The organism is Rhodococcus sp. SGAir0479 (genome assembly GCF_005484805.1).
GTDB lineage: Bacteria > Actinomycetota > Actinomycetes > Mycobacteriales > Mycobacteriaceae > Prescottella.
This window is the reverse complement of the sequence record NZ_CP039432.1, coordinates 4,353,003-4,409,705: the sequence shown is the minus strand read 5'-3', so window position 1 is coordinate 4,409,705 and position 56,703 is coordinate 4,353,003. Positions and strand designations below refer to the sequence as shown.

Annotated in this window: 53 protein-coding genes, 1 tRNA gene and 1 other RNA gene (2 of these 55 running past the window's edge); 21 read left to right on the top strand and 34 right to left on the bottom strand. The window is 69.6% G+C overall.

The features are described 5' to 3' along the window. The 3 genes from E7742_RS20380 to E7742_RS20370 all read right to left on the bottom strand — a co-directional run. Positions 1 to 258: the 5' end (the start) of an IclR family transcriptional regulator gene (locus E7742_RS20380; RefSeq protein WP_254699084.1), read on the bottom strand. 513 nt of this gene lie to the left of the window's left edge; the window shows 258 of its 771 coding nt (coding positions 1–258); the start codon lies at positions 256 to 258; its stop codon lies beyond the left edge, outside the window. A gap of 226 nt (positions 259 to 484) precedes the next feature. Continuing rightward, entirely contained in the window at positions 485 to 2,626 is a 2,142-nt protein-coding gene (locus E7742_RS20375; RefSeq protein WP_137800603.1) for a 3-hydroxyacyl-CoA dehydrogenase NAD-binding domain-containing protein, read from the bottom strand. A gap of 32 nt (positions 2,627 to 2,658) precedes the next feature. Further along, positions 2,659 to 3,873 (bottom strand): acetyl-CoA C-acetyltransferase, encoded by a 1,215-nt coding sequence (locus E7742_RS20370; protein WP_137800602.1) that lies wholly within the window; start codon positions 3,871 to 3,873, stop codon positions 2,659 to 2,661. Positions 3,874 to 4,116: 243 nt separating this feature from the next. On the opposite strand from E7742_RS20370, the gene E7742_RS20365 reads away from it, so the two are divergent. Continuing rightward, positions 4,117 to 5,817, top strand: coding sequence for an amidase (locus E7742_RS20365; RefSeq protein WP_137800601.1), 1,701 nt, complete (start codon positions 4,117 to 4,119; stop codon positions 5,815 to 5,817). 9 nt (positions 5,818 to 5,826) lie between these two features. On the opposite strand, the gene E7742_RS20360 is transcribed toward E7742_RS20365, so the two are convergent. Genes E7742_RS20360 through E7742_RS20350 form a run of 3 tightly spaced genes read right to left on the bottom strand, consistent with a single transcriptional unit; the run spans position 5,827 to position 9,148 of the window. Beyond that, positions 5,827 to 6,462 (bottom strand): response regulator, encoded by a 636-nt coding sequence (locus tag E7742_RS20360; RefSeq protein WP_137800600.1) that lies wholly within the window; start codon positions 6,460 to 6,462, stop codon positions 5,827 to 5,829. Then, positions 6,459 to 8,417 carry a sensor histidine kinase gene (locus tag E7742_RS20355; protein WP_137800599.1) on the bottom strand — a complete coding sequence of 653 codons (1,959 nt, stop codon included), beginning with the start codon at positions 8,415 to 8,417 and terminating at the stop codon, positions 6,459 to 6,461. Before E7742_RS20355 ends, E7742_RS20360 begins: the two co-directional genes overlap by 4 nt. Before the next feature lie 41 nt (positions 8,418 to 8,458). Then, complete coding sequence (locus E7742_RS20350) at positions 8,459 to 9,148, bottom strand: hypothetical protein (RefSeq protein ID WP_137800598.1); 690 nt, start codon at positions 9,146 to 9,148, stop codon at positions 8,459 to 8,461. A gap of 268 nt (positions 9,149 to 9,416) precedes the next feature. Between E7742_RS20350 and E7742_RS20345 the strand changes: the two genes are divergently transcribed. After that, positions 9,417 to 9,905, top strand: a complete 489-nt coding sequence (locus E7742_RS20345; RefSeq protein ID WP_254699083.1) for a hypothetical protein — start codon at positions 9,417 to 9,419, stop codon at positions 9,903 to 9,905. A 65-nt stretch (positions 9,906 to 9,970) separates the two neighbouring features. Here E7742_RS20345 and E7742_RS20340 read toward each other — a convergent pair whose 3' ends face one another. The 4 genes from E7742_RS20340 to E7742_RS20325 all read right to left on the bottom strand — a co-directional run bounded on the left by E7742_RS20340 (position 9,971) and on the right by E7742_RS20325 (position 14,783). Then, positions 9,971 to 10,336, bottom strand: coding sequence for a YbjQ family protein (locus E7742_RS20340; RefSeq protein WP_137800597.1), 366 nt, complete (start codon positions 10,334 to 10,336; stop codon positions 9,971 to 9,973). A 48-nt stretch (positions 10,337 to 10,384) separates the two neighbouring features. Further along, the gene (locus E7742_RS20335) at positions 10,385 to 11,434 is read right to left on the bottom strand and encodes a peptidase (RefSeq protein ID WP_137800596.1); all 1,050 of its coding nucleotides are present in this window, start codon (positions 11,432 to 11,434) and stop codon (positions 10,385 to 10,387) included. Positions 11,435 to 11,646: 212 nt separating this feature from the next. After that, positions 11,647 to 12,171 (bottom strand): WxL domain-containing protein, encoded by a 525-nt coding sequence (locus tag E7742_RS20330; RefSeq protein ID WP_137800595.1) that lies wholly within the window; start codon positions 12,169 to 12,171, stop codon positions 11,647 to 11,649. Positions 12,172 to 12,572: 401 nt separating this feature from the next. Next, positions 12,573 to 14,783 carry a DNA polymerase III subunit gamma and tau gene (locus E7742_RS20325; protein WP_137800594.1) on the bottom strand — a complete coding sequence of 737 codons (2,211 nt, stop codon included), beginning with the start codon at positions 14,781 to 14,783 and terminating at the stop codon, positions 12,573 to 12,575. Between the two features lie 196 nt (positions 14,784 to 14,979). On the opposite strand from E7742_RS20325, the gene E7742_RS20320 reads away from it, so the two are divergent. After that, positions 14,980 to 16,296 carry an ammonium transporter gene (locus tag E7742_RS20320; RefSeq protein WP_137800593.1) on the top strand — a complete coding sequence of 439 codons (1,317 nt, stop codon included), beginning with the start codon at positions 14,980 to 14,982 and terminating at the stop codon, positions 16,294 to 16,296. Between the two features lie 9 nt (positions 16,297 to 16,305). On the opposite strand, the gene E7742_RS20315 is transcribed toward E7742_RS20320, so the two are convergent. The 3 genes from E7742_RS20315 to E7742_RS20310 form a co-directional block, all read right to left on the bottom strand. After that, positions 16,306 to 17,007, bottom strand: coding sequence for a pyridoxamine 5'-phosphate oxidase family protein (locus E7742_RS20315; RefSeq protein ID WP_254699082.1), 702 nt, complete (start codon positions 17,005 to 17,007; stop codon positions 16,306 to 16,308). 102 nt (positions 17,008 to 17,109) lie between these two features. Then, positions 17,110 to 17,253: a hypothetical protein gene (locus tag E7742_RS23560; protein ID WP_254699081.1), complete on the bottom strand. Its 144-nt coding sequence runs from the start codon at positions 17,251 to 17,253 to the stop codon at positions 17,110 to 17,112. A gap of 9 nt (positions 17,254 to 17,262) precedes the next feature. Then, a complete protein-coding gene (locus E7742_RS20310) occupies positions 17,263 to 18,252 on the bottom strand; it encodes an iron-siderophore ABC transporter substrate-binding protein (protein ID WP_137800592.1) in 990 nt (329 codons plus the stop codon). Between the two features lie 169 nt (positions 18,253 to 18,421). On the opposite strand from E7742_RS20310, the gene E7742_RS20305 reads away from it, so the two are divergent. Then, entirely contained in the window at positions 18,422 to 18,820 is a 399-nt protein-coding gene (locus E7742_RS20305) for a VOC family protein (RefSeq protein ID WP_137800591.1), read from the top strand. Between the two features lies 1 nt (position 18,821). Here E7742_RS20305 and E7742_RS20300 read toward each other — a convergent pair whose 3' ends face one another. Further along, positions 18,822 to 19,406 carry an HhH-GPD-type base excision DNA repair protein gene (locus tag E7742_RS20300; RefSeq protein WP_137800590.1) on the bottom strand — a complete coding sequence of 195 codons (585 nt, stop codon included), beginning with the start codon at positions 19,404 to 19,406 and terminating at the stop codon, positions 18,822 to 18,824. Beyond that, positions 19,378 to 19,911: a DUF5994 family protein gene (locus E7742_RS20295; protein ID WP_137800589.1), complete on the bottom strand. Its 534-nt coding sequence runs from the start codon at positions 19,909 to 19,911 to the stop codon at positions 19,378 to 19,380. The genes E7742_RS20300 and E7742_RS20295 overlap by 29 nt, the downstream gene beginning before the upstream one ends. A gap of 264 nt (positions 19,912 to 20,175) precedes the next feature. Between E7742_RS20295 and E7742_RS20290 the strand changes: the two genes are divergently transcribed. The 7 genes from E7742_RS20290 to E7742_RS20260 all read left to right on the top strand — a co-directional run bounded on the left by E7742_RS20290 (position 20,176) and on the right by E7742_RS20260 (position 27,706). Next, positions 20,176 to 20,622 (top strand): hypothetical protein, encoded by a 447-nt coding sequence (locus E7742_RS20290; protein ID WP_137800588.1) that lies wholly within the window; start codon positions 20,176 to 20,178, stop codon positions 20,620 to 20,622. Positions 20,623 to 20,721: 99 nt separating this feature from the next. Further along, the gene (locus tag E7742_RS20285; RefSeq protein WP_137800587.1) at positions 20,722 to 22,299 is read left to right on the top strand and encodes a molybdopterin-dependent oxidoreductase; all 1,578 of its coding nucleotides are present in this window, start codon (positions 20,722 to 20,724) and stop codon (positions 22,297 to 22,299) included. A gap of 175 nt (positions 22,300 to 22,474) precedes the next feature. Then, positions 22,475 to 23,395, top strand: coding sequence for an SDR family oxidoreductase (locus tag E7742_RS20280; protein WP_137800586.1), 921 nt, complete (start codon positions 22,475 to 22,477; stop codon positions 23,393 to 23,395). A 40-nt stretch (positions 23,396 to 23,435) separates the two neighbouring features. Further along, positions 23,436 to 24,227 (top strand): SDR family NAD(P)-dependent oxidoreductase, encoded by a 792-nt coding sequence (locus E7742_RS20275; protein WP_137800585.1) that lies wholly within the window; start codon positions 23,436 to 23,438, stop codon positions 24,225 to 24,227. 109 nt (positions 24,228 to 24,336) lie between these two features. Then, positions 24,337 to 25,113, top strand: a complete 777-nt coding sequence (locus E7742_RS20270; protein ID WP_137800584.1) for a hypothetical protein — start codon at positions 24,337 to 24,339, stop codon at positions 25,111 to 25,113. Positions 25,114 to 25,142: 29 nt separating this feature from the next. Beyond that, positions 25,143 to 26,180: an isopenicillin N synthase family dioxygenase gene (locus E7742_RS20265; RefSeq protein ID WP_137800583.1), complete on the top strand. Its 1,038-nt coding sequence runs from the start codon at positions 25,143 to 25,145 to the stop codon at positions 26,178 to 26,180. A 26-nt stretch (positions 26,181 to 26,206) separates the two neighbouring features. Continuing rightward, positions 26,207 to 27,706: a sodium:solute symporter family protein gene (locus E7742_RS20260; RefSeq protein ID WP_137800582.1), complete on the top strand. Its 1,500-nt coding sequence runs from the start codon at positions 26,207 to 26,209 to the stop codon at positions 27,704 to 27,706. 32 nt (positions 27,707 to 27,738) lie between these two features. Here E7742_RS20260 and fes read toward each other — a convergent pair whose 3' ends face one another. Next, positions 27,739 to 28,893 (bottom strand): enterochelin esterase, encoded by a 1,155-nt coding sequence (gene fes, locus E7742_RS20255; protein ID WP_137800581.1) that lies wholly within the window; start codon positions 28,891 to 28,893, stop codon positions 27,739 to 27,741. Between the two features lie 72 nt (positions 28,894 to 28,965). On the opposite strand from fes, the gene fepB reads away from it, so the two are divergent. Further along, positions 28,966 to 29,997, top strand: coding sequence for a Fe2+-enterobactin ABC transporter substrate-binding protein (gene fepB / locus E7742_RS20250; protein WP_137800580.1), 1,032 nt, complete (start codon positions 28,966 to 28,968; stop codon positions 29,995 to 29,997). 75 nt (positions 29,998 to 30,072) lie between these two features. Here the strand turns inward: fepB and E7742_RS20245 are convergent, their stop codons facing one another. After that, positions 30,073 to 31,365 carry an aminotransferase class I/II-fold pyridoxal phosphate-dependent enzyme gene (locus E7742_RS20245; RefSeq protein ID WP_137800579.1) on the bottom strand — a complete coding sequence of 431 codons (1,293 nt, stop codon included), beginning with the start codon at positions 31,363 to 31,365 and terminating at the stop codon, positions 30,073 to 30,075. A gap of 44 nt (positions 31,366 to 31,409) precedes the next feature. Continuing rightward, positions 31,410 to 31,504, bottom strand: an RNA gene (gene ffs, locus E7742_RS20240) — signal recognition particle sRNA small type. 96 nt (positions 31,505 to 31,600) lie between these two features. Here ffs and E7742_RS20235 point away from each other — a divergent pair. Beyond that, positions 31,601 to 31,688 (top strand) — tRNA-Ser (locus tag E7742_RS20235). Between the two features lie 50 nt (positions 31,689 to 31,738). Here the strand turns inward: E7742_RS20235 and E7742_RS20230 are convergent. After that, positions 31,739 to 32,233, bottom strand: coding sequence for a COG4315 family predicted lipoprotein (locus tag E7742_RS20230; protein ID WP_137800578.1), 495 nt, complete (start codon positions 32,231 to 32,233; stop codon positions 31,739 to 31,741). A gap of 84 nt (positions 32,234 to 32,317) precedes the next feature. Here E7742_RS20230 and E7742_RS20225 point away from each other — a divergent pair, with 84 nt between their 5' ends. Then, on the top strand, positions 32,318 to 33,142 hold the full coding sequence (locus E7742_RS20225) for a helix-turn-helix domain-containing protein (RefSeq protein WP_137800577.1): 825 nt from the start codon (positions 32,318 to 32,320) through the stop codon (positions 33,140 to 33,142). Next, positions 33,139 to 33,696: a TIGR03086 family metal-binding protein gene (locus tag E7742_RS20220; protein ID WP_137800576.1), complete on the top strand. Its 558-nt coding sequence runs from the start codon at positions 33,139 to 33,141 to the stop codon at positions 33,694 to 33,696. The genes E7742_RS20225 and E7742_RS20220 overlap by 4 nt, the downstream gene beginning before the upstream one ends. A 23-nt stretch (positions 33,697 to 33,719) precedes the next feature. Here E7742_RS20220 and ctaD read toward each other — a convergent pair whose 3' ends face one another. Continuing rightward, positions 33,720 to 35,522 (bottom strand): aa3-type cytochrome oxidase subunit I, encoded by a 1,803-nt coding sequence (gene ctaD, locus E7742_RS20215; protein WP_137800575.1) that lies wholly within the window; start codon positions 35,520 to 35,522, stop codon positions 33,720 to 33,722. Between the two features lie 207 nt (positions 35,523 to 35,729). Here ctaD and gluQRS point away from each other — a divergent pair, with 207 nt between their 5' ends. The 3 genes from gluQRS (at position 35,730) to E7742_RS20200 (ending at position 38,634) form a co-directional block, all read left to right on the top strand. After that, positions 35,730 to 36,644 carry a tRNA glutamyl-Q(34) synthetase GluQRS gene (gluQRS, locus tag E7742_RS20210; protein WP_137800574.1) on the top strand — a complete coding sequence of 305 codons (915 nt, stop codon included), beginning with the start codon at positions 35,730 to 35,732 and terminating at the stop codon, positions 36,642 to 36,644. A gap of 99 nt (positions 36,645 to 36,743) precedes the next feature. Continuing rightward, positions 36,744 to 37,763 (top strand): hypothetical protein, encoded by a 1,020-nt coding sequence (locus E7742_RS20205; protein ID WP_137800573.1) that lies wholly within the window; start codon positions 36,744 to 36,746, stop codon positions 37,761 to 37,763. Between the two features lie 118 nt (positions 37,764 to 37,881). Further along, a complete protein-coding gene (locus E7742_RS20200; RefSeq protein ID WP_137800572.1) occupies positions 37,882 to 38,634 on the top strand; it encodes a queuosine precursor transporter in 753 nt (250 codons plus the stop codon). Here the strand turns inward: E7742_RS20200 and tgt are convergent. Both tgt and E7742_RS20190 read right to left on the bottom strand, forming a co-directional pair. Then, complete coding sequence (gene tgt / locus E7742_RS20195) at positions 38,601 to 39,866, bottom strand: tRNA guanosine(34) transglycosylase Tgt (protein ID WP_137800571.1); 1,266 nt, start codon at positions 39,864 to 39,866, stop codon at positions 38,601 to 38,603. The two genes, E7742_RS20200 and tgt, sit on opposite strands and share 34 nt — an antisense overlap. Positions 39,867 to 39,910: 44 nt before the next feature. Next, positions 39,911 to 40,750, bottom strand: coding sequence for a class I SAM-dependent methyltransferase (locus E7742_RS20190; protein WP_137800570.1), 840 nt, complete (start codon positions 40,748 to 40,750; stop codon positions 39,911 to 39,913). Between the two features lie 127 nt (positions 40,751 to 40,877). Here E7742_RS20190 and E7742_RS20185 point away from each other — a divergent pair, with 127 nt between their 5' ends. After that, complete coding sequence (locus tag E7742_RS20185; protein ID WP_137800569.1) at positions 40,878 to 41,681, top strand: DUF1206 domain-containing protein; 804 nt, start codon at positions 40,878 to 40,880, stop codon at positions 41,679 to 41,681. A gap of 13 nt (positions 41,682 to 41,694) precedes the next feature. On the opposite strand, the gene E7742_RS20180 is transcribed toward E7742_RS20185, so the two are convergent. The 9 genes from E7742_RS20180 to E7742_RS20140 form a co-directional block, all read right to left on the bottom strand. Continuing rightward, positions 41,695 to 42,114, bottom strand: coding sequence for a hypothetical protein (locus tag E7742_RS20180; protein ID WP_137800568.1), 420 nt, complete (start codon positions 42,112 to 42,114; stop codon positions 41,695 to 41,697). Positions 42,115 to 42,137: 23 nt separating this feature from the next. Next, the gene (locus tag E7742_RS20175; protein WP_137800567.1) at positions 42,138 to 42,764 is read right to left on the bottom strand and encodes a GyrI-like domain-containing protein; all 627 of its coding nucleotides are present in this window, start codon (positions 42,762 to 42,764) and stop codon (positions 42,138 to 42,140) included. A gap of 23 nt (positions 42,765 to 42,787) precedes the next feature. Next, on the bottom strand, positions 42,788 to 43,249 hold the full coding sequence (locus E7742_RS20170) for a PPOX class F420-dependent oxidoreductase (RefSeq protein ID WP_137800566.1): 462 nt from the start codon (positions 43,247 to 43,249) through the stop codon (positions 42,788 to 42,790). A gap of 96 nt (positions 43,250 to 43,345) precedes the next feature. Continuing rightward, positions 43,346 to 44,776, bottom strand: a complete 1,431-nt coding sequence (locus E7742_RS20165) for a DUF1254 domain-containing protein (RefSeq protein ID WP_137800565.1) — start codon at positions 44,774 to 44,776, stop codon at positions 43,346 to 43,348. 123 nt (positions 44,777 to 44,899) lie between these two features. Further along, entirely contained in the window at positions 44,900 to 46,063 is a 1,164-nt protein-coding gene (locus E7742_RS20160; protein ID WP_137800564.1) for an acyl-CoA dehydrogenase family protein, read from the bottom strand. 1 nt (position 46,064) lies between these two features. Continuing rightward, entirely contained in the window at positions 46,065 to 47,993 is a 1,929-nt protein-coding gene (locus E7742_RS20155; RefSeq protein WP_137800563.1) for an ABC transporter ATP-binding protein, read from the bottom strand. Beyond that, the gene (locus tag E7742_RS20150; protein ID WP_137800562.1) at positions 47,990 to 49,723 is read right to left on the bottom strand and encodes an ABC transporter ATP-binding protein; all 1,734 of its coding nucleotides are present in this window, start codon (positions 49,721 to 49,723) and stop codon (positions 47,990 to 47,992) included. Before E7742_RS20150 ends, E7742_RS20155 begins: the two co-directional genes overlap by 4 nt. 111 nt (positions 49,724 to 49,834) lie before the next feature. Further along, positions 49,835 to 52,183 (bottom strand): MMPL family transporter, encoded by a 2,349-nt coding sequence (locus E7742_RS20145; RefSeq protein ID WP_137800561.1) that lies wholly within the window; start codon positions 52,181 to 52,183, stop codon positions 49,835 to 49,837. Positions 52,184 to 52,219: 36 nt separating this feature from the next. Continuing rightward, positions 52,220 to 52,813, bottom strand: a complete 594-nt coding sequence (locus tag E7742_RS20140) for a TetR/AcrR family transcriptional regulator (protein ID WP_137800560.1) — start codon at positions 52,811 to 52,813, stop codon at positions 52,220 to 52,222. A 159-nt stretch (positions 52,814 to 52,972) separates the two neighbouring features. On the opposite strand from E7742_RS20140, the gene E7742_RS20135 reads away from it, so the two are divergent. After that, positions 52,973 to 53,737 (top strand): class I SAM-dependent methyltransferase, encoded by a 765-nt coding sequence (locus E7742_RS20135; RefSeq protein WP_137800559.1) that lies wholly within the window; start codon positions 52,973 to 52,975, stop codon positions 53,735 to 53,737. Here E7742_RS20135 and E7742_RS20130 read toward each other — a convergent pair. Then, a complete protein-coding gene (locus E7742_RS20130; RefSeq protein WP_137800558.1) occupies positions 53,734 to 54,189 on the bottom strand; it encodes an RrF2 family transcriptional regulator in 456 nt (151 codons plus the stop codon). The genes E7742_RS20135 and E7742_RS20130 overlap by 4 nt on opposite strands. A gap of 144 nt (positions 54,190 to 54,333) precedes the next feature. On the opposite strand from E7742_RS20130, the gene E7742_RS20125 reads away from it, so the two are divergent. Then, positions 54,334 to 55,296: a sterol desaturase family protein gene (locus tag E7742_RS20125; protein WP_137800557.1), complete on the top strand. Its 963-nt coding sequence runs from the start codon at positions 54,334 to 54,336 to the stop codon at positions 55,294 to 55,296. On the opposite strand, the gene E7742_RS20120 is transcribed toward E7742_RS20125, so the two are convergent. After that, entirely contained in the window at positions 55,228 to 55,911 is a 684-nt protein-coding gene (locus E7742_RS20120) for a YceI family protein (RefSeq protein WP_137800556.1), read from the bottom strand. The two genes, E7742_RS20125 and E7742_RS20120, sit on opposite strands and share 69 nt — an antisense overlap. Before the next feature lie 188 nt (positions 55,912 to 56,099). Next, positions 56,100 to 56,703: the end of an MFS transporter gene (locus E7742_RS20115; RefSeq protein ID WP_137800555.1), read on the bottom strand. It continues 728 nt past the right edge of the window; 604 of the gene's 1,332 nt are visible here — the last part of the coding sequence; the start codon falls outside the window, past its right edge — the gene reads right to left on this strand; the stop codon is at positions 56,100 to 56,102.

Below are 56,703 nucleotides of genomic sequence, written 5' to 3'. Positions count from 1 at the left end.
GTGGAACCAGTGGTTGCGGACGGCGCGCGAGCCCAGTTCGAACAGCCGCACGCCCAGTTCGTATCGGGACCCGACCCGGTTGAGCCAGCGCATCGCGACCATCTTCTCGAGCAGGCGGTGCGCCGACGAGCTGGGAATACCCGTGAGCCGGGTGGTCTGGCTCAGCGTCAGGTAGCCGTTGTCGTCCAGCGCCTCGAGCACCAGCTCGATGCGGTCGAGCATGGATGTGGCCGGGGCGTCGTCGCTGATTCGGGGCACGGCCACGTCTCCTCAGTTGCGCGAGGTCGGACGCGACAGCGACCGACACCGAAATAGTTTGCCCCGTAATATAGTTGGCCACTCGCGAGGGACGGTGGACGGCTGCGCCGTCAGGTCTGTGCCGACGGCCCGGGACCGTCCCCCGATCCGATCCCGGCGCGATCCGGAGTCGAACGCGAACCGCCCCGGGTGCCGACGTGGCACCCGGGGCGGTTCACAGCCGAGATCAGTCCTTCAGCGACGCGGGCGGGGTGAAACGCTCGCCGTACTTGGCGGCGAGTTCCTCGGCACGCGCGACGAATCCGGCCTTACCGCCCGGGTAGCCGGTGACGAACTGGCTGACGCCACCCGTCCACGCCGGGTAGCCGATGCCCATGATCGAGCCGATGTTGGCGTCGGCGGTGGACGTGATGACGCCCTCGTCGAAGCACTTCTGGGTCTCGATGGCCTCGATGAACAGCATGCGGTCGATCAGGTCCTGGAGCGGCGGGGTGGCCGACCCGGACTTGAAGTGATCGCGCAGGCCCGGCCACAGGGCGACGCGCTTGCCGTCCTCGTAGTCGTAGAAGCCGGCACCGCCGAGGCGACCCTTGCGGTCGTTGCCCTCGACGAGGTAATTGATGACGTCGCCCGCGGGGTCGGCCGCGAGTTCCTTGCCCTCGGCCTCCGCGGCGGCCTTCGTCTCGGCGCGGATCTTCTGCATGAGCGTGAGGTTGAGCTCGTCGGAGAGCTGCAGCGGCGCCGCGGGGTAGCCGGCCTGCATGCCCGCCTGCTCGATCGTGGCCGGCTCGATGCCCTCGGCGACCATGGCGATGGCCTCGTTGACGAACGTGCCGATGACGCGCGAGGTGAAGAAGCCGCGCGAGTCGTTGACGACGATCGGGGTCTTGCGGATGGCCTGGACGAAGTCGAACACGCGAGCCAGGGACTCGTCCGACGTCTTCTCACCGCGGATGATCTCGACCAGCGGCATCTTGTCGACCGGCGAGAAGAAGTGGATACCGATGAAGTCCTCGGACCGCTTCACCCCCGTGGCCAGATCGGTGATCGGGAGCGTCGAGGTGTTCGATCCGAGCAGCGCGTCCGGCTCGACGATGTCCTCGATCTCCTGGAACACCTTCTTCTTCAGGTCGGGCGACTCGAAGACGGCCTCGACCACGAAGTCGACGCCCGCGAAGTCGGCCGGGTCGGCGGTCGGGGTGATCAGCGACAGCAGCGCCTTCGACTTCTCCTCGGTGGTCTTGCCCCGCGAGAGCGCCTTGGCCTCGATCTTCTCGGAGTAGCCCTTGCCCTTCTCGGCCGCCTCGATCGTGACGTCCTTGAGCACCACGGGGATTCCGGCCTTGGCACAGACGTAGGCGATGCCCGCGCCCATCATGCCGGCGCCGAGGACACCGACCTTCTTGATCTCCCGCTTGGGGATGTCCTTGGGCCGCGAGCCGCCGCCGTTGATCGCCTGCAGGTCGAAGAAGAAGGCCTGGATCATGTTCTTCGCGACGTGCCCGGTCACCAGCGACGTGAAGTAGCGGGACTCGATCTTCAGCGCGTTGTCGATGTCGACCTGGCTGCCCTCGACCGCGGCGGCGAGGATCGCGCGCGGGGCCGGCATCGGTGCGCCCTTGAGCTGCTTGCGCAGGTTCGCCGGAATCGCCGGCAGGTTCGCCGCGAAGGCCGGCGTGGACGGGGTGCCGCCGGGGATCTTGTAGCCCTTGACGTCCCACGGCTGCACACCCTTGTCGGGGTTGGCCTTGATCCACGCCTTGGCGGCCGGGACCAGTTCCTCGACCGAGGAGACGATGTCGTCGACCAGGCCGACCTCCTTGGCCTGCTGCGGGCCACGCTGCTGGCCCTGCAGCAGCATCTGGGTCAGTGCGGTCATCAGGCCGAACATGCGGACGGTGCGGACGACGCCGCCGCCACCGGGCAGCAGGCCGAGGGTGACCTCGGGGAGACCGATCTTGACGCCCTTGACGTCCGCGGCGATGCGGTGGTGGGTGGCCAGCGCGATCTCGAGGCCACCGCCGAGCGCGGCACCGTTGATGCACGTGACGACCGGCTTGCCGAGCGTCTCGAGGCGACGCAGGTCGGCCTTGAGCGTCAGGCTGTGGTTGTAGATCTCCTCGGCGTCCTCGGGGCCCGCCTTGATCATGTTCTTCAGGTCGCCGCCGGCGAAGAACGTCTTCTTGCCGGAGGTGAGCACGACACCGGTGATGGAGTCCTTCTCCGCGTGCAACCGGTCGACGGTCTCCCGCATCGAGGAGATGTACCGGTCGTTCATGGTGTTCGCGCCCTGGTTGGGGTCGTCGATGGTCAGCACGACGATGCCGTCGGCGTCCTGCTCCCAGCCGATGATGTTCTGTTCGCTCACTGTTTCGTCTCTCCTGATCAGGTCCGTGAGCGTCAGACGCGCTCGATGATGGTGGCCACGCCCATGCCGCCGCCGATGCACAGCGTCACCAGCGCGCGCTGGGCACCGCGGCGCTCGAGTTCGTCGACCATGGTGCCGGTGATCATGGCGCCGGTGGCGCCCAGCGGGTGGCCCATCGCGATGGCGCCACCGTTGACGTTGAGCTTCTCGTCCGGGATCTTCAGGTCCTTCTGGAACTTCATCGCGACGGACGCGAACGCCTCGTTGATCTCGAACAGGTCGATGTCGTCGACGGTCAGCCCGGCCTGGGCGAGCACCTTCCGGGTGGCGGGGGTGGGGCCGGTGAGCATGATGGTCGAATCGGCGCCGGAGGTGGCGGTGGCGACGACGCGGGCGCGCGGCGTGAGTCCCATGTCCTTGCCGGCCTGCTCGCTGCCGATCAGCAGCAGAGCGGCGCCGTCGACGATGCCGGAGCTGTTGCCGCCGTGGTGGACGTGGTTGATCTTCTCGACCCAGTGGTACTTCTGCAGCGCGACGGCGTCGAAGCCGCCCATGTCGCCGATACCGGCGAACGCGGGCGCCAGTCCGGCCAGCGACTCCACGGTGGAACCGGGACGCATGTGCTCGTCGCGGTCGAGGACGGTCACGCCGTTGATGTCCTTGACCGGCACCACCGACTTGGCGAAGTAGCCGCTCTCCCATGCCTTCGCGGCGAGTTCCTGGGAGCGGACCGCGTACGCGTCGACGTCCTCGCGGGAGAAGCCCTCCATGGTGGCAATGAGGTCGGCGCCGATGCCCTGCGGCACCAGGTAGGTGTCGAAGTTGGTGGCCGGGTCCTGCATCCACGCGCCGCCGTCGGAGCCCATCTTCACGCGGGACATCGACTCGACACCGCCGGCGACGACCAGCTCGTCCCAGCCGGAGCGGACCTTCTGCGCGGCCATGTTCACGGCCTCGAGGCCGGAGGCGCAGAAGCGGTTGATCTGTACACCGCCGACGGTGTCGGGCATGCCCGCGACGGTGACCGCGGTGCGCGCGATGTCGGCGCCCTGGTCGCCGATCGGAGAGACCACGCCAAGGATCATGTCGGAGATGCGGTCCTCGTCGAGGTTCGGGAACCGGGTGCGCAGTTCGTCGATCAGCCCGGTGACCAGATCGATCGGCTTCACCGAGTGCAGCGATCCGGTGGCCTTGCCCCGTCCGCGCGGGGTGCGGATGGCTTCATAAATGAACGCCTCTGTGGTCACGGTGTTCCTTCCTGTTCACATCTACGCGCCGCGCGGCGGACGAATCCGCCCGTCTGCGGCACAGACCTCGGCTGCCCCCACCTTAGAACGTGTTCCAGTTAGCGGGAAGGACCGAAGCGATCCCGGTCTGTGACCGAGGCGATCACGCGGTACGTCCGGAATGCCCGACCGGCGGGCGTCGCCGCGCTACCCTCGCCTGGCCGGTCGGAGGCGCCGATCCCCGCCGGTTCGAGGAGGACTGGCATGGCGACGGACACCGGGGCCGCGAAGACGGGCGTGAGCCGGCGCCGATTCCTCGGCGCCGCCGCGCTGGGTGCGGGAGTGGCCTCGGTGGGCGCGCGTCCCGCCGCGGCGCAGATCCGCCGCGCGGGCCCGGCCGGGAGCCTGCCGGCGCCCTCGTCGATCACCGTCACCGACCCCGCGCTACTGAGCGCCGTCGAGGCGGCGAGCCTGCTGCAGTCCACCGCACTGCACCCGCGGGAACTGCTCGACGCGTGCCTGACCCGCAGCGGGGCCTTCGACGGGGAGATCGGCGGTTGGGTGCGGATCTACCCGGAGATGGCGTACGAGGCGGCCGACGCCGCGGCCGGACGGCTGTCGGGCCGGGCCCGCGACACCGCGGGACCCGCACCGCTGGTGTGCGGACTCCCCCTCGCCCTCAAGGACCTCTTCGCGGTCGCGGGCCTGCCGTTGACGGCCTCGAGCCGGGTCCTCGACGGCAACATCGCGGCCGGCGACGCGTCGGTGTGGCGCCGGCTGCGCGAGGCCGGGATGGTGTTGGTCGGCCACGCCCACACCGACGAGTTCGCGATCGGTGTCGCGACCGAACAGGTGGGCAACCCGTGGAACACCGAGTTCTCCCCGGGCGGCTCGTCGGGCGGCAGCGCCGCGGTGGTGGCGGCCCGCTTCGTCCCGCTCGCCACCGGCACCGACACCGGCGGCTCACTGCGCCTGCCCGCCAGCGCCTGCGGCATCACGTCGATCAAACCGACGTTCGGTCGGTGCAGCACGTACGGCGTGATCCCGTTGACGTGGACGCGGGACCACGTGGGTCCGATGGGCCGGACCGTCGCCGACGCCGCGCTGCTGCTCGGCCACATGGCCGGCGCCGACGTACACGATCCCACCACCAGCGTCGGTCCGGACGTCCCGGCGGACGGCTATCCGTTGACCGCGCTGGGCGGGTCGACGCCGTTGGCGGGCCGGCGTTTCGGCATCCACCGGCGAGCAGTGGAGCGTTTGCCGTCGACATTGTCGACGATGTTCGCGGCGTTCGTCGACGTGATCCGCGGCCTCGGTGGCACCGTCGTCGACGTGTCGATGCCGGTGCTGCCCCCGGACCTGATCGTGGGCGACCGGGTGGAGATGGGCACCTACCACCGGCAGTTCGGCGATCGGCTCGGCTCCTACCGGCCGGAGAACGCGATCTCGGTCGGCTCGGCCGTCGCGTCGGTGGCACTGCCCGCCATCGATTACCTCACCGCCGCGCAGAACCGGCAACGGTTCCAGCACGACTACAACCGCATGTTCGCCGACAACGACCTCGATGCGGTGCTGGTCCCCGGTTCCAAGGTGGACGGCGCCGAGCGGTTCGAGATCGCCGGGATCAGCGTGTTCGACGGTGTCACCGGCGACGTCGCCTGGGCCAATACCGCTGGGGCGCCGGTGGTGTGCACGCCGGCGGGCAGGTCGCCGGCGACCGGACTGCCGTTCGGCGTGCAGATCGGCGGCCGCCCGTGGGACGAGACCGGGCTGATCGAGATCGCCCTCGAGATCCAGCAGGCCCGCCCCGACTGGCTGTCGTCCCCCGAGGTCGCCCCGGCGCCGCGGACGATCCCCCGGTCGCGGACGGCCCCGCCCGGGCCCGGACCGGATCCGACCAACACCGCCGACGTCGGTTTCGGGCACCGCTTCGTGCCGACCCTGTCGACGGCTCCGATCTGAGCCGGCGGCTCAGCCGCCCAGCCCGGCCTCTCGGGCCCGGACGATCGCCGCGGACCGGTCCGGCAGCCCGAGTTTGCCGAGCACGTTCGAGACGTGGTTCCGAACGGTCTTGGGACTCAACACGAGTCGTCGCGAGATGGTCGCATTGTCGTGACCACGGGCGATGAGGTCGAGCACCTCCCGCTCCCGCTCGGTCAGTTCCGGGAACACCGCCGGCGACCGCGGCGCGGAGACCGCCGTCAGCGCCTTCGCCGCCACTGCCGCGCCGACGATCATGTCGCCGTGAGCGACCGCTCGGATCGCACGTTCCACCTCGTCCGGATCGGCACCCTTGACGAGATACCCGCGGGCACCTGCTCGGATGGAGGCGAGCAGCGAATCCTCGTCCTCGTGCATCGTCACGACGAGGACGCGGACGCCCGGAAATCTCTCACACACCGCCCGCGTCGCGTCGATACCCGAGCCGTCACCGAGTTCGAGATCCATCAGGACCACGTCCACGTCGTCGGTGACGACCTCGAGCGACTCCGCGACGGAGCTGGCCTGCGCCACCACCTCCACACCGTCGAGGGTCGAGAGCAGCGCGACCACGCCCAGGCGGAAGACCGGATGGTCGTCGACCACGACGACGGCGATGCTGTTCACGATCCTCCCCAGGGCAGTCGGGCGGTGACGACAGTACCTGCCGGACAACCGGACTCGATGAGCACGGTCCCCCCGAGCTCGTCCGCGCGCTCGCGCATCGAACGCGTGCCGACTCCGGCCGCGCCGCGGGCATCGAATCCCCGGCCGTCGTCGCGGACGACGATCGTCAGCACCGACAATCCGCCGGCGTCGGTGTCGCACCGCGCCTCGATTCGGCAGCCCGCCGCGCCGCTGTGCCGGCGCGCATTGGTGACGGCCTCGACCGCGATGCCGTAGGCCGCCGCGCTGGTCTGCGCACCCAGGCCGGGCGGCACGTCGGCGGAGACCTGGAGGTCGAATCCGCTGCGCGCGTGCCCGGCCGCCAGCTCGTCGAACGCGGCCGCCAAGCCCAGTTCGTCGAGGACCGGTGGGAACAGACTGCGCGAGAGCGAACGCACCCCGTCGACCTGGTGGTCGAGCTGTTCCTGCAGCGAGCCGAGGAGTTCGGCCGCAGCCGCCGGATTCTCGGCCAGCAGATTCCGGGCGCCCTGCAGCCCCAGCCGGATTCCCGCGAGCGAAGGGCCGAGCCCGTCGTGCAGTTCGCGGCGGATGGTCCGGCGCTCCTCGGCCCGCACCGCGGCCAGCCGCTCCCGAGCCGAGGTGAGATCTTCGGACGAGCGGAGGACGACCAACCCCGCCGTGACGACCGCGGCCAGCTCCCCCAGGGACCGCCGGGACCGGACGTCGAGCGCTTCGCCGGGTGGCGCCGTCACCTCGAGCCGGCCGACCGCCGCGCCGCGGTGGACCAGGTCGACCGATTCCGCCGGTCCGGTCGGAGCTCCCCAGCTCGCGGCGATCGCACCGTCGCTGCGCAGCACGGTCACCGATTCGAGCCGAAGCCCCAATCCCACCCCGGTGGCGAGAGCGTCGAGCAACGCGGCGGGTGATTCCGCACTCCCGAAGTGCCGGCCCAACTCGCGCACGGCATGCCCGGGTTCCGTCCCCGATCCGTATACCAAGCGATGCACTCTGTGCTGCAACCAGATTCGAGCCGGTTGTACCGCCACCGCGACCGCGGCCGCCGCCACAACCTGCGCACCCGTGCCACCGCCCGCCGGGAGCAGTCCGGCCAGCATGGTCGCGACCACGACGTACAGACCGATCAGCACGGCCGTCAGGGTGCCCCCGACGACGGCCCGGCTGACGACGAGGTCGAGTCCCCACATGCGTTGCCGCAGAATCGAGACGAAGATCGCGGCCAGGAAGAACGGCTGCACCACGAGATGCATCACCGGCGTGAGCATCCACAGCCCGGGCCACGCGGGTGGCAGCATCAACGGCACGAACGAGACCACCATCAGCGCCGTACCGAGCGCCAGCCATCCCAGGCCGATTCGTTCGTCGGCCGGGCCCCAGCGCCACCGCCGCACCGCGTCGGCCGCCGCGAGCGTCCCGACGAGCACTACGGGAGCAACGAGCGGAACCGGCGGCACGTCGGTGAACGTGCGGGCCCAGAAGAACCAGGCGGTCGCGGCCGTTCCGGCCACCACGCCGAGTCGGGCCACGACGTCCGGCCGGTGATCGCGCACCAACCACGGGATCACCACGAACAGCGCCAGGGTGCCGGGGATCCACGCCGTGTTCTGCAGCGGGGAGAGCGCCTCCACCCACGGCAGTCCGGGACGAACCAGCGCCCACTGCGCATAGCTGTAGCCCAGTGCGGCCGACGCGATCCCGACGGCAGCGACCCCCAGGATGATCGGCACAGGATGGACGCGGCGCGCCAGGACCACGCCCGCGACCGTGCCGTACACCGCGCCGCCGACGACGTCGACGAGAAAGAACAGCTGGTTCGAGTCGATTCCGGGGGCGGCGGCGAGCAACGCGACCAGGGCGAGGACCACCAGCGTCCAGCACGTCACGGCCACCACCGCCGCCGCCACCGGCGCACCGCCGCGCGTCGCTCGATCCGCCATGTCCCCTCCACCGCTCGTCCGCCGTCGTGCAGTATGGAGCGTCACGCACGTATGCGGTCACCGAACGCGAAACCGGCCGCGGCCACCAGCACCCACATCGGGCCGGTGAAACCGGCAAGGTACTGCAGCGGCGAGACGCCGAACAGCGCGGTCAGTCCTCCGAGGACCAGCGACACCCAGCCGATCCAGCGCGGTCCGGCGCCGTGCCGCAGCAGCGCCGCCGCGACCGCCAGCCCGCTGACTCCGACCCCCGCCCACAACCACGGGATCGTGCCCATCCAGTGCGCACCGACCACCGCGAACTCGGGCACCACCTCGTCGAGATGACCGAGCCCGAAGACCAGTTCGGTGGTGAAGCCGGTGCCGAGCAGACACGCGGTGCCGGTGAGGAACAACCCGGCGCCCGCGACGACGGGCAGCAAGGTGCCCTCCGGTAGACGGTCGGCGAGTCGACGGGCCAACCCGGCCGCGAACACCAGCATCAGCAGACAGGCGAGCGTCAGCGACACGTGCATCACCACGATGGCGGCGCGCTGATCCGCGAGACGGTTCGCGATCGCGACGGCGTCCCCCGCCACATTCTCGGCGTACGCCGCGTCGATCAGGCCGCTCGCCTGGATGCCGACGATGCCGGCCAGGCCGGCCACGGCGCCGCAGTACGCCCAGGTCCTGGGTCGACGCGTCGCGACGGACACCGCCTGCGCGGTGTCGGACAGGTCCACTGTGCTCATGTGAGCTCCTCGGGTCGCGGCACGCCGACCCGAGCGGACGGCGTCTGCCGGAACGCGTTCGACGCGTCCGAGCCGAGCCTGCTGCGCCCGGTGTCCCGGACACCAGGGCCCGGTGTCCCGACCTACCGGGACACGGTGCGCTTCGGAAGCATCCCCGGCCCAGCGCAATTCGCGCAGGCGCGTCCTACGAGAGGCGCGCGGCGAATCGTGCGATGCTGCGGCCATGAGAATTTCACATCGAATTGCTTCGGCTGCAGGCGTGGGGCTCATGGGCGCTGCCATGGTCGTCGCGGCGCCCGGCGTGGCCGGCGCCGCCGAGCCGTGCCAACTCGGGTGGTCGAACGTGGGACCGCGCACGTGCGCCATGACAGACGTCGGCATGGCGCCGGTATGGACGCTCGGAAACGGCGTGTGTGCCGGCATGCTCGTCACGTCGGGGAACGCGTTCGACGGGCCCCTGGCGGGATACTCCGACGCCCGCGGGGCCGTCCACTCGATCGAATTGCGCATCTCGCAGGGCTACTCCCCGCTGGGCGAGTGGGGGTCGACCTCCCTGGCCTGCGACGTGACCGCGATCATCGACTGGCGCAACCTCGACACCGGGCAGAGCGGCACGACGAGCCGATTCATTCCGGCGACCAACACGAGTACCCGTCCGATGTTCGTGTACGTGGGTACGGGGCCGGGACGCGTCCAGCTCACCATGCGTACCGACCACCCGAACCTGCCCGTGACCACAGAGGTGTTCGTCCCCTGACCTCACGCACCGGTGGCGTGGAGTAGAAACTGCCCGGGCCCCCACGGGCCCGGGCAGTCGTCCGGCTAGCCGCGGTAGCCGAGTTCGCGGGCGGTCTGCTGCGCGGCCTCGGTCACCGGAACCGCATAGACCGCAGTGCCGTACGCGCAGATCTCCGACCAGTTGCCGCCGAGGTCCGATGTCTCGAACCGCATCGCGACGATGACGTTTCCGCCCCGCTGCGCCGCCTCGTTGATCAACCGGCCCATCGCCTCGTTGCGGCTCTCGGTCAGGTTCCTGGTCATTCCCTGCAGTTCACCACCGACCAACGACTTGAGGCCGGCGCCGATCTGCGACCCGATGTTGCGCGAGCGCACCGTCAGGCCGAACACCTCGCCGATCACGCGCTGGATCTCCCACCCGGGAACGTCGTTCGTCGTCACAACAAGCATGACCATCAGGCTAGGCAATGGGCGCGACGCACCGGCTGTCGCGGTCCGTCAGCGCCCGGTTCGTGAGCTCCGCGCCCGGCGGCGCACCGCCACCGCCACCGCGATCGCGCCCAGTACGAGGACGCCGAGCACGGCGATCGTGACAGCGCGACCCCGCGGCCCCGGCACCGCGAACTCGGTGCTTCCCGACTCGGGAAAGGTGATGGGTGTTTCGGCGCTCCGCTCGAGCAGCCCGCTCGTGAGCGTGACCGCGGCGTTCCAGGGCCCGACGGGGATGTCCCTGCTGAGGGCGGCCGTCACCGCACCGGAGGTTCCGGGCGCCAGCGTGGTGATTCCCTCGACGGGGATCGGCCCCGCATTGAGGCCTCCCGGCCCGTCGCTGAGCGTGAGGTTGCCCTTCAGGTCCAAGGCTCTGCCGCCGGTGTTGCGGACGTTGGCGTACAGAATCGGGCTTCCGTCGTCCAACCTTGCGGCCGTGAGGGATTCGATGGCAAAGTCGCCCGCAGGAGGATTACCCGGACCCACCGAGAGGTACACCCGGATCCCGACGCGACTGATCTGCGTGATCGCCTGCGATGCAGCGGCCGAGCGCGTTTCGGCCCACAGGACCGCGTACTGCTCCCCGGGCGGCGCGTCGGCCGGCACCGTGATGGTGGCGACGGCTTCGGCAGTCGAGTGTGCGTCCACACTCACCTGCGCGGGCGCGATCGATGTCCACGTCGTCAGGTCGTTGGCCACCTGCCCGGCGGCCCCGGTGAATCGGCCCTGTTCGATCCCCGCCGCCGAGGGATACAGCCGCACCTCGACCCTGTCGTCGGTGGTGTTGGTGACCTCGACGCGCCGCGTGATGGTCGCCCCCGGTGCGAGGTGGTCGACGATGTAGACCCGCGCGCGCGGGTCGTTTCCGCTGCTCGCGGGCGCCTCGAGCAGACGCACTCCGATGGTGCCGTTCTCGGCCTGCGCCGCCTGTGCCCGCGAGATTGTCGAAGCCGTCGAACTGGCCGGCGCCGACGCGACGATCGTGAATCCGCAGATCAGTGCCAGGACGGCGGCGATCCGTCGCGCGAGGGGAAGGAGGGTTCGATTTGCTGTTCGCACTGGGTGGATGTTCCTCGGGGTACCGATGGGTGCCGGGCGCTACCCGTAACCGTCACGCCGGCAACTCAATTAGTCCACAATTCGTGGAGCTGCGGGCTCGGCGCCCCGCCGCACGGACATGGAAATGGGAAGACAGGAATCGACGGTCGGCCGCCACTCCCGACAAGCCCGCCACCTCAGCTCTCAGCCGAGGTGGCGTGGCATCGCCCTGATCAGGCGACGGACGTCGTCACCGTCCCGGTGTAGTCACCGGCGAGTGCGTCGGACGGCAGCCCGACGGTCAGCGTGGGATTCCACGAGGCCGTGTTGTTGCCGCGCACCGCCGTGCCCTGAACCACGGTCTTGGCGGTGTCGAGACCGGCGGCGGCGGTCGGCGTGGCGGTCACCGCTCCCGTGGAATCGATGTCACCGGGGTTGTATTGGACCTGGGTGGGGGCGATGGTGGTGTCGCCACTGCCGGGAGCGAGCGCGAACTCCGACGAGGAGACCGTGACCGTCCAACCGACGTCACTGCCACGCTGGTCACTGACCGTGACGTCGCCGAGCAATCCGAGGACGGCGGCGTCGCCGGTCTGCGCGTCGTTGAGCGTGGCGGAAGGCTGGGGGACGATTGTCAGACCGCCGCCCACGATCTCGAAGGTGGTAGTGGTGTCCTCCGCACCGGCGGTAGCCGGACTCACCAGCGCCGCCACGACCGCAACTCCCGCCACACCGACACTGACCGTTCGCTTGCCCATAATCACTCCTCTGGTAGAGATAGCGCCCCCCGATCCGGCGCTGCCACCGGCACCATAGCATTTTCGATCTTGATCAGCCATTTGGTTGAAGGCGAAAAGATCTGCTCGCGAACAACTTTCGGAAAGGAGACAGGACCGCAACGCAGGAGATGTTGAATCGCAGCGATCTCGGCTCGTTCACGGACCAAGGATGGTGGTTGTTCCACGAAGCCGCGCCGGACATGAACACGGCGCACAGTGCGGCGCGGCGCCCGAACCGAGAAGGTCCGGGCGCCGCTCGCAGCCGGACTTCCCACCCCCGACGCGCGGGAAGACCTCGCAGCGAGGTTCCCACTCCTACCGTTGCATCAGGGTTGCAGTCGCCCGCCCAGGCGCGCAGCGGGACACGGTGGCGCGCCGTACTAGTCGATCTTGCGTGCGCCCAGCACTTCGGCCAGCATCTCGCTGGCCACCTCGTCGGGATCGCGGCGGCTCGCCTGGTCGACGGGCACCGCAGCCTCGGCCATCATCTCCTCCTCGTCCTCCGGGGTGGTCGGAGGCGGAGGGGTGTCGAAGTCGAAGTCGGCCGGCGGCGGCCCGGGATCGTCCGGGTAGTCCGGCGCCTCGGGCGGCGGAATGTCGTCGAGGTCGGACGCCGAGGGACGCGGGGACGCCGGAGGCGTGGCGGCCGCGGCACGCCCCTGGCTCGGACGCGAGAATCGCGGCGCGGCAGCCGCTTTCGGCTGCTGCTGCGGAGCACGGGCCGGCGCTGGTTCGGGGGCCGGTCCGGCACCGTGCTCACACGTGACGTCCCACTCGCCACCGAACACCTCGTGCAGCGCGGCGCGGATGACGTCGCTGTTGCGGGGTTCGACCAGACGCTTCGCGAGCGGCGCCGAGTCGTGTCCCAGTACCAGCCGCGCCCCGTCGACGGACCGCACCGTCGCACCCGAGAGCATCACCTCGACCGTGCGGCTGCGCTCACGCACCTTGGCGCGCACCTCGGACCACACGGCACGGATGGCGGCGGCGTCCGGTCGGGACGGTGAGCCGGGCTGCGCCGGAACGGGTTCGGGGACGGCGGCCGGCGCCGGCTCGGGTTCCGCCGCGCGGGCGGCGGGCTGCGCCGGCGGCGAAGGGGGCGCGGGCCGGGCCGGCGGTTCCTCGACCGGACGCTCCGGGGCCACCGGTTCGGGACGCGTGGGCGCCTGCGCCTGCGGGGCCGGTTCGGGACGCGTGGGCGCCTGCGCCTGCTGGGCCGGCTCGGGCCGCGCAGGCGGCTGCTGCACCGGGGGCGCGGGTGCGGGTGCGGGCGCGGCCGGCTCGGGTGCCGGCGCCGCGGCCACGGGTTCGGCACGGCGCTGGGACGGGCGCTGGTAGACCGGACCGTCGGGCGGGGGCTCCGCGGCGGCGGGGCGCGGCGCGGGCGCGGCGGGGCGCGGGGCGGGGGCCGGCGCGCCGGCCGCGGACGACGCGGGGAGGACGACGCCCTGCTCGATCCGTTCGAGCCGTTGCAGCACCGCCGACTCCGCGTCCGTCGCGGACGGGAGGAGCATCCGCGCGCACATCACCTCGAGCAGCAGCCGCGGCGCGGTCGCCCCGCGCATCTCGCCGAGACCGGCGTGCACCAGCTCGGCGTAGCGCGCCAGGGTGGCGGGACCGATCCGCTCGGCCTCCTCCCGCATCCGCTCCAGGACGTCGCCGGGCGCGTCGACCAGACCGCGATCCGCGGCGTCCGGAACGGCGCGCAGAAGAATGAGGTCGCGCATCCGCTCGAGCAGGTCGACCGCGAATCGGCGGGGGTCGTGGCCGGCGTCCATGACCTTGTCGACGGTCCCGAACAGTCCGGCGCCGTCGCCGGCGGCGAGCGCGTCGACGGCCTCGTCGATGAGGGCGACGTCGGTGACGCCGAGCAGTGCCAGCGCCCGGGTGTAGGTCACACCCTCGTCACCGGCGCCGGCGAGGAGCTGGTCGAGCACACTGAGCGAGTCGCGCGGCGAGCCGCCGCCCGCCCGGATGACGAGCGGGTACACCGCGTCCTCGACCGGGACGTGCTCCTGCGCGCAGATCTTCTCCAGCAGCCCACGCATGGTCGACGGCGCGAGCAACCGGAACGGGTAGTGGTGGGTACGGGACCGGATGGTGGGCAGCACCTTCTCCGGCTCGGTGGTTGCGAAGATGAAGATCAGGTGCTCCGGCGGCTCCTCGACGATCTTGAGGAGCGCGTTGAAGCCCGCGGTGGTGACCATGTGCGCCTCGTCGACGATGAACACCCGGTACCGGGACTCGGCGGGCGCGTAGAAGGCGCGGTCGCGCAGTTCCCGGGTGTCCTCCACACCGCCGTGGCTGGCGGCGTCGAGCTCGATGACGTCGAGGTTGCCCGCACCGCCGGGGCCGAGCGCGACACACGACGCGCACTCGCCGCACGGGGTGGACGTGGGGCCCTCGACGCAGTTGAGAGAGCGCGCCAGGATTCGGGCCGACGACGTCTTGCCACAGCCGCGCGGCCCCGAGAACAGGTAGGCGTGGTTGATGCGTCCGGCGTCGAGTGCGGTGCTCAGGGGCTCGGTGACGTGCTCCTGACCCACCACCTCCGCGAACGAAGCTGGTCGATATTTCCGGTACAGGGCCACGGCGAAAGACTACCGGCGATCGCCGACAGCTCGTCGCCGGAGTGACCGCCGTTGCGGATCCCGCGCGTGCCGCTCCGAGCGCCGGCGGAGAGATTTCCGAAACACAGACGCAACACGCTCGCCCCGCCGTCGAAACTGCAGGGCGCGATCGTCGTTTCTCGCGTGCGGAGACACCCGCCGGTGAGGAGAAGTTCACATGCCCGAGACGATCGATCCCGCGACGACCGCGTGGCTGCTGATCAGTACCGCGCTGGTGCTGCTGATGACCCCCGGCCTGGCGCTGTTCTACGGCGGCATGGTCCGGTCCAAGGGCGTCCTCAACATGATCATGATGAGTTTCGTCTCGATCGCCCTGGTCACGGTGGTGTGGCTGTTCGCCGGGTACAGCCTGGCGTTCGGCGACGACGTCGGCGGCGGGCTGATCGGCGGGTTCGAGCACCTGGGCATGGCGGGCATCTCCCCGGACACCGCGCACGGCCCGGTGCCCGAGATTCTGTTCGCGACGTTCCAGCTGGCGTTCGCGATCCTCACCGCCGCGCTGATCAGCGGCGCGATCGCCGACCGCGCCAAGTTCTCGTCCTGGATGGTCTTCGTCCCGCTGTGGGCACTGCTGGTCTACGTGCCGGTCGCCCACTGGGTGTGGGGGCCGGACGGCTGGATCGCGAAGCTCGGGGTGCTCGACTACGCCGGCGGGCTCGTCGTCGAGATCGTCTCCGGTGCGTGGGCGCTGGCGCTCGCGCTGGTCCTCGGCCCGCGGATCGGGTTCCGGAACGAGCCGATGCGCCCGCACAACCTGCCCATGGTGCTGCTCGGCGTCGGGTTGCTGTGGTTCGGCTGGTTCGGGTTCAACGCCGGCTCGGCGATGGCGGCCGACGGCACCGCCGCCGCCGTCTTCCTCAACACCCTCGTCGCCGGCTGCACGGGTCTGCTCGGCTGGCTGTTCGTCGAGCAGAAGCGGGACGGCCACCCCACCACCTTCGGCGCCGCGTCGGGCGTCGTCGCGGGCCTGGTCGCGATCACTCCGTCCTGCGGGACCGTGAACATGGTGGGCGCCGCCGTGGTCGGTGTCGCGGCCGGTGCGGTGTGCTCGTTCGCGGTGGGTTGGAAGTTCCGATTCGGCTACGACGACGCCCTCGACGTCGTCGGTGTCCATCTCGTCGGCGGGATCGTGGGCACGCTGCTGATCGGACTGCTCGCCGCGGAGGTCATGACCGGTGGCGTCGAGGGACTGCTCTACGGCGGTGGATTCGCGCAGCTCGGTAAGCAGGCCTTGGCGGTGCTGGTCGTGGGCGCCTACGCGTTCGCGATGTCGTACGGCCTCGGCAAGATCGTCGACCGGTGGGTCGGGTTCCGCGTCACCGCCGAGCAGGAGACGTCGGGCATCGACCTGGCGTTGCACGCCGAGTCGGCGTACGAGCACGCTGTGCTGGCGCACGGCGCGCAGCCCGGACTCTTCGCCCGCGAGCACGAGCGCCCACGGCAGCGCCCGGACGCCGAGACCGACGAGGTCTGAGCCGCCCGCTCAGGGCGCAGCGACGTGGTCCGTCCAGATTTGCCCGGCGGTCGGCAGCGTCCCCTTCTCGATCCGGCGGTCCGCGTGCCACAGCCGCGCCGCGGCCAGTGCCGGGTCCCGGCGGAGATCGACCCGGTCGGCGTCGATCACGAGCGCGAGGTCGGGAACCGCTCCCCCGGCGCGCAGGCTCGCTCGCAGGGCCGGGTCGGCGCTCACGTGTGCGGTTCCGTGCACCGACAGCACGCGCTCGTCCCCCGGCACCAACACGGTGACCGCGACGGCGGGATTGTCGAGCAGGTTGCGGAAGGTGTCGGTGCGCCGGTTGCCCGGACGGTCGGGCAAAGCGATCCGTCGGGGTCCCAACGCCGCGACGAATCCTCGCTCGTCCCCCTTGGGGCTGACGTCGCCGTGGCCGGCGCCGTCGGTGGTCGACACCGTCAGGAACGACGACATCGCCACGAACGCCTGGACGTCCGGGTGATGGAAGTCGCCGTCCGCCACCGTGTTCGGTGCCAGCTCCGAGGGCCCGTGGTCGCGCCACAACTTCGAGCGTGTGATGCAGCGCGCGCAGTGCAGGAAGGCCTCGTCCACGTCGAGCACCGCGTCCGCGCCGTCACGGCGCAGCCGCCCGTTGACGCGCAGGGTCTCGCCGTAGCCGGACACCAGTGCCACCAGTCCCGCCGGGGCGCCGTCGGAGACGGCGTCCGGCACGACGTCGGCGGTCCCCGGTAGCCGCAGCGTGCTCGCGTCGTGCGCCTGCAGGACACCGGGGTCACCACCGACGACGAGCGAGTGCTGGGCACCCGAACGGTCCTACAGTCCCAGCACCGCGAACGGCGCCTGCGCGAGGAATGCCGCGCAGTGCGCATCGAGGGTCGTGACGGACTTCGCGAGTGTCAGGGGCGGTTGTTCGCCGTAGATGCTCTCGAGGTGGGCGACGGTCGAGACGACGGTCACGGCCGCGGCCTAGCCGACCGCCGGGACGGTGGTCGCCGGGTCGTCGTCGGAGGCCGCCGCGAGTGCCGGCACCGTGGCGTCCAGCAGGTACGGCAGGCTCAGCGGGCTCGCGAAGCCGAGGGCGGCGGGCACGTCGGTGCCGAAGTCGCCGAGGTAGACGGTGCGGTCCTCCTGCACGACGCGCAGCTGCGCGAACGCCGGGTCGGTAGCCAGCTTCTCCTTGGTCGCTCCCAGCACGATCAGCGTGTCCTGATCGAGCAGATTCAGCTGCTCGGGGCTGATGCTGCCGGTCTGGGCGGGCGTCGTGAAGCCGAGGTTGGTGAAGAAGTCGCCGCGCGGATCGCCGGCTTCGAAAATGTAGAAGTCGCCGTCCATGTACATCGCGACGGCGGCGGTGCGGCCCTGGAACTGCGGGTTGGCAGCCTTGGCGTCGTCGAAGTCGGCTTCGACGGACCGGCGCAGCTCGGTCGCCTCGCCCTCCTTACCGAGCGCACGGCCGATGGTCTCGAGCTGGTCCTTCCAGGAGCCGGATCCGCCACCCGCACTCTGCAGGTCACCGATCGTGGGCGCGAGCGCCGCCAGCGTGTCGTAGCCCGACTGCTCCGTCAGGGAGTAGGTGCCGACGATGAGGTCCGGGTTCGCCTGGGCGATCTTCTCGTACTGCAGTTCCATCTCGCCGACCTCGGGGATGTCGTGCGCGTACTGCGTCGCCCACGGGCGGTCCTTGTAGGCGTAGCCGGAGTAGGCGCGGGTCGCCACCGGCGTCTCACCGAGCGCGAGGACGAAGTCGAGATCGTTGAAGCCCACCGTGACGATGCGCGACGGCGCCTGCTCGACGGTGGTCGATCCGTACGCGTGCTCGATCGTCACCGGGAACGACCCGTCGGCCGTGGAGGCGGACGCCTCGTCGGTCGATCCGTCGGAGCCACACGCCGCGAGCGACAAGGTTCCGGCTAGAGCGACGAGGGACAACACGAACGGACGCCGACGAGCAGACACAGCAACACACCCTTCTGGAGTTAACTGAAGCTAACCTAACTCGAGGGTGGTTTGTCCGTAAACCCCGGCCCGCCCGTTGCGGACACGATCCGATTCGCGCGACGACCGGTTGCATTCCCCCGCACGGCGATACGCTGGTCGTCATCACCGTCTCGAGAAGAGGTGCGTCGTGGCGTCGTTTCCTGCTCTCACCCACGTCGCGGTCACGGTCTCGGATCTGACCGCCAGCATCGAGTGGTACACGCGAGTTTTCGGTGCGCCGCCGGTCCTCGACGAGGACGAGGAATCCGGGTCGTATCACCACGCGGTCTTCGCGCTCGGTGGCGGCACGATGTTCGGCCTGCACGCCCACACCGGCGCGGCGCCGTCCGGCACGTTCGACGAACGACAGGTGGGCCTCGACCACATCGCGTTCGGTTGCACCGCAGCGGAACTGGAGCAGTGGCGGAGCCGGCTCGACGAACTCGACATCGCCCACGGCGGCATCAAGGCCGCCGCCTACGGATCGGGTCTGTCGTTCCGGGACCCCGACAACATCGCGCTCGAGTTCTTCGCGCCGCCGGGCTGACCTACTTGTCCTTGGCGGCCTTCGCGGCGGCCTTGGCTGCCTGCTTGAATTCGCGCACCTCGAGCAGCGTCTGACGATCGACGACGTCGGCGATGGACCGACGGGCGCCCTCGTCCCCGTAGGACCCGGCCGCCTCGCGCCAGCCCGTCGGTTGCACGCCGATCTGCTTGCCCAACAGCGCCAGGAAGATTCGCGCCTTCTGGTCGCCGTAACCGGGCAGCGCCTTCAGTCGCTTCAGCACGGTCTTGCCGTCCGGCGCGCCGGACGTCCAGACGGCTGCGGTGTCGCCGTCGTAGTGCTCGACGATGTAGGCGCACAGCGCCTGGATCCGTTCGCCCATCGACTTCGGGAACCGGTGCACCGCCGGCGGCTGCGCGCACACCGCGATGAAATCGTCCGGATTCATCTCGGCAATCTTGTGAACGTCGAGGCCGCCGAGGCGCTCGTCGAGCTTCTTCGGTCCCGCGAAGGCGGTCTCCATCGGGACCTGCTGGTCGAGCAGCATCCCGATCAACAGCGCGAGCGGGTCGGACGCCAGCAGTGCGTCCGCCGCGGGATCACCGACGAGGTTCAAGGTGAGTGCCATGCCTCGATCCTGCCATCCGGCCCGCGCGGTGGTGGTCGCCTCTGGTGGTCGCCGCGGTCGGCGACGGGAGGATGCGGGTCATGGCTCGGTAGCCGTACGCGGTGTCGACGCCCGGTTCGACGACGGCGACGTCGAGACGACGGCCGCCGCGGCCGTAGATTCTCATGACTCGGCTGGGCTGACCGGGTTCGGGATCGGCCACCTCCAACCCGTCCTCGGGATCGATGTGACGTTGCAGCGCGCTCACCGCGTTCCACTCGAAGTGGATGCGCGTCACCGGGCCGATTCTCGGGGCGACGCCGTCCACCAGGTCGTGGAGTTCGATGCTCAGGTTCTGGCTGCGGGGCCACCACACGGCTGCAACGTCGCTGAGGGCGCCGTCGCTGAACAACAGCCTGAGGGGACGGGTGTGGGTGGGAGTGCGCGTGGGGTCGGGCAACGACTCACCGCCGTTCGGCGCGGAAGTTTCCCGGCGCATGTCGAATCGGGCGGGGGTTCGCGTCATTCGAGACGCTCCTAACAGTGGCCGCGAATCGGCCTCGATTTCCAAACGCGGCCCGCCTGGGGATGCCCCGGCGTGAACAGCCTGCGATACCTCCACCGTACACGGCGGTTCGATCATCGACGACGGGGTACCCGTGCTCGTGGCGTCTGCCGGTGCCCTACAGCAGAACTTCGCGTTCGACACCGAACGGGAGCTGTAGCCCGCCCCCGGCAATCCACACCGTCCGAACGTTTTTCGACATCGAATGTCCGATTGGAGAGACCCATGAGAAAAGCGATCGCCACCGCAGCCATCGGTATCGCGGCCGTGACGTCACTGGTCGCGTGCGGAAACGACGACTCCGACGAGACGCCGGCGACCACCGAGAACGAGACGACCACGAGCATGATGGAAGAGCCCACGACGACCGCGGAGAACACCACGGCGGGAGAGACGTCGGTGACCTCCACCGACCAACTCGGCACGTTCGACCAGGCCAAGATCGATGCGTTCGTCGCGGCGTTCCGGACGAGGTATTCCGATCTGTCCCAGGATCGCGACGACGACAGCATCGAGAACATCGTCATCGACTCGTGCCAGCAGCTCGCGAACGGCGTCGACGAACAGCAGGTGACCGAGAAGATCCGCGTGTCGGCCGCCAACGGCGGGACACAGCCCACGCAGGAGGAAGCAGAGCAGATCTACGACATGGTCACCCCGGCCTGCCCCTGACGGGGACCGCCCCCGCGGGGCGCGCCTTCCACGACCACCCATCCGAAACCACTCCCTCTACGAACTGGCGACAACGAGACGGAGAGGGCGTGGGGCACGATGACGACGGAATCGCACCGAGCACAGGGCACGGCAGTATCCCGCCTGCGGACGCTGCCCGCGCGCGCGGCGTCGGGGATCGTCGCCGCCGGGGTGGTGCTCGGGGTCGGCGAATTGGTGGCGGTGCCGATCGCTCCCGGATCGTCGCCCTTCTTCGCGGTCGGCTCCACCACGGTCGACCGCAGCCCGGCGTGGGCGCGGGAGTTCGCAATTTCCACGTTCGGGACGAACGACAAGACGGCACTGTTCATCGGGATGAGCGTGCTGATCGTGGTCCTGGCGGCGGTCGCGGGCGTCGTCGAGCGCACCCGCCGCCCCTACGGCAGCGGCGTCCTGATCGCATTGGGGCTGGTAGGGGTGTACGCGGCCCTCGAGCGTCCCGGGGCCACGGCGCTGTGGGCGGTACCGACCGCGGTCGGTACCGTCGCCGGTGTCGTCGTCCTGCGCGTACTGACGACCCGGGCACGGGCCCTCGACGAGCCCGAGCAGACCCACGCCGACGGGATGTCGCGGCGCAGGTTCCTGGTGCTGGCGGGAACAGCCGCGGCGATGGCCGTGGCGGCCGGAACGGTTGCCCGCCGGATCGCCGACAACGTAGCCGGGGCCGTCCGCAATCGCGCGGCCTTCCTGCTCCCGTCCGTCGCCGCGGAGAACCGGGCGCGGCCGATCCCCGCGGGCGCCGACATCGCCGTGCCGGGCGGCACCCCGTTCGTGACCGCCAACGAGACCTTCTACCGTATCGACACCGCGCTGCAGGTGCCGATGCTCACCACCGACGACTGGACCCTCCGGATCCACGGCATGGTCGACCGCGAGCGCACTCTCGACTGGGACGACCTCGTCGCCCGCACCCCGATCGAACGCACCGTCACCCTGACCTGTGTGTCCAACGAGGTCGGCGGCAATCTCGCCGGCAACGCCACCTGGACGGGGTACCGGATCGCGGACCTGCTCGACGAAATCGGCGTCTCCCCCGACGCCGACATGCTGCTGTCGACCAGCGTCGACGGGTTCACGGTCGGCACGCCCCTCGCCGCGCTGCGTGACGGACGGGACGCCATCCTCGCCGTGACGATGAACGGGGAGCCGCTGCCCTTCGAGCACGGTTATCCGGTGCGGCAGGTGGTGCCGGGGCTGTACGGGTTCGTCTCGGCCACCAAGTGGGTGGTGGAGTGGGAGGTGACGCGGTTCGACCGCGCCCAGGCGTACTGGACCCGCCGCGGCTGGGCCGAGCAGGCGCCGATCAAGACGGCGTCGCGGATCGACGTCCCGGCGCCGTTCGCGCGAGTGGACAGCGGCGAGGTGGTGGTCGCCGGGACCGCATGGGCACAACACCGCGGCATCGCCCGTGTCGAGGTGCGGGTGGGCGATGGCCCGTGGCAGGACGCCGTTCTCGCCCCCGAGTACTCGATCGACACGTGGCGGCAGTGGACCTGGCGGTGGCAGGCACCGACGGGCACCCACACCCTGCACGTGCGTGCCACCGATCTCGACGGGAACGTGCAGACCGAGCAGCGCGCGGCGCCGATCCCCGACGGCGCCAGCGGGTGGCACACCCGGTCCGTCACGGTCGTGTGAGCAACGACGCACGCCGTCCGACTTCCGGAATATCGCTGTCCCGCAGCACCTTTCGATCTTCACTGTCGGCATCGCGGCCGCGACGGGTTTAACCCCGACCGGCCCGGGTAATCCGGGAGCAGAAGACACCGACGCGGCGGCCCCACCGACCGCCGCACGACGGAAGGAGACCCGGGTGGGCGACGCCGATGCCGACACCACGCGAACCGACCAGTTGCACTTCCAGAACCCGGTGACCAGGTATCCGGCCATCGAACCCCCCGAGCAGCACCAGGCCGAGCCCGGACTGGACAGCGAGCTGCAGCCGAAGGCGGACATCGGCGAATTCTCGTACCGCGGTACCGGCCGCCTCGAGGGCCGCAAGGCGCTGGTGACCGGCGGAGACTCCGGGATCGGCGCTGCCGTCGCGATCGCCTTCGCCCGCGAGGGCGCCGACGTGGCGCTGAGCTACCTACCTGCCGAGGAGCAGGACGCACAGAATGTCGCGCGCCTCATTCGTGAGTGCGGACGCACCGCGGTGACGCTGCCGGGCGATCTCACCGACGCCGCCTTCTGCCGCCAGGTGGTCGACGACGCCGCCGGGCAGTTGGGCGGGCTGGACATCCTGGTCAACAACGCCGGGAAGCAGATCGTCGCCACCAGTCTCGAGGAGTTGCCCGACGAGCAGGTGGAGCAGACGTACCAGACGAACATTCTGGCGATGTTCCGCACCACTCGGGCGGCGCTCGCCCACCTACCCGCGGGCGGCACCATCATCAACACCACCTCGGTCGAGGCGTACATGCCGGCGCCGACGCTCGTCGACTACGCCTCGACGAAGGCCGCCATCAACAACTTCACCAAGGGCCTGGCGAACCAGCTCGCCGACAAGGGAATACGCGCCAACGCCGTCGCGCCCGGGCCCATCTGGACCCCGCTGCAGCCGACCGACGGCCAGCCGAAGGAGAAGTTGCCGGAGTTCGGCCGGAGCACCCCGTTGGGGCGGGCGGGGCAGCCCACCGAACTCGCCCCTGCATACGTCTTCCTCGCATCGCCCGAGTCCAGCTACGTCACCGGCGCCACGATCCACGTCAACGGCGGCATGCCGTCGCCGTAACCCGCCCCGCCCACACCCCGACCGAGGAGGAGCCCCCCCGATGACGACGCGACCACCCCTGGCCCTGGTCACCGGCGCTTCGAGCGGCATCGGACTCGAACTGGCGAAGCTGTTCGTCGGCGACGGGTACGACGTCATCGTCGTCGCCGAGCAGCCGCAACTGGAAACCGTTGCCGCCGAGCTGGAATCGACTGGCGGTGCGGTCCACCCGGTCGTCGCCGACCTGCGCACGGCGACCGGGGTCCAGGAGGTGGGGCGGGCCCTCGAAGCCGACGGCCGGCCCCTGGCCGCGGCGGCGCTCAACGCGGGGATCGGCCACGGCGGCACGTTCGTCGACACCGACGTGGCCGTCCTCCTCGACATCATCGACCTCAACGTGCGCGGCACCGTGCACCTGGCCAAGATCGTGTTCGACGCGATGGCCCGGGAGGGTGCCGGGAAGGTGCTGATCACTTCGTCGGTCGCCTCGACCCTCCCCGGCCCGTACCAGACCGTGTACAACGCCTCGAAGTCGTTCCTGCAGTCGTTCAGCGACGGACTCCAGGCCGAATTGACCGGTACCGGCATCACCCTCACCTCGCTGATGCCCGGGGCCACCGCGACCGACTTCTTCCGCCGGGCCCGGCTCGAGGACAGCGTGATGGGCCGCATGCCCAAGGACGACCCGGCCGCGGTGGCGCGCGCCGGGTACGACGCCATGCAACAGGGAAAGCGGAAGGTGGTGGCCGCGTCGCTGATGTCGAAGGGCCTCGCCGCGGCCGGCGCCGTGCTCCCCGTCTCGGTCAAGGCGGCGGCACACAAGGTCCTCGCCAAGCCACGCCGATCCCACTGACCCGCCGCGGCGCGCTGCGAGAACTTCGTTACCTCGGCGCAGTACACGCCGCACGCTCGTAACTTTCGGGAAATCGACCGACCACAATGCGTGCGTAGTTTTCTGCCGCATGACAGTTATCGGTGCGAACCACGCTCCCGTCGTCCGGGCCGCCGCCCTCAGGGGCAGCCGGTTGGAACGCACCCTGCTCCAACGGGTCGGCACTGCCGTCGACACCACCACCCGCGTCGTCTGGCTGCAGGCGGACGCTCTCTACTGTGACGTCCGCCGACCCGCCGGCATGTCCGCCGTCACCGCGCCCTGCCTGTCGGCGCTGAGCCTCGACGATCTGCTCACCCTCGCCACCCAGGACGCCTTCGCCGGGCGACTGGTGGATCACGGCGGCCACGTCGAGTGGACGCGCACGGTCGAACTACACGCACCGGGCCCGCACGCCGACGCCGGCACCCTCACCCGCCTCGACGATCGAACACTCGTGGAACACGGTCACTTCGAGAAGTATCGCGAGGAATGGGCCGTCACCGCGTCCGCCCTCCCGACCGAAGAGATCACGCTCGTCGACACCGACACCGGCGCCCCCGGCGTACTCGTCCGTGTCGGTGACCACTTCGGGTTCGCCCGCGGGCGCACGGCGCCGTTGGCCGAGGACCTCACCGACGCAATCCGAGGTGCCGCCACCCTCGCCGACGCCCGACGCGCACTGGACTGCGAAATCTCGCTGGGGCGCGTCCACGACGACCGGTGGCTCGTCACCACCTCCACGCTGCCGTACCGGGTGGGTGCCGACCTGGGCCTGATCCGTGCCGGCGACGACGCCGTGAGCACCGCCGACGTGGACCCGCTGGGACATGCCGTCCGACGCCGGTGGCGGCGCACGCAGTCCTGAGCCGACCGACTTCTACCCGGGAGAAACCCATGACCTCCATTTTCGACTCGATCCCCACCATCGACGTGGCAGCCCTGCGCTCCGCCGATCCGGCAGCGCGACGCACCGTCGTCGACGAATTGGGCCGTGCGGCAAGAGACGTCGGCTTCGCACAGCTGGTCGGGCACGGGATCGACCCGTCCCTGTTCGACGCCCTGCTGACCGCGACGAAGACGTTTTTCGCGCTCCCGTACGACGAGAAGATGCGGGTCTACATCGGCCGCTCCACCAACCACCGCGGATATGTACCGGCAGGCGAGGAGGTGTTCGCGGGCGCGACCCCGGACCACAAGGAGGCGTACGACCTCTCGATCGACCTGCCTTCCGACCACCCGGAGCACCTGGCCGGCAACCCCCTACTCGGGCCCAATCAGTGGCCGGCGCTGGACGGATTCGCCGAGCCGGTGGACGCCTACTACCGAGCCGCCTTCTCGCTGGGACGGATCCTGCTGCGCGCCTTCGCCGAAGCTCTCGGCGAAGATGCGGATCTGTTCGACCGTCATGTCACCACACCCCCGTCCCAACTGCGCCTGATCCACTACCCGCACGACCCGTCCGCGGCGGACCGGCCGGGGATCGGCGCCCATACCGACTACGAGGTGTTCACGCTCCTGCGGCCCACGGCCCCGGGCCTCGAAGTGCTCAACGGGAACGGGGAGTGGATCGACGTGCCGTACCGGGACGACGCCATCGTCCTCAACATCGGTGACCTGTTGGAGATCTGGACCAACGGCCGCTTCGCCGCCACGTCGCACCGGGTACGCAAGGTCGCCGAGGAACGATACTCGTTCCCACTCTTCTTCAACGTCGACTACCACACCCGCGTGGCTCCACTACCGCAGTTCGTCGATGCCGACGGTCCTCGGTACGACGCGGTGGTCGCGGGCGAGCACCTGTTCGCCCAGACCGCACAGAGTTTCACGTATCTCCGCCGCCGGATCGAGAAGGGACACGTCTCCCTTCCCGACGGAGCCCGCCCCCTCTACTCGCTCGGACGTGAGGCGCAGCGCAGCGCCGCCCTCTCCTGAACGCCCCTCCACCACCAGGAGTTCCCATGATCATCACCGGCGTTGCCGTGTTCCTCGTCGTACTCCTCGGCGCGGGCTTCTACTCCACACGCAGGGTCCGCGGCCAGGCAGGGAACTTCCTGCTCGCCGGCCGGTCCCTGTCGGCTCCCATCGTCGCCGTCATCCTGATGTCGCAGGTGATCGACTCGAACGCCACGCTCGGCAGCGCCGACCTGGCGGCCGGCTTCGGCTTCTGGGCCGGTGCCGCCATGCCCATCGGCGTCGCGCTCGCGGTACTGCTGGCCGGTGCGTTCTTCGCTCGGAAGCTGCACGCCTCCGGCGTTGTGACACTGCCCGAGTACTTCGCCCGCCGATTCGGGCGCGGCACCGAGATCACGGCATCGATTCTCACCGTCGGCAGCTTCGCGATCCTGCTCGCCGGCAATCTGGTCGCCCTCGGCTTTCTCCTCGAGTACTTCGTGGGCATCAGCTACACCGCAGCCGTTCTGGTGCTCATCCCCTTCGTTCTCGCCTACACGATGGCCGGTGGCATGTTCGCCAGCGTCTACACCGGGCTCGTGCAGTTCGCGGTCATGGCCGTCGGCATCGTCGGCCTGGGACTGTGGGTCGCGCTCGGCCCCGGCTTCTCCACCCCCGACGGTCTCGGCGCCGGCAACCTCGGGCAGCTGTCCGATCCCGCGCAGGGTGCCGCGGTCAACTGGGCCACGATCGTCGCCCTCGGCCTGGGCAACCTCGTCGCGATCGACATGATGCAGCGCATCTTCTCGGCGAAGTCCGCACACAGCGCGCAGCGCGCCTGCTTCAGCGCCGCCACGGGGATCCTGGTGCTGTGCGTGCCGCTGTCGTTCGTCGCTCTCGCAGCGGTGAACATCGTCGGCGACGCCGCCGCGGACGCACCCATCCTGTACGTCCTCCTCGGCGAGTACGCCCCGACGTGGCTGGGGATCCTGGTCATCTCCGGCCTGGTCACAGCGTCGCTCACCACCGTCAGCGGCATCCTGCTCTCCACGTCGACCGTTCTGGTGCGCAACATCTTCCGCGTCGGCGGTGAGAACGCGTCGATGTCGTCCGACGTCATGAAGGCCACCCGCCTGGCGATGATCCCGATGGCGGCGATCGGTGCGCTGGTCGCGCTGCGCGTGCCGCAGACCGGCATTCTCCTCACCCTGACGTTCGACCTGCTGCTGGCGAGCCTGGTGGTGCCGTTCGTCCTGGGGGTCTTCTGGAAGCGCGGCGACGGCCGGGCGGTCGCCGCCGCGGCGATCGCGGGGATCGGCGTCCGACTCGGGTTCTTCGTCCTCACTCCCACGATCTACGGCGTCGAGAACACCCTGCTGTACATCCCCAACGATCTCGTCACCGCCTCGGTGGACGGTTGGACGACGTTCCTGGCCGCCGCCGTCTCGCTGGCCGCGTACCTGCTGGTGGCCCTGGCGACCGGGCCGGCCCGCACGTCGGCGCCGGTCCCGGCGCCCGCCCCGATCCGGGTGCCCGGGCCCACGCCGGAAACCGTCCCGGTTCACTGAGACCGGAATCCCGGGTCGGCCCCGACCCGGGATCAGGCGGCCGGCCCCAGCAGTGCCGCCGCACCCTCGACGAGGAGTTCCCGCCACTGGACGTAGTCGTGACCACCGCAGAACTCGCGGTAGTCCACGTCGAAGCCCTTGTTTCGAAGCAGGTCTCGCACCTCACGGTTCTCGTCGAGCAGCCGGGGCTCGAGGAGGCCGGCCGCCATCCAGAAACGCGACTTGCTCACCTCGAGATCGGCCAGCTGCGCCTGGACCGAACGTCCCACCGTCTCGGCACGGGGCCACCAGAACGAGCCGGACAGGCTCACCGCACCACCGAAGCTCTCGGGTGCCTGCAACGCGGCGAACGTGGCGGCCAGACCGCCGTAGCTCGAACCGGCGACCACGACGGATCTGGGATCGCCTGTTGCACACCAGCTTTCCTGCAGATGCGGCAGCAGGTCGCCGGTGAGCGCGTTCAGAAAGGCGGTGCTGCAGGGCAGCTCGCGCGAGCGCAGCCCCGGATCGATGCTGTCGATCATCACCACCAGCGGCACCCGGAGGTCCCGCTCGCCGAACCGGTCGAACGCGGGCGCGATCGGCATCTCCACCGCCGCAACCCGGCCGTCGAAGACGACCACCACCGGTCGGTCCTCGGCGGCCAGCCCGGGAGGTTCGTAGACCCAGACGCTGCGGCCCACGCCCGCGAGTGCCCGCGTCTCCTCCGTCAGCGTCCCGCGGGCGGGCACGCCGGGCGTCCACCACCGTTGCGGCGGAGCGCCCGGCATGACGGCCTCCGACCGGGGGCGCAGTCCCATCGACGAGAACGCCGGAAACCGGCTGTGGTCGTCGGCGACGAGTCCGGTGAGCACCCCGCGCCACCACTCCCACTCCGTCTGCCCGGTGGCCGGGCGGGTGATCGGCTCGACACGGGGCAGGAAGCCGTAGCCACCGCGCCACCGTTCCGGGACGTCGACGGCCAGCGTCCACAGGTCGCCGCCGGGCACCCGCCGGAGCGCGTTGCGCTCGGGGCTGCGGCGATCGGTGATGCCGTTGGCGTCGAGGTAGACGTGCCGAACCGGCGAACCGTCGGGTACCCGGTACACAAAGGTCGCGGTCACGCAGCCGGGCGGGCCCGGATCGATCAGGGGCCCACCCTGCGCTTGCAGGCGCCGCTCCAGCTCCTCGGGCGTGACGGCCGACATAGGTACCCCTTACTTAGGTGAAGCTTGCCTAACAGTAGGGTCTGATCGTACCTACCCCTCAGGAGGACCCCCTTGTCACCGTCATCGACCCGTCGCCGCCTCGCCGGCACCCGGATCGCGGTCGCTTTCGCCGCTCTTGCGATCGGTCTGACGACCGTCGCGTGCTCGTCCGACAACACCGACACCGCGGACGCCGCCACCGCCGGATCGCAGTCCGCCCAATGGCCTCGCACCGTCGAAACCGCCCGTGGCCCGGTCACTCTGGACGCCCAGCCGCAGCGCATCGTGTCCACGAGCGTCACGCTCACCGGTTCGCTGCTGGCTCTCGACGCGCCGCTGATCGGCACCGGCGCGCAGCCCAAGAGCACCGTGACCACCGAGCAGGGCCTGTTCACGCAGTGGGCCGACGTCGCCGCCGATCGCGACGTCGAGATCCTCTACCAGGGCCAGCCCAACGCCGAGAAGATCATGGCGGCGGCACCGGACCTCATCGTCGTGTCCACGAGCGGTGCCGACTCGGCCGCCCAGCAGGTCGAGACGCTGTCGAAGATCGCACCCACGCTGTTGTTCGACTACTCGGACAAGTCGTGGCAGGACCTCACCACCCAGCTGGCCGGCGCGGTCGGCAAGGAGGACCGGGCGCAGGAACTGCTCGCCGAGTTCGACGCCAAGATCGACCGGGCGAAGACCACGATCGCGCCGGCGCTGCAGGCGGGAGCCGCGCCGGTGAATCTCCTCACCTACAATTCGCCGGAGGATTCGAAGATCTTCACCGCCGAATCGGCGCAGGGTCGTCTGGTGACACGACTCGGGTTGACGCTCGCCGACCTGCCTGCGGACATCGCGGGCACGGGCGCCGAGTCCGGGCGGTCCGACATCGTCGGGGTGAACATCGAGAACCTGCCGCGCGCGCTGACCGGTGCGACGACGTTCGTCATCAACGCGCAGCAGCCCGGCGTCGACCGGTTGAAGGCCGACCCGACGCTTGCGGCCGTGCCGTCGGTGCAGCGGGGCGCCGTCCACCCACTCGACTTCGACAGCTTCCGCCTGGACTTCTACAGCGCGAACAACGTCGTCGACCGGATCGTGGCGGCATTGTCGTAGAACACGGCGAACGGGGGGTACGACGACAGTGGCCGGTCACCGCAAGGTGACCGGCCACTGCCGTGTTCGAGTGAGCTACTGCTTGGTGAGCGCGTGCTCGGCCGCCGCCAGCAGGACGCAGGTCGCGACACCGTCCATCGCCTTGGCGAGCTCGTCCATCGACGGGAAGCTCGGCGCGAGGCGGATGTTCCTGTCCTCGGGATCCTGCTTGTAGGGGAACGCGGAGCCGGCCGCGGTGAGCGCGATCCCGGCCTCCTTCGCGAGCGCGATGACCCGCTTGGCGGTGCCGTCGACCACGTCGAGGCTGATGAAGTAGCCGCCCTTGGGTTCGGTCCACGACGCGACCTTGGACGCGCCGAGCCGGCCCTCGAGGATCTCGAGGACCTTCGCGAACTTGGGTGCCAGGATTTCACGGTGCTTGTCCATGTGCGCGCGTACACCGGCGGCATCCCCGAAGAAACGGAGGTGGCGCAGCTGGTTGACCTTGTCCGGGCCGATGCTCTTCTTGCCCAGGTGCTGCTGGTACCACGCGAGATTGGCGTCGGAGCCGCCGAAGAAGCTCACCCCGGCACCCGCGAACGTGATCTTCGACGTGGACGCGAACACCAGCGGACGGTTCGGGTTGCCGGCCTCCGCCGCCATCCCGAGGATGTCGAGAGCGGGCGCGCAGTCCTGCACCAGCGGATGCACCGCGTAGGCGTTGTCCCAGTAGATGCGGAAGTCGGGAGCGGCGGCCGGCATCGACGCGAGCGCGCGCGCCACGTCCTCGGAGTACACCGCGCCCGTCGGGTTGGAGTACGTGGGCACACACCAGATGCCCTTGATCTGCGGATCCGCGGACACCAGTTCCGTGACCTTCGCCATGTCCGGTCCGTCGTCGCGTATCGGGATCGCGATCATCTCGATGCCGTAGGACTCCGCGATCGCGAAGTGCCGGTCGTAGCCGGGGGCCGGGCACAGGAACTTGACCACCGGCTCCTGCGACCACGGTCGCGGCGAGTCCGGGGTGCCGTGCAGCAGCGAGAACACGATCGTGTCGTGCATGATCTCGAGGCTCGCGTTGTTGCCGGCCATCAGGTTCGCGGTCGGAATCCCCAGCAGCTCACCGAAGATGGCACGCAGCTCGGGCAGACCCGTCAGGCCCCCGTAGTTGCGGCAGTCGGTGCCGTCGCCGTCCCGGAAGTCGCCGTCACCCGGAAGCGCGAGCAGACCGTTCGACAGATCCAACTGCTCCGGCGCCGGCTTGCCACGGGTGAGGTCGAGCTTCAGCTTCTCCGCCTTGAGCTGCTCGTACTTCGCGGTCTGACGCTCGAGCTCGGCGCGAAGTTCTTCATGGCTCATCAACCCGATTTGGGTCTGCACAGGCATGCGGGCGGCCTTTCACCGACACGAACCGGTCGGGGACGGGAAGAGATAGGGGACCCCGCGCACCCGGCAGAGCCCGTTGACCCTTGCTGCCTTCCGGCCCTGGGGGAGTTCACAGGATGCGCGCCGCGCGGGATCCGCCTACGAGTGTAACCGGACGGACGGCGATTGCGGTGACGCACCCCCTCGGCAGGGCCCGTTTGGCGTTCGACGCCCATGACCCGGTATGCTGCCCAACGGAGGATTCGCCTAGTGGCCTATGGCGCTCGCCTGGAACGCGGGTTGGGTTAACGCCCTCAGGGGTTCAAATCCCCTATCCTCCGCCACGGGAAACCCCCGGTGACCATGTCACCGGGGGTTTTCCAGTTTCCGGGCGTCAGCCGCCGGGCGCGTCGGTGATCTTCTCCCCTGCCGGATTGAGCGCCCACCACAGGTTGTCCATTCCCTGGCCGGCCACCGAGCCGGGCCGCGGGTCGCCCTCGAACAGGTACAACGGCATCCCGTTGACCGTGACCTGATTTCCGCCGAGCGGGCCGGGGATCGTGCCGATGGTCCCCGAGACGCCGGACACCTCCGGCGGGAGCGTGTCACTCGTGAGCGGCGGCCACGTCTGCAGGCAGGTGGCGTCGCACGCACTCTTGTCGGTACCGGGCTCGTCCCGGTCGTACGCGTAGACCGTCATCCCGTCGACGTCCACCACCACCTCGCCGATGTTCGACTGCGCCGTCGACAACACCGGTCCCGCGGCGGGCACGCTGCTCGGCATCGTGGTGGTGGACGGCGGCGGCTCCGAGCTGTCGTCGTCCGAGCAACCGACGGCCGCGGCACCCGCGGCGAGCACGGTGGCCGCGATGGCCAGAATTCTCCTCATGTCGAGACTCCCCTCCTGATCCGGAACTGCGGCCCGGCCTGGTTCGGACCCGCGCTGTCGGTGCCCCGGCCTACGGTGGGCCGCATGGGGTGGTACACGCCGAAACCGGTGGCGCCGGATCTGGCCGGCGCTCTCGTGTGCGCCTGGTCGGCGCGCATCGAGAGCCGGCACCTCCTGGTGCCGGACGGGTGTGTCGACGTGTTGTGGATTCCCGGTGTGGGAGTACGGGTGTGCGGCCCCGAGACCACCGCGTGGTCGTTCACGTTGCCGTCCGGGACGGAGTCGTTCGGCATCCGCTTCCGGCCGGGCGCAGCCCCCCACGTGCTGCGCACGTCCGCCGCCCAGATCCGGGACACCCGCGTGTTCCTCGCGGACGTCCTGGGCGCAGCCGTGGAGCGGCGCCTCGTCGACCGCCTCGAACATGCCGCCGGCGTCGAGGCCCGGCTGGCGGCCCTGCAGCATGCCGGTCGCCACTGGCTCGCGGCCCGTCCCGCGCCGGACCCGCTGGCCACGAACATCACGTCCGCGCTGTCCGTCCGCTCGTGGAGCGTCGGCGCGCTCGCGGACGCGTCGTCGATGACCGCGCGCCAACTGCAGCGCCGCTGCAACGACGCCTTCGGGTACGGGCCGTCGACGCTGCGCTCGATCCTGCGGCTGCAGCGGTTCATGCATTTGGCACGCACCCACCGCGGCCTCGGGCTGGCGGCACTGGCCGCCCAGGCCGGGTACAGCGACCAGGCGCACCTGTCGCGCGAGTGCCGGCGCATCGCCACCCTCACGCCCACGCAGTTGCTGGCCGGTGAGGCACCGGACTGGCACGGGGCCGCGTCCGTCGTCGAACCGGGGTCCGCCGATGTCCGATCGGTGCAAGACCCCACCACCGCGGCCGCCGGAGAATCGGCCGCATGATCACCACCGAAACCACCGCCGACCTCTACCGGCGACTCGCCGCCGCCCTCACCGAGCGCGTCGACGCCGTGCCCGCCGACCGATGGGAGAACCCCTCCCCCTGCGACGGGTGGACCACCCGCGACGTACTCGCGCACATCGTCGACACCCAGACGCAGATGATCGGTGTGGTCGGGCTGTCCGTTCCGGACGGTCCCGCCGTCGCCACCGATCCCGCGGCCGCGTGGCGCCACACACGGGACGCCGTGCAGGCGATCCTCGACGACCCCGCGACGGCCGGCCTCGAGTACGACGGCCACTTCGGGCGCACCGACCTCGCGTCGACGTTCCGGACCTTCTACTGCTTCGACCTGGTGGTCCACGGCTGGGACATCGCCCGCGCCGCCGGACTCGACGACACGATCCCGGACCGGGATCTGGACCTGCTCGACGCCGTCATCGCCCAGCTCGGCGAGTCCCTGCACACCGACGGCGTCTGCGGGCCGGCGCTCGACACCCCCGCCGACGCGGACCGTCCCACCCGGATACTCGCGGCGCTGAGGCGCCGCGCCTGAACGAGCCGCAGTCGGCGGCGGCGTCATGTGTCGCCGCCGGGTCGGCGGTGACGCTCCTCCTCCGGCGGCGGCGTGCGGTCGCTGTCCGCCTCCCGGTCGCTGCTCTCGATCACCTCGGTCAGCTGCTGCTTCGACATACCGGGCCCCACGTGCGCCTCGGCTCGCAACCGCTCGATCATGTGCGGGTAGTGCAGCTCGAATGCCGGTCGCTCCGAACGGATCCGGGGCAGCTCGGTGAAGTTGTGCCGCGGCGGCGGACAGCTCGTGGCCCACTCGAGCGAATTGCCGTAACCCCACGGGTCGTCCACCGTCACGACCTGCCCGTAGCGGTAGCTCTTGAAGACGTTCCACAGGAATGGCAGCGTCGAGGCGCCGAGGACGAATGCGCTGATCGTGGAGATCTCGTTGAGTCCGGTGAAGCCGTCGGTCGGCAGATAGTCCGCGTAGCGGCGGGGCATGCCCTCGGCGCCCAGCCAGTGCTGCACCAGGAAGGTGCCGTGGAAGCCGAGGAACGTCATCCAGAAGTGCCATTTGCCGAGGCGTTCGTCGAGCATGCGCCCGGTGATCTTGGGGAACCAGAAGTAGATGCCCGCGTAGGTCGCGAACACGATGGTGCCGAACAGCACGTAGTGGAAGTGCGCGACCACGAAGTACGAGTCGGTGACGTGGAAGTCGAGCGGCGGGCTCGCCAGGATGACCCCGGACAGTCCACCGAACAGGAAGGTGACCAGAAATCCCAGGGCGAAGAGCATCGGGGTCTCGAACGTCAACTGCCCCTTCCACATCGTGCCGATCCAGTTGAAGAACTTCACACCGGTCGGGACGGCGATGAGGAACGTCATGAACGAGAAGAACGGCAGCAGAACGGCACCCGTCGCGTACATGTGGTGCGCCCACACCGCGATCGACAACGCCGAGATGGCGATGGTCGCGTAGACCAGGCCCGTGTACCCGAAGATCGGTTTCCGGGAGAAGACCGGGAAGATCTCCGAGACGATGCCGAAGAACGGCAGCGCCACGATGTACACCTCGGGGTGGCCGAAGAACCAGAACAGGTGTTGCCAGAGGATCGTCCCGCCCGTCGCGGGGTCGTAGACGTTGGCCCCCAGCACCCGATCCGCGAACAATCCCATCAGCGCCGCCGTGAGGATCGGGAAGGCCACCAGGATCAGGATGCTGGTGATGAAGATGTTCCAGGTGAAGATCGGCATCCGGAACATCGTCATGCCGGGCGCCCGCAGGCAGATGACGGTGGTGATCATGTTGACGCCACCGAGGATGGTGCCGAGACCACTGATCGCCAGGCCCATGATCCACAGATTGCCGCCCATGCCCGGGGAGTGGATCGCGTCGCTCAGCGGCGTGTACGCCGTCCAGCCGTAGTCGGCGGCACCGCCGGGCGTGATGAAGCCTGCGGATGCGATGAGACCGCCGAACAGGTACAGCCAGTAGCTCAGTGCGTTCAGGCGTGGAAACGCGACGTCCGGTGCGCCGATCTGCAGCGGCAGGATGTAGTTCGCGAAGCCGAACACGATCGGCGTCGCGTACAGCAGCAACATGATCGTGCCGTGCATCGTGAACAGCTGGTTGTACTGCTCGTTGGACAGCATCTGCAGGCCCGGCCGAGCCAGCTCGAGACGCATCAGCAACGCCAGCAGCCCGCCGAACATGAAGAAGGCGAACGAGCTGACGAGGTACATGATCCCGAGCATCTTGGGATCGGTCGTGGTGATGACGCGGTAGATGAACTCGCCCTTGCGGGCCCACCGCGGCGGATAGGGCCGAACAGCCCGTACTGCAGCAGGTTTGGATGCAACGGTCGCCACCGGGACCTCCTGACCGCGCCATCCGCCACTGGGGCGGGTGGCCTCGAAGGCGTCACCGGTCGCGGACTGCTGACGGGTCTACGGCAGGGCGGCGACCGGCACAGACTCAGCACTGAGGACGCTACGCCTCCGGAGGGAGCCTTGGCTACGGATCCGGCGAGCCGACCGAGTCCGGGAGCGCTGCCGGCGCCTCGATAAACTGCACCAATGCCGAACGAGCTCGACGCCGCCACGCCTGCGGGACGATTTGCCCCCAGCCCGTCCGGCGATCTGCACCTCGGCAACCTCCGGACCGCGCTGCTGGCTTGGCTGTTCGCGCGCTCCACCGGTCGCCGCTTCCTCCTTCGTGTCGAGGACCTCGACCGGGTCCGCGCGGGTGCGGCCGACCGTCAGCTCGCCGATCTCGCCGCCCTCGGCCTGGACTGGGACGGCGACGTGGTCTACCAGTCGGAACGGCTACCGCTCTACGACGCCGCGATCGCCCGTTTGCAGCGAGCCGGACTGACCTACGAATGCTTCTGCACGCGAAGGGAAATCCAGCAGGCGGCGTCCGCACCGCACGCGCCCGCCGGCGCGTACCCCGGCACGTGCCGCAATCTCACCGAAGCCCAACGGGATGACAGACGCGCGAGCGGACGGGCGCCGGCACTGCGGCTGCGCGCCGGCACGGACAAGTTCACCGTCACCGACCAACTGCTCGGGCCCTACACCGGACTGGTCGACGATCTCGTCCTCCGGCGCGGCGACGGCATTCCCGCGTACAACCTCGCGGTCGTCGTCGACGACGCCGCGCAGGGCATCGACCAGGTGGTCCGCGGTGACGACCTGCTGTCGTCGGCGCCACGCCAGGCCTACCTCGCCGGCCTACTGGGGCTGCCCGCCCCGACCTACGCCCACGTACCGCTCGCCCTCAACGCCGACGGCAAGCGGCTGGCGAAGCGTGACGGCGCGGTGACCCTGGCGGATCAGGCGGCGCTCGGACACTCACCCGCGGACGTGCTGGGGATGCTCGCGCGCTCGCTGGGGATGGCCGACCCCGACGAAATCGTTACTCTCGCTCAGCTTCTCGAAAGGTGGGATCCGCGGGCACTACCCACCGGGCCGTGGGTCTTCGGATCCTGAAACCCGCACGTCGTGCGCGCAAACAGACCAACTGCCACGTAGGGTTTCCGATCGAAAGTTCGACTTCGCCGACAGACCCGACGAAATCCAGGTGCACACATGACCACTGGTGGACAAGACCCGAACCAGAACCCCGAGAGGGGCCCGGGACCCGAGGGCACCCCGCCACCCGGGAACTACCCGCCGCCGCAGGGCCCCGGCGGCGGTTACCCGCCCCCGCCCGGCAACTACCCGCCCCAGCCCGGGAACTACCCGCCGCCGCAGGGCCCCGGCGGTGGCTACCCGCCCCCGCCCGGCAACTATCCCCCGCCCACCGGTCCCGGCGGTGGTTACCCGCCCCCGCCCGGCAACTACCCGCCCCCGCCGCAGGGCCCCGGTGGCGGCTACCCGCCCCCGCCCGGCAACTATCCCCCGCCGCCCCCGGCGTACGACTCCGGCTACGGCCGCTCACCGGCCGGGCCGCCGCCCAGCGAGGTGAGCGTCGGCGCAGCCCTGTCGTACGGCTGGAACAAGTTCAAGAACAATCCGGGGGTGTGGATCGGCGCCCTGGTCGTCGCAGCCGTCATCTCCATCCTCGTCTCGCTGCCGTTCAGTGTCGGCGGCAACCGTGACTTCGACAGCTTCGGTGATCTCTCGGCGTCGTTCAGCCTGTGGCAGATCATCGGCAACATCGTCACGGCGATCGTCAGCTACCTGATCTCGGCCGCGCTCATCCGCGGCGCGTTGCACGAGGTCGACGGCCGACGGCCGCAATTCGCGTCGTTCTTCGAGTTCCGCAACGTCGGCGCCATCATCATCGCCAGCTTCCTCGTGGGCCTGATGACCGGCATCGGTTTCGTGCTCCTGGTCATCCCGGGTCTGGTCCTCATGTTCCTGACGTGGTGGACGCTCGAGTTCGTCGTCGACCAGGACCAGGACGCGATCACCGCGATCAAGTCCAGCTTCCGGGCGATCTCGTCGAACTGGGGCACGCTGCTGGGGCTGGCCGTCACGCTGTTCTTCCTGAACGTGCTCGGCACGCTGCTGTGCCTGGTCGGTCTGCTCGTGACCGTCCCGGTCTCGATCATCGCCTCGACGTACGCGTACCGCGTCACCGTCCGCGGCCCCGTCGCGCCGTAGACCAACCGTTTTGCGCACTTGTCGCGGCCGGAGGGACCCGGAACAGCGGCAAGTGCGCAAAACGGGCGGTGGGGGGTGCGGATCGTCGTCACACCGGTCGAGGTGCTTGGATGGCGCGGTGACAGAGTCAGTACAGTCCCCGTCCGACGCGTCCGATCCGGCGTCCTTTGCGCACGTCAGCCGCGGCTACTACGCCACCATGGTGGCCCTGTTCACGGCGACGCTGCTGATCTCCAATATCTGCGCCACCAAGGGGGTGGCATTCTTCGTCGACCAGGACGCCTCGGTCGGCCCGTTCCAGGTTCTGCCGATCATCACCGACGGCGGCTTCTTCCTCTTCCCCCTCGCCTACGTCGTCGGCGACGTGCTCAGCGAGGTGTACGGCTTCAAGGCCACCCGCCGCGCCATCTACATCGGCTTCGGCTCGCTGCTGCTGGCCGCGCTCAGTTTCTGGGCCACACAGCACCTGCCGTCGGCCGACTTCTACGAGAACGAGGGCGCGTTCGACGCCGTCGTCGGTGTGGTCCCGCGGCTGCTGATCGCCGGGCTCGCCGGCTACCTCGTCGGCCAGCTGCTCAACTCGGCCGTGCTGGTCCTCATCAAGGAGCGCACCCGCGAGAAGCACCTGTGGGCGCGGCTCATCGGCTCGACGGTCGTGGGCGAATTCGCCGACACCCTCATCTTCTGCTCCATCGCCGCCGGTGCGATCGGCATCTCCACGTGGTCGGACTTCGTCAACTACGTGATCGTCGGCTTCCTGTGGAAGACGCTCGTCGAGATCCTGGTGATGCCGGTGACCTACCGCGTGATCGGGTTCGTGAAGAAGCGCGAGCCCAGCTATTCGCCGCTGGTCGACGGCCGCTTGCCGTAGAACCGGCCGAGGGTCTCGCGCTTGTACTCCTCGAAGTAGCCGCCCTCGATGCTCTCGCGGATCCGGTCGACCAGACGCACGGTGAACCGCTCGTTGTGGATCGTGCAGAGCGTCGAGGCGAGCATCTCCTTCGCCTTGAACAGGTGGTGGATGTACGCGCGGGTGTAGTGGGCGCACGTGTAGCAGTCGCACTCGTCGTCGATCGGGGTGAAGTCCCGACGGAAGCGCGCGGTGTTGATGTTGAAGCGGCCGTCCGGGTGGTAGATCGCGGCGTTGCGGGCCACCCGGGACGGGTTGACACAGTCGAACGTGTCGGCGCCGTTCTCGATCGCGACGAACATGTCGTCGGGCTCGCTGATGCCCAGCATGTGCCGCGGCTTGTGCTCGGGCAGTTCCTCGTTGACCCAGCGCACGATGGTGCCCAGATTCTGCTTCTCGAGCGCGCCGCCGATGCCGTAGCCGTCGAAGCCGCGGCCGCTGACGCCGGTGATCGACTCGAGCCCACGGGCCGCCTGCCGGCGCAGGTCCTCGTACTGCGCGCCCTGCACCACACCGAACAACGCCTGGTACGGGCGGTGTGCACGCTCTGCGGTGAGCTTCTCGTGCTCGGCGATGCACCGTACCGCCCACGCCTGCGTCCGCTCGACGGACTGCTCCTGGTAACCGCGCGTGTTGAGCAGCGTGGTCAGCTCGTCGAACGCGAACATGATGTCGGCGCCCAGCTGGTGCTGGATCTGCATCGACACTTCGGGGGTGAACCGGTGCGGGGAGCCGTCGAGATGCGACTTGAACGTGACGCCGTCATCGTCGACGTGCGCCAACCGCTCCTTGCCGGCGGCGATGACGTCGTCGGACTGGACACCGACCGCCTCCATCGCCAGGACCTTCTTGAACCCGACGCCGAGCGACATCACCTGGAAACCGCCGCTGTCGGTGAAGGTGGGGCCGTCCCAGTTCATGAACCTGCCGAGGCCCCCGGCCTCGTCCACGATGTCCGGGCCCGGCTGCAGATACAGGTGGTACGCGTTGGCCAGCACGGCCTGCGCGCCCAGGTCCTTCATCGCCTCGGGCAGCACCGCCTTGACGGTGGCCTTGGTGCCGACCGCGATGAACGCGGGGGTCCGGATGTCCCCGTGCGGGGTGTGGATGGTGCCGGTGCGGCCCAACTTGTCGGGCAGGCGGGTGCCCACCGTGAAGAACGGATCGGGCGGGGACGGCACAACTTCACTCACCTGGCCATAGTGTCACAGCCGGCAGGAGCCACCCCGCGTCCGGGCTAGGGGCGCTCGTGCGCGGTGAGCAGCAGGTACTCCCAGTCCATGACGAACGATCCGTCGCCGACGTCGAACCGTCGGGCCAGGTCGGTGAGATCCCGATCGAGCGCCGTGACCCGGTCGGCATCGTCGGCGACGGCCTTGTACACCGCAATCGTCGGCCCGTAGTTGGCCTTGAAGTAGTCGACGAAATCCTCCGGGCCGTCGAAGCGGTCCACGCGCAACACGTCGCGCTGCGACCGCACATCGGTGACACGGTCGCCGAGCAACTCGCGGACGTGAGTTTCGTCGCCCCACAGCGGTGGGGGCTGCGCCCCGGGGGGAGGCGGCGGGGCGTACGGCTTCATCGCCGCGAACATCCGCCCGATGAAGCCGTCCGGTGTCCAGCTGAGCAGCCCGATGGTGCCGCCCGGCTTGCAGACCCGGACCAGTTCGTCGGCGCTGTCCTGGTGGTGCGGGGCGAACATGACCCCCACGCAGGAGAGGACGACGTCGAACCGGTCGTCCTCGAACGGCATCGCCTCCGCGTCGGCGACCTCCCAGTCGAGTTGGGCGCCGCGCTTGGCGGCGAGCCGGCGCCCGGCGTCGAACAGTTCGGGGGTGAGGTCCGAGGCGACCACGTCCGCCCCCGCCAGCGCCGCCGGGATGGCCGCGTTGCCCGATCCGGCGCCGACGTCGAGCACCCGCTGCCCGCTCTGCACGTCGGCCGCGCGCACGAGGATCGGCCCCAGTTCCGGGATGATCTCCTCCGCGACGGCCGGATAGTTGCCCGACGCCCACACCGCCCGATGTTTGGCCTTGAGGGTCCGATCGGCTTCCTTGCTCACAAGTGATTCGCTCATGTTTCGAGCGTGCGCCGCTGCGCCGCCCCGAACAAGGGCCCGCGTGTGCTCGTCCCGAGCAAGGCCTTCGCCCCGGCGATAGGCTTTTTCCAGCTGGGGGGCACCACAGCGCGCACCGGGAGGCCACTTGACCGGACAGGACACCACGTCGGGACACGCGAGCTCCGCTCAGCACCCCGCGTTCGAGAAGATCGCACGGGTCGGGCAGGCCGCGAGCGGGCTGGTGCATCTGCTCATCGGCTACATCGTCATCCGGTTGGCCTTCGGCGACGCCGGCACCGCCGATCAGTCGGGGGCGCTGATGACGCTGGCGTCCCAGCCGGGCGGACGCATCGCACTGTGGGTGGCGGCCGTGACCCTGGCGGCCCTCGCGGCCTGGCGGGTGGTGGAGGCGTTCGTCGGGAAACGCTCCGACGCCGAGGATCCGTCCGCGCTGGACCGGGCGAAGACCGTGGGCGTCGCGGTGGCATATCTCGCGTTGGCGTTCACCGCGTTCCAGTTCGCGCGCGGCGGCGGGAAGGCGAGCACCGAACAGAACGTGGGAATGAGCGCCCGGTTGATGCAATCCGGCGGCGGCAAGGCGGTTCTCGTCGTGGCCGGGCTGGTGATCATCGCCGTCGGCGCCTATCACGTGTACAAGGGCGCCGGGAAGAAGTTCCTCGACGACCTGCACCGCACCGGCCTGCCCCGACTGGCCACACCCCTGGGGGTGGTGGGCTACATCGCGAAGGGTCTGGCGATCGCGGGCGCCGGGGTCCTGGTGATCGTCGCGACGTTCACCACCGATCCGGCCAAGGCGAGCGGGCTGGACGGGGCGGTCAAGACGCTCGGCGCCGCCCCGTTCGGTCAGATCCTGCTGGTGGCGGCGGGCGTCGGGATCATCGCCTACGGCGTGTACTGCTTCGTCCTGGCCCGTTACGGGCGGATGTGATCCGCAGTCCGGCTCACGGCACGTAGAACGTTGCGACGCCCGGGGTGATCGGCCCGGCGACGGGGAGGACGACCAGGGCGATCTGCCCGGAGCCGGTCTGCACCGTCGCCGCCGCCGGGACACCGTGCAGCCCGTCCGACATCCGGGCGGCTCCGGACGCTCCGGTCGACAGATTGAGCCAGCGGACTTCGGACGAGAGCAGGCATCCCCACCCGCCGTCCTTCCCGCCGGTGATCGTGACCGTGCCCGGTGGTTCGCCGACCACTGCCACGCAACGGACCGCGGGGGCGTCGAAACTTCCGTCGGGGTTCCCGAACGGCGCCGGCTCGAGCTGGAAGGGCACGGCCGGCGCGGCGGACGCCACCGCCGCCGGCGCCAGAATCGGACCGACCACCAATCCGGCGCAGATCACCAGTCGGCGAACGACATTCATGACGGCTACCTCCTGAAGACCGACTACCGGGTGGGGTGGACTTCCACGACGGGCTGCCGCAGGATCGTTCGCAGCCGGTCCGGTGCGGCGCGCCGCGGGTCGCTCAGGTAGATCTCGTGGTGCTTGCCGGTCATCCGCAACGCGTTGTCCGGGATGAACCGGTGGTGCAGTTCGTCGAGCACCGGCGCCTCGTCGTCGTACGGACCGATGTGGAGCGTCTGGACGCTCTGCCCCTCGTCGAGCCGTTCCAGACGCAGCTTCTCCAATACCGGCGCGGTTCCCTTGCGGGCCACCGACTCCCGCGCTTCGTCGAAGTGCTCGGCGGTGATCCAATCCGGGATCATGTTCATCACCGTCCAGTCCCACCGCGACTTGTCACGCACGGTGGTGAACGACTCCATGTCGTCGGCCCACCACAGAGCCTCCAACGGCATCACCGTGTAGTCCCGTTCCAGCCGGTTCCTGCTGAGGAACTTCAGCGCGTACGCCACCGGGTAGAGCGATTTCAGGGCATCCTGGTACGCCTGCGCGGTGTTGGGATCACCGTGGCCGTCGATCATGAGGAACTGCATCGCCGGCACCTTCACGACGACGAACCGGCCCCGCGGCGCTGTGTACGTCTCGATCTCTTTCCGAAGATCGACCTTCATTCGACTGCTCCCCCGGTGCGCAGTCAGTCGCGGGCGAGGTCGGGCGGGAAGCCGCCGGTCGCGATCGGGCCCCAGTCGTCGATCGTGATCCGGATGAGGCTCTTGTTCTGCTTGCGCATCGCGTCGCGATACTCGTCCCAGTCCGGGTGTTCGCCGGAGATGCAGCGGAAGTACTCGACGAGGGGCTCGAGCGCGTCGGGCATGTCGAGCACCTCCGCGGTGCCGTCGATCTGCACGTAGGCCCCGTTGAACTCGTCGGAGAGCACGCACACGCTCGCGTGCGGATCTCGCCGCAGGTTGGCGGCCTTGGCCCGTTGCGGGTACGTCGAGATCACGATGCGCCCGTCGGCATCCACCCCGGAGGTGACCGGCGAGATCTGCAGGCCGCCCGACTTCTTGTGCGTGACGAGCACACAGCGGTGCCGGGGACGCACGAACTCGAGCAACTGTTCGCGGGTGACGTGTTCGGCGGTGGCGACGGCCATGATGCTCTCCTGCTCGGCTCGATGCGGACGCGGTCCAGCCTATCGGGGCCCGCCGACAGCGGGATCGGCCTCGGCGCCCCTCGGCGTCGCCGAGGGTCAGCCGGTCTTTTCGAAGTCCGCCGGCTTCCAGGTGCCGTCGAATGCGGCTTGCTCGGGACCGTAGATCCGAAGGTAGGCGAACCAGCCGCGCCCGGGAACGGTTTGCAGCCAACGATTCTCGGCACCACGGGGCGCAGTCGGCCCGAAGTGCAGGCGCAGTGGGCCGGTCTGATCGACATCGTTCAGTTCGAACATCGAACGCAGCGCCGCACTGTTCCGGTCGGCCTGAACCTGCGACCGTGTCTGCGCGTCGTAAATCGTGATGGACCAGAACAGGGTGCCGGGCACCGGTTGCGGTATCTCCAGGGTGTAGGAGGTGCCCCCGTCGAGGAAGGCACCCGACGCGTCCCGAACACCGAGCCAGTACAGCGAGCCGCCACCGACCTGCCGGCGGAACATTGCGGGCGAGGCGATGATCGCCTGGGAGAACCACCGGTCGCGGGCTTCGAGGTCGATACCCGCGGGGGTGGCGAAGTCTCCGTTGTCGGCGACGAGACCCACCCATTCCCAGCGGCGGTCCGGCCATGCGATCCGGTCCTCGCGGTCACTGGCGAATGCCGAGACGAGCATCTGGTCGCGGCCCGTACGGGCGGCGCGCGCGAGGATGGCGGACATCCGCTCGTCGGGGGCGAACGGGGCGCCCTTCTCGATCCCGAGCGTGGACAGCAGTCCGTACATCGGCAGGAACTCCGCCACCGGCGGCTCCGCGGTGACGATGCCGTGCAACACCCGCCAGAATTCGATGTCGTCCTCCCACCGGAGGCACGTGCTGTCCACCGGCTTCTCGGTGGTGTCGACGAATTCCAGCGTCCGGTCCGGGAATCCGAGGGGGTGGATCCGCACTGCGCGCAGCGCGTCGAGGGCCTTGGTGAGATCACCGCCGATCGGCAGCGCCCGTATCGCCAGCAGGACCTTGTTCGAGGCCGACCGTCCCACGTGCGCGTGAGGGGGTAGCTCACCCCGGTGGCCGGGCGGGGTGATGACGTAGGTCCCGCCCTGGCCACGGTCGGGGCCGGGGATGCCCAGATCGGTGATCCACCGTTGATGATGGTCGTCGACGAGTCCGATGAAGGGCCCCTGCGGCACGTCGACAACCATGGGCCCGGCGCTGAGGTCGAGCACGGCAGCCCCGTAGGGAGTGTCGGAGTTGAGGGTGAATCCGACCTGGAGCGGACCCGTCGAGGCGATCCCGACGGCCTCGTTGTCCGCGAGGCCGATCTCGCGGTTGCCGTTGAAGATTCCCTCCATGGACACGGTCGGGTACCAGAATCGATAGGCCGTCACCGCCCGCTGGACGTCGGCTTCGTCGCGCGCCTGCTGCGCCGTTCGGTCCACCGGGTAGCCGTGCTCGAACAAGTAGCCTCCCATCGCCGATTCGCTTCCGCCGCCGCCAGTCATATCGGCATCACCCTCCACGAGTTCGAACATCGATTCACCGCGCGGACGAACACGGCTCACCGAACCATCTCGCGTGCGCGGCGACGAGGCATCGCCTACTACAGGTGAATTCGCCGGAGTCGGCCGCGGGGCGCGCCAGGGAGCGGGGTGGCCTCAGCGGAACGCGGCGTGCCCGGTGAGCGCCCGACCGATCGAGAGCAGATGCATTTCGCTGGTGCCCTCGTACGTGAGCACCGACTCGAGGTTGTTGGCGTGCCGCAGCGGCGAGTACTCGAGGGTGATCCCGTTGGCGCCGAGGATCGTCCGGCACTCGCGGGCGATCGCGATGGCCTCGCGGACGTTGTTGAGCTTGCCGACGCTGATCTGGTCGGGCGTGATCTCGCCGCGGTCCTTCATCCGGCCGAGCTGGAGCGCCAGCAGCATGCCCTTGCCGAGTTCGAGCGTCATGTCGGCCAGCTTCTCCTGGGTGAGCTGGTAGCCGGCGAGCGGTCGGTCGAACACCTCCCGGGTGCCGGCGTACGCGATGGCCGTCTCCAGGCTGTCACGCGCCGCCCCGAGGGCACCGAACACGATCCCGAACCGTGCCTCGTTCAGGCACGACAGCGGCGCGCCGAGGCCCCGCGCGGTGGGCAGCTGCGCCGACGCCGGCAGCCGGACACCGTCGAGCACCAGTTCGGACGTCACCGACGCCCGCATCGACAGCTTCCCGTGCACGGTGTTGGCGCTGAATCCCGGTGTGTCCGTGGGGACGAGGAAGCCCCGCACCCCGTCCTCGGTCTGCGCCCACACCGTCGCGACGTCGGCGAGGCTGCCGTTGGTGATCCACATCTTGGTGCCGTCGAGGATCCAGTCGTCCCCGTCCCGACGGGCCCGGGTGCGCATGCCCGCCGGGTTGGAGCCGAAGTCCGGCTCGGTGAGCCCGAAGCAGCCGAGTGCCTCCCCCGACGCCAGCCGCGGCAACCACTCCTGCTTCTGTTCCTCCGACCCGAACCGGTGGATCGAGAACATCGACAGCGAGCCCTGCACCGACACGAAGCTGCGCAGGCCGCTGTCCCCGGCCTCCAGCTCGAGGCACGCGAGCCCGTAGCTGACCGCGTTGGTGCCGGCACACCCGTAGCCCTGCAGATGCATGCCCAGCAGCCCGAGGTCCCCCAGTTCGCGGGCGATCTCCCGCGGCAGCGTGCCGGACTCGAACCATTCGGGCAGGCGGGGCCGCAGCCGCTCGTCCACCAACCGTCGGACCGTGTCCTGGATGTCGCGTTCCTGCTCGTCGAGGAGAGCGTCGATTCCGAACAGGTCCAACGGCTGCATGGTCATCTCACTCCACCGCTCCGACGAATTGACTGTTGTACAGGCCGAAGTACGCGCCGCGGCGCTCGAGCAGCTCGTCGTGGGCGCCCTGCTCGACGATCCGGCCGTTCTCCATGACGACGATCAGGTCGGCGTCGCGGATGGTGGAGAGCCGGTGCGCGATCACGAAGCTGGTGCGGTCGCTGCGCAGCTGCGCGGTGGCTTGCTGCACCAGCAGCTCGGTGCGGGTGTCCACCGAGCTGGTCGCCTCGTCGAGGATCAGGATCGACGGCTGCGCGATGAACGCGCGGGCGATCGTGATCAGCTGCTTCTCGCCGGCGCTGACGTTGCTGCCCTCTTCGTCGATGACGGTGTCGTAACCGTCGGGCAGCATGTGCACGAAGCGGTCCACGTAGCTCATACGGGCGGCCTCGCGGACCTGCTCGTCGGTGGCGCCGGGACGGCCGTACGCGATGTTGTCGCGGATCGTGCCGCCGAAGAGCCACGTGTCCTGCAGGACCATGCCGATCCGCGAGCGCAGGTCGTCGCGGGTCATCTGCGCGATGTCGGTGCCGTCGAGCGTGATCCGGCCGCCGTCGACCTCGTAGAACCGCATGATGAGGTTGACCAGCGTGGTCTTGCCGGCACCCGTCGGGCCCACGATCGCGACCATCTGTCCGGGCTCCGCGGTGAGCGAGAGGCCCTCGATCAGCGGGCTGGCGGGGTCGTAGCCGAACCGGACGTCCTCGAAGCGGACGCGTCCACGCGCCTGCGCCGGGGTGGCGGCGGGCTGCGGGTCGGGCGACTGCTCGTCCTCGTCCAGGACCGCGAACACCCGCTCGGCGGAGGCGATACCCGACTGCAGCAGGTTCACCATCGACCCGATCTGGGTGAGCGGCTGGGTGAACTGGCGCGAGTACTGGATGAACGCCTGCACGTCGCCCAGGCTCATGGTGCCCGACGCCACCCGCATGCCGCCGATGACGGCGATCGCCACGTAGTTGAGGTTGCCGAGGAACATGATCGCCGGCATCACGGTGCCGGAGATGAACTGCGCCTTGAACCCGGACTGGTACAGCTGTTCGTTCTTCTCCTGGAAGGCGTCCTGCACCTCGCGGTGCCGGCCGTACGCGGTGACCAGCTCGTGGCCGGTGAGCGATTCCTCGACCTGCCCGTTGAGTTCACCGGTGGTCTTCCACACGGCGGCGAAGTGCGGCTTGGACCGCTTGGCGATCTTGGCGGCGACGATGGCCGACAGCGGCACGGTGAGCACCGCGATCAGGGCCAGCAGCGGCGAGATCGAGATCATCATCGCGAGGATGCCGATCACCGACAGTGCCGCGATCACCAGCTGGCTCAGCGTCTGCTGCAGGCTCTGCGAGACGTTGTCGATGTCGTTGGTGACCCGGCTGAGCAGGTCGCCGCGCGACGTCGAGTCGAAGTAGCTCAGCGGCAACCGGTTGATCTTCTGCTCCACCTCGTTGCGGAGCCGGCGCACCACGCCCTGCACGATGATGTTGAGCAGGTAGGCGGCCGCCCACGAGACCACGGCGGACGCGATGTACAGGCCCAGCACGAGCGCGAGCACCCGGCCCACCGCGGAGAAGTCGATGCCCAGACCCGGCACCAGGTTCATGCCCGAGACCATGTCGGCGAACTGGTTCTCACCCGCGGCCCGCAGGCCCTCCACGGCCTGGTCCTTGGTGAGCCCCTCCGGCAGCTGCCGGCCGATGACGCCGTCGAAGATGAGGTTGGTGGCGTGCCCGAGCAGTCGCGGGCCGATCACCGAGAGCACGACGCTGGTGACGGCGAGCAGCAGCACGGCCGTCACGGCGGCGCGGTAGTCGCGCAGCCGCCCGAGCAGCCGCTTCATCGAGACGCCGAAGTTCTCCGCCTTGGCGGCCGGGGCGCCGGCGCCGCCCGGTACCGGCGGCGAGGACTGGGTCGCGGTGCTCACAGCGCCTCCTGGACCGAGCGCTGGGACTCGACGATCTCGACGTACGTCGCGCACGTCTCGAGCAGTTGCTCGTGCGTGCCGATGCCGACGGCCGCGCCCTCCTCGAGGACCACGATCTGGTCGGCGTCGGCGATCGTCGACACGCGCTGGGCCACGATGATCACGCTGGCATCCTCGGTTTCGGGTCGGAGCGCCGCACGCAGCCGGGCGTCGGTGGTGAGGTCGAGCGCCGAGAAGGAATCGTCGAACAGGTAGACGGACGGACGCCGGACCAGGGCCCGCGCGATCGCGAGACGCTGCCGCTGACCGCCGGAGACGGTGGTACCGCCCTGGGAGATCGGGGTGTCGAGTCCCTCGGGCATCGCGCGCACGAAGTCGGCGGCCTGCGCGATCTCGAGCGCGCGCCACAGTTCCTCGTCGGTGGCGTCCGCCTTGCCGTACCGCAGGTTGCTGGCGACGGTGCCCGAGAAGAGGAACGCCTTCTGTGGCACCAAGCCGATGCGCGACCGCAGCAGCTCCGGATCCAGCTCGCGGACGTCGGTGCCGGACACGGTCACCGCGCCGGACGTGACGTCGATGAGCCGCGGGATGAGACCCAGCAGCGTGGTCTTGCCCGAGCCGGTGGCTCCGATGATCGCGGTGGTCTTGCCCGGCTCGGCGGTGAAGCTGATGCCGCGCAGCACCGGCTCGTCGGCGCCCGGGTACTTGAACTCGGCGTCCCGCAGCTCGACGTGCGCGGGCCGATCCATGGTGGTCACCGGCGACGCCGGCGCCAGCACCGACGGCTCGGTGTCGAGCACCTCGGTGATGCGCTCGGCACACACCGCGGCACGCGGGGCCAGCATCGCGATCATCGACGCCATCATCACGGCCATGAGGATCTGCATGATGTAGCTGAGCATCGCGGTCAGCGAGCCGACCCCCATGCTGCCGTTGTCGATCTCGTGGCCGCCGAACCAGATCACCGCCACGCTGGTGACGTTCGCGATCATCATCACGGCCGGGATCATCAGCGCCGTCGTGCGGCCGACCCGCAAGGCGGTGTCGGTCAGCGCCCCGTTGGCGGCATCGAAACGCTCCGCCTCCGAGCGCTCCCGGACGAAGGCGCGGACGACGCGGATGCCGGTGATCTGCTCGCGCAGCACCCGGTTCACCGCGTCGATACGGGTCTGCATGGTCCGGAACGCCGGCACCAGCTTGCCGATCATCACGATCATGGTGAGCGCGAGCAGCGGGACGCTCACCGCGAGGATCCACGACAGCCCGGCATCCTCACGGATCGCCATGATGATGCCGCCGATGCACATGATGGGGGCCATCACCAGGATCGTGGCGCTCAGCACCACCATCATCTGCACCTGCTGAACGTCGTTGGTGCTGCGGGTGATCAGCGACGGCGCCCCGAAGCGGCCGAACTCGCGGGACGAGAACGACCGGGCCCGGCCGACCACCGCGGCGCGCACGTCGCGGCCGAATCCCATTGCGGCACGGGCGCCGAAGAACACCGAACCGACGGAGCAGATGATCTGCACCAGCGTCACGAGCAGCATCTTGCCGCCCGCCGACATGATGTAGCCGGTGTCACCGGTGGCCACTCCGTTGTCGATCAGGTCGGCGTTGACGCTGGGGAGATACAGCGCGGCGCCGGTAGCGACGAGTTGGAGGAAGACGACGCCGGCGAGATGACGCTTGTATGGCCCCAGGTAGGTGCCGAGGAGTCTGATCAGCATGGTTTGCGAAGGTTACCAATCCGAGGAGCGAAAAAGGAGCGGTCGAGCCCTCGAGTTCGGGCTCGACCACTCCTTTTCCATTGAATGTTCACAGTGTCGTCCACACCGGTGTCACGACACCGGCGCGTCTTCCCGGTCGCGATCCTGGCGCGGCAGCGCGCGGGCCAGTTTCTCGCCTTCGATGTCGACGTTGGGCAGCAGCTTGTCGAGCCACTTGGGCAGCCACCACGCCCTGTCACCCAGGAGCGCCATGACGGACGGGATGATCACCATGCGGACGATGAAGGCGTCGAAGAAGACCGCCGCCGCGAGCGCGAAGCCGATCGACTTGATGAACGCGTTGTCCTCGAGGATGAACGCACCGAACACCGAGATCATGATGAGTGCGGCCGCAGTCACCACCCGGGCGCCGTGGCTGAACCCGATGGTCATCGCTTCCTTGGCCGATGCGCCGTGCACGTATTCCTCGCGCATGCGGGTCACCAGGAACACCTGGTAGTCCATCGCCAGGCCGAACACCACACCGATCAGGAAGATCGGCATGAAGCTCACCAGCGGCTGCGGGTTGGCGACGATCCCGCCCCAACCCTCCTGGAAGATCGCGACGGTCGCACCGAACGTCGCGGCGACGCTGAGCAGGAAGCCCAGGGCGGCGGTGAGCGGCACCAGGATCGACCGGAACACCAGCATCAGCAGGATGAAGGCGAGCCCGACCACGATGACCAGGTACGGGACCAGCGCGTCCTGCAGTCGGTCGGAGACGTCGGTCTCGAGTGCCGTCTGTCCGGTGACGCCGTAGTTGACGCCGATCCGGTCGTGCAGCGCCCCCTCGCCGTCGCGAATGGACTGCATGAGGTCGATCGTCTTCTGATCAGTGGGCGAGCTGCCCGGGGTCACCAGGATCTGGGCGGTGTCCCCGGCCGGGTTGAGCGCCATGACCTGCGCGTTGACGACGTCGTCCTGCTCGGAGATCGTCCGGAGCACCTGGCCGACCGCTTCCTCGGCGGGCACGGTGGCGTCCTTGGCGTCGACGACGACGAGCAGCGGCGCGTTGCGGCCGGGACCGAACGCGTCCGACACCAGGTCGTACGCCTGCCGGGAACTGGTGGCGGGATCGCCGGTGCTCTCGCTCGGCAGGGCCAGCTTGAGGCCCACCGCCGGGATGGCCAGCACACCGAGCAGCACGATGCCGACGATCAGCGGGACGGCGGGCTTGCGGCCCACCCAACGTGCGTACCGGGTGGCCGGGCCGGGGACGGCGTCCTCGGCCTCCGGGTCCGGCGCCTTGACGAACGGGACCTTGCCGGCGAACGCCTTGCGTCCGAGCAGGCCGAGGAACGCCGGCAGGAAGGTCAGCGCGACGAGGACCGCGATGAGCACCGCGAACGCGGCCGCCAGGCCCATGTCGCTCAGGAACTTGATTCCGACGACGCGGAGCGCGACCAGCGCGATGATCACCGTCAGGCCGGCGAACACGACCGCCGAGCCGGCGGTACCCACGGCGCGGCCCGCAGCCTCCTCACGGTTTCCGCTGACGCTGACCTCGTGCTTGAAGCGCGAGACGATGAACAGCGAGTAGTCGATGGCGACCGCCAGACCGATCATGACGGCCAGCGTCGGGGTCATCGACCCGAGTTCGGTGAAGCCGGTGGCGACGGTGATGCCGAGGCTGCCGATGCCGACACCGATGATCGCGGCGATCAGCGGCAGACCCGCGGCGACCAGCGAACCGAACGTCAGCAACAGCACGATGGCCGCGACCGCCAGGCCGATCAACTCCGCGGAGCCGCCCGGCATCTCGGGCTCCTGCGCGGCGCTGCCGCTGAGCTTGACGGTCAGTCCCGCGTCGCGGGCCGCCTGGGCGGCCGCGTCGATCTGGTTTGTCAGCTCGGTGGTGACGTCCTTGAAGTCACCGCTGAAGGGCACCTCCACGTAGCCCACGGTCTTGTCGGGGCTCAGCGGGGACAGCGCCCGAGCGTCCGCGAGCGCCTGGTCGACGGGCTTGCCGGACTGCTCGGCCTGCGCGGTGACCATCGCGGTCAGCTGCGCATCGGCGACGACGGGGTTGACCAGCGCGCCCTGCGCCTCCGCGGGCGGCGCGGTCGCCGGATCGACCTTGGCGGCCGCGTCGACGAGCTCGATGCCGCGCACCTTCGCGAGGGTGGCGTCCATCGCGGCCTGGTTCTCCGGGGTGTCGAGCGTCTGCCCGTCGGGCGCGGCGAAGACGTACCGGGCGGAGATGGAGTTGAACGGGTCCTTGGCCGACGCAGGGAACCGCTCGGCCATGAGGTCCTGGGCCTTCTGCGCGGGGGTGCCGGGGATCGAGAACGAGTCGTTCGTCGGGCCCGACAGCGTGGCCGCGCCGACACCCATCAGAACGAGGATGGCCAGCCAAATGGACAGGACCGTGCCTTTTCGCCGATAGGCGAAGCGGCCGATCCGGTAGAGATAGGTCGCCATGTGCGGCTCCTTCGTGATCGGGTGGGGTCTGGCGGTCTAGCGTGCGGGAACGGCGAGGCCCGACCGCAGGTGATCGAACGCCTCACGGATGAGGTGCTCGGCACTCGCGGCCGTCGATCGCCCGCTCATCCACAGGTCGAGCGACGCCTTGACGGCAGCACCGACCACCGTCTGCAGCAGGCTCGGATACAGGCCCGAGGCGCCCGTACGCTCGGCGATGACCTCGTCGAGCATCGGAGTGAGCCGCACGTGCATCTCCATCTTCTTGGCGAGCAACGTGGGACTCGAGTCGATGAGATCGGCCAGCGCCTTCATCTCCTCGAGCTGGGCATCGGATTCGATGAGCGCCCGCAGCACGATGTGTTCGAGCGAATCGAGAATCGGTTCGTCGGCGGGACGCTCGCGTAGCCACTGCGCCCATTCGAGGACCTCCGCCTCGAAGTGGTGCAGGACGGCCTCCTCCTTGCAGGAGAAGTAGTTGTGGAACGTGCGGACGGACACCCCGGCCTCCGACGCGATCATGTCGGCAGTGACCAGTTCGATCCCACGCTCCATGGCCAGACGGGCAGCCGCCTCGCTGAGCGCGACGCGCGTCGCCGCCTTCTTCCGATCCCGGAGTCCGAGTTCCACCCCTTCGAAAGTACCGAATTTGCAGACCTCTGCAATGTTGCAGGCGAGCGCACTTTTGTGTCTTCCAGCACATTTCCGCGAGATCGGTGATCGGCCTCACACTTGCGCGCCCCTGCCTACGCTGATTCCACACCCGCGCGACGGCGAACGGCGGTGACGATGCCCGATTGGGACGGCGCACGATATTCGCGGACCAGCGATCTGCAGCGCACGATGGCGACCCGGGCGCTCGACGGCCTCGTGCTGCGACCGGACGAGCACCTCCTCGACGTCGGCTGCGGCGACGGATTCGTCACCCGCCTCCTGGCCGCGCAGCTTCCGCGGGGCCGCGCGGTGGGCGTGGACGCGTCACCGCGGATGATCGCGCAGGCCGCCGCGGCCGACGACCACGTGCAGTTCGTCCTGGCCGACGCCCGCGATCTGCCGTTCCGGGCCGAGTTCGACGTGGTGGTCTCGTTCAACGCGCTGCACTGGGTGCGCGAGCAGCAGCGGGCCCTCGGCTCGATCGCGGCCGCGGCCCGCCCCGGCGCACGGGCGCTCGTCCAGGTGGTGTGCGCCGGTGACCGCCCGAGCCTGGAGACGGTGGCGATGGAAGTGGCCGGGTCGGTGCGGTGGCTCGACCGGTTCACCGGGTTCACTCCCCCGTTCGTCCACGTGGATCCCGACGAGTACCCCGCGCTCGCGTCGTCGGCCGGTCTGCGCGTCACCGGGCTGTCCGTCGAGGACCTGACGTGGGACTTCGGCACGCACGAGGCGTTCGCCGCGTGGTGCGGCAACGGCGCCGGTGCCTGGACCGACCGCCTCGCCGCCGCGGACCGGCCCCGGTTCCTCGACGAGTGGGTCCGCGCGTACGAGGAGATCTCGGGCACGCCGGGGCTGTTGCACTTCACCCAGATGCGCGCCGAACTCGAGGTGCACCGCTAGCGGCGCCGCCACGCCCCGGGGTCGGCGGTGAGGTCGTCGACGAAGGACGGCAGCGCGCCGGCGGCGATGTCGGCGACGGTGACCCCTTCCAGCACCGCGCGCAGGTTGACGCGGACCGCGATCCACACCCGCTGCAGCGACTCGGCGGCCCCCTCGTAGGTGACGTCCTCGGGCCGCTCCCCGCGCACCGACGCCAGCGGGCCCTCCACGGTGCGGATGACGTCGGCGACGGTGATCTCGTCGGCCGGACGGGTGAGCCGATATCCCCCGTCCGGTCCGCGCCGGCTGCTCACGAGCCCGCCGCGGCGCAGGTCGGCGAGCACGGCCTCGAGGAACTTGCCGGGGAGCGCCTGCGCGCCCGCCAACGCATCGCCCTTGACCAACGCCGGTTCGGCGGCCGCCAGCTCGACGAGGGCACGCACCGCGCAATCGACCCGCGCCGTGATGTGCATGCCACTCCCTCGCCGATTCGGTCAACGTTCCGGTCGCCGACGTTACCGACCGCACGACGGACGGTGACCCACGTCACCGCACCGGGTAGATTTCCAGGCGGGTGCGCGCACGGACGCCCCAGGGTGGGAAGGCTCGGAGGAGACATGTGGGAGACCCTGTCGACAGCGTGGGGATCGCTGCTCGAACCGCTGGGTGATCCGGTCGCATTGGCGATACCGGCGTTCGTCGTGTTCCTGGGACTCGAGTGGTTCGCCGCGCGCACGCTCGAGGAGGCGGAGATCCGCGACGGTCGCGCGTACCCGCCGTCGGCCGGATACGAGTTCCGGGACGCGCGGGCGTCGATCTCGATGGGGCTGGTGTCGATCGCGACCACCGCGTTCTGGAAGTTCGTCGCGCTGATCGGCTACTCCGCGATCTGGGTGTACCTCGCCCCGTGGCACCTGCCGCCGGGCGCCTGGTACACGTGGGTGATCCTGCTGCTGGGCATCGATCTGCTGTACTACCTGTACCACCGGATGGCGCATCGGGTCCGGCTGATCTGGGCGACGCACCAGGCGCATCACTCGAGCGAGTACTTCAACTTCGCCACCGCGCTGCGCCAGAAGTGGAACAACAGCGGCGAGATCCTCATGTGGATCCCGCTGCCGCTGATCGGCATTCCCCCGTGGATGGTGTTCGTCGGGTTCTCGGTGAGCCTGGTCTACCAGTTCTTCGTCCACACCGAGCGAGTCGGCACACTGCCGCGCCCCGTCGAGTTCGTCTTCAACACTCCGTCGCACCACCGGGTCCATCACGGGTGCGATCCCGAGTACCTGGACCGCAACTACGGCGGCATCCTCATCGTGTGGGACCGGCTGTTCGGCACGTTCCGGGCCGAGACCCGGCGTCCGACCTACGGTTTGACGAAGCCGGTGGGCACCTACGACATCTGGAAGCTGCAGACGCACGAGTACGCCGCCATCGGACGCGACGTCCGCGCCGCGACCGGCTGGCACGACCGCCTCGGCTACGTGTTCGGTCCGCCCGGATGGGCCCCGTCAGGCGCGCGTCAGACTCACCAGGAAGTCGACCGTGCCGTTGCCGTCGACGGTCACGAATCCCAGTGACGGCGGCGTGAGCCCGTAGTCGGACCAGGTGACGGGGACGCTGCCGGACGCGATCAGCGTGTCGCCGGAGTGCAGCACCTTCACGTCCACGCTCACCGGCCGGGACTGGCCCTTGAGGGTCAGCGCGCCCGTCGCCCGCACGGTCGCGGGCGTGCCGTCGGTGGGCAGCGACGCCAGGTCGACCGGGGCGTCGAGGGTGAAGGTCGCCGTGGGGAACGCGGCGGCGTCCATGACGTTGCCGCGGAACTGGTTGTCGCGGCGCGAGTTGTCGGTGGCGATGTCGGCGACCTGCACCACGACCTCGGCCGCGGTCATCTTCCGTTCCGAGATACTGACCGCGCCGCTGACCTGCCCGGTGGTCCCGACGACGGTCACCCGTGCGCCGTTGAGGATCTCGGACACCGTGTACCCGGCGGCCGTCTCGTTGGCACCCGAACCTGTTGTGACGACCCACTGCCCGTCGACGGACCCGGTTGCGGCCTGCGCACCCTCGGTGGAGACGGACGCGGCCGGGGCGTCGTCCTCGGCGATGAACTTGCCGTACACCCAGGGGCCCACCAGCACGGCGAGCACCACAACGACCACCACACCGCCGACGATCCACCACTTCTTCACCGGCACAGACTAAGAGCGCGGCGGACGCAGCGCCACAGCTACGATTCGAGGCCCGACGCAGTCCGTGCGTGTCCCCCGTCGTCCGGTCGTCGCAGGGGCTGTACAACCGTCGCAGGGGATTTCCGTACGGACAACCCCTGCGACCGCCGCACACGCCCCGCGGCAATGCGCGTAGCCCCCACCGACGGTCAGGCCGCCCGGCGGCGGGCCTCCGCCTCGGACACGGCGGGCGCCTCGGACACCGCCGGATCGACGACGGTCTGCTCCTCCGGGTCCTCGGTGATCGGCTCGGTCTGCGCGGTGACCTCCTTGCCGCGCCCGATCGCCAGGCGCGCCACCAGCGCGACGACGAGGCACGTGATCGCGCCGAGCAGCAGCCCGGCTCGGCCGCCCCACTGCTGACTGACCCAGCCGGCGATCGGGCCGCCGATCGCGGTGGACCCCATGAACGCCGTGGACCACAGGGCCATGACCCGCCCGCGCATCTGCGGATCCGCCTCGAGCTGCAGGGTGCTGTTGGTGGTGGAGTTGAACGCGATGCTCACAGCGCCGACGAGGGCCAACGCGACCAGTTCGAGTGCCAGGGTGGGGGCGGCGGCCGCCGCGACCAGCACCAGCCCGAACGCCGCCGCGGCGACGATCAGCACGCGGGTACCGGTCCGCCCCCACGTGGCGACGAGCAGGCCACCGCACACCGAGCCGACGCCCATCGCGGCCGTCATGAAGCCGTACGCCTCCGACCCGGCGCCGAACGTCTGGTCGGCGACGATGGGCAACACCACCTGGAACTCG

What these genes read in the sequence shown, in the direction of transcription:
- E7742_RS20365 (WP_137800601.1), top strand. Translation starts at nt 4,117, where the DNA reads ATGGCGACGGACACCGGGGCCGCGAAGACGGGCGTGAGCCGGCGCCGA.
- E7742_RS20355 (WP_137800599.1), bottom strand. Translation starts at nt 8,417, where the DNA reads ATGGCGGATCGAGCGACGCGCGGCGGTGCGCCGGTGGCGGCGGCGGTG.
- E7742_RS20350 (WP_137800598.1), bottom strand. Translation starts at nt 9,148, where the DNA reads ATGAGCACAGTGGACCTGTCCGACACCGCGCAGGCGGTGTCCGTCGCG.
- E7742_RS20345 (WP_254699083.1), top strand. Translation starts at nt 9,417, where the DNA reads ATGGGCGCTGCCATGGTCGTCGCGGCGCCCGGCGTGGCCGGCGCCGCC.
- E7742_RS20340 (WP_137800597.1), bottom strand. Translation starts at nt 10,336, where the DNA reads ATGCTTGTTGTGACGACGAACGACGTTCCCGGGTGGGAGATCCAGCGC.
- E7742_RS20330 (WP_137800595.1), bottom strand. Translation starts at nt 12,171, where the DNA reads ATGGGCAAGCGAACGGTCAGTGTCGGTGTGGCGGGAGTTGCGGTCGTG.
- E7742_RS20320 (WP_137800593.1), top strand. Translation starts at nt 14,980, where the DNA reads ATGCCCGAGACGATCGATCCCGCGACGACCGCGTGGCTGCTGATCAGT.
- E7742_RS20300 (WP_137800590.1), bottom strand. Translation starts at nt 19,406, where the DNA reads ATGGCACTCACCTTGAACCTCGTCGGTGATCCCGCGGCGGACGCACTG.
- E7742_RS20295 (WP_137800589.1), bottom strand. Translation starts at nt 19,911, where the DNA reads ATGACGCGAACCCCCGCCCGATTCGACATGCGCCGGGAAACTTCCGCG.
- E7742_RS20290 (WP_137800588.1), top strand. Translation starts at nt 20,176, where the DNA reads ATGAGAAAAGCGATCGCCACCGCAGCCATCGGTATCGCGGCCGTGACG.
- E7742_RS20285 (WP_137800587.1), top strand. Translation starts at nt 20,722, where the DNA reads ATGACGACGGAATCGCACCGAGCACAGGGCACGGCAGTATCCCGCCTG.
- E7742_RS20275 (WP_137800585.1), top strand. Translation starts at nt 23,436, where the DNA reads ATGACGACGCGACCACCCCTGGCCCTGGTCACCGGCGCTTCGAGCGGC.
- E7742_RS20270 (WP_137800584.1), top strand. Translation starts at nt 24,337, where the DNA reads ATGACAGTTATCGGTGCGAACCACGCTCCCGTCGTCCGGGCCGCCGCC.
- E7742_RS20265 (WP_137800583.1), top strand. Translation starts at nt 25,143, where the DNA reads ATGACCTCCATTTTCGACTCGATCCCCACCATCGACGTGGCAGCCCTG.
- E7742_RS20260 (WP_137800582.1), top strand. Translation starts at nt 26,207, where the DNA reads ATGATCATCACCGGCGTTGCCGTGTTCCTCGTCGTACTCCTCGGCGCG.
- fes (WP_137800581.1), bottom strand. Translation starts at nt 28,893, where the DNA reads ATGTCGGCCGTCACGCCCGAGGAGCTGGAGCGGCGCCTGCAAGCGCAG.
- E7742_RS20245 (WP_137800579.1), bottom strand. Translation starts at nt 31,365, where the DNA reads ATGCCTGTGCAGACCCAAATCGGGTTGATGAGCCATGAAGAACTTCGC.
- E7742_RS20230 (WP_137800578.1), bottom strand. Translation starts at nt 32,233, where the DNA reads ATGAGGAGAATTCTGGCCATCGCGGCCACCGTGCTCGCCGCGGGTGCC.
- E7742_RS20225 (WP_137800577.1), top strand. Translation starts at nt 32,318, where the DNA reads ATGGGGTGGTACACGCCGAAACCGGTGGCGCCGGATCTGGCCGGCGCT.
- E7742_RS20220 (WP_137800576.1), top strand. Translation starts at nt 33,139, where the DNA reads ATGATCACCACCGAAACCACCGCCGACCTCTACCGGCGACTCGCCGCC.
- gluQRS (WP_137800574.1), top strand. Translation starts at nt 35,730, where the DNA reads ATGCCGAACGAGCTCGACGCCGCCACGCCTGCGGGACGATTTGCCCCC.
- E7742_RS20205 (WP_137800573.1), top strand. Translation starts at nt 36,744, where the DNA reads ATGACCACTGGTGGACAAGACCCGAACCAGAACCCCGAGAGGGGCCCG.
- E7742_RS20190 (WP_137800570.1), bottom strand. Translation starts at nt 40,750, where the DNA reads ATGAGCGAATCACTTGTGAGCAAGGAAGCCGATCGGACCCTCAAGGCC.
- E7742_RS20180 (WP_137800568.1), bottom strand. Translation starts at nt 42,114, where the DNA reads ATGAATGTCGTTCGCCGACTGGTGATCTGCGCCGGATTGGTGGTCGGT.
- E7742_RS20175 (WP_137800567.1), bottom strand. Translation starts at nt 42,764, where the DNA reads ATGAAGGTCGATCTTCGGAAAGAGATCGAGACGTACACAGCGCCGCGG.
- E7742_RS20170 (WP_137800566.1), bottom strand. Translation starts at nt 43,249, where the DNA reads ATGGCCGTCGCCACCGCCGAACACGTCACCCGCGAACAGTTGCTCGAG.
- E7742_RS20165 (WP_137800565.1), bottom strand. Translation starts at nt 44,776, where the DNA reads ATGTTCGAACTCGTGGAGGGTGATGCCGATATGACTGGCGGCGGCGGA.
- E7742_RS20160 (WP_137800564.1), bottom strand. Translation starts at nt 46,063, where the DNA reads ATGACCATGCAGCCGTTGGACCTGTTCGGAATCGACGCTCTCCTCGAC.
- E7742_RS20150 (WP_137800562.1), bottom strand. Translation starts at nt 49,723, where the DNA reads ATGCTGATCAGACTCCTCGGCACCTACCTGGGGCCATACAAGCGTCAT.
- E7742_RS20145 (WP_137800561.1), bottom strand. Translation starts at nt 52,183, where the DNA reads ATGGCGACCTATCTCTACCGGATCGGCCGCTTCGCCTATCGGCGAAAA.
- E7742_RS20135 (WP_137800559.1), top strand. Translation starts at nt 52,973, where the DNA reads ATGCCCGATTGGGACGGCGCACGATATTCGCGGACCAGCGATCTGCAG.
- E7742_RS20130 (WP_137800558.1), bottom strand. Translation starts at nt 54,189, where the DNA reads ATGCACATCACGGCGCGGGTCGATTGCGCGGTGCGTGCCCTCGTCGAG.
- E7742_RS20125 (WP_137800557.1), top strand. Translation starts at nt 54,334, where the DNA reads ATGTGGGAGACCCTGTCGACAGCGTGGGGATCGCTGCTCGAACCGCTG.